We start from the raw sequence: 56,585 nt of genomic DNA, 5'->3' as shown, positions 1-56,585 counted from the left end.
GCTCTGTTACGTCTTGATGGAGTTCGGGGAAGATTACGTGTTCTCGAAAGTCGGTATGGAACCGACGGGGGATGCGTTCAACTCGATTGCCAAACTTGAAGAGACGGTGCCATCGAAACCGCTCAATCCGATGATTAACGCCGGGGCGCTCGCGGTCACGAGCATGATTTTAGGGGACACGGCGGAGCTGAAAATCTATCAGTTCCGTCAATTTTTGGCGACGTTGCTCGATGTCCCGGTCGAGGAAGTCACGTATAACGAAAAAGTCGCTCGCTCGGAATACGAGACGACCGACTTGAACCGGGCCTTGCTCTATTTCATGCGCCATCACGGAATCGTCGAGGGTGATGTCGATGAGATTATCGATGTGTATACGAAACAGTGTGCCATCGAAATCGATTGTTTTGACTTGGCTCGCATCGGCCGGATTCTATCCGGTAACGGCGAAGACCCGGTCACAGGCGAGGAATTGATTCCGCGTCGCGTCGTCCGTATCGTCAAAGCCATCATGACGACGTGCGGCATGTACGACGCATCGGGTGAATTTGCCGTCCGTGTCGGCCTGCCTGGAAAGAGCGGGGTGTCGGGTGCGATTCTCGCGACCGGCAAACACGAGCTCGGATTGAGTGATGTCGGCTTTGGTATTTTTGGGCCTGCCCTTGATTCAAAAGGGAACTCGATTGCCGGGATGAAGTTGCTTGAACTGCTCGTCGAACGCTACACGTCGCGCTAAAGCTTGATGGCGTCGACCGATTCGTCGAGTCGGGTGTGCAGCTTCTGGACGACTTCTTTATAGTCGTCGGTCAAGGCGGCGGGCGGCGTGAAATCGGTCCAGCGCAACAACAGCTGATGCCGGTCATTCATATCACCAAGTTCGGTCTGGAGCCGCTTCAGTTTTTGAACTTGGTCTTTTGAGGCGCTCGGCTCATAGTTTAGTAAGTACTCATTCAAATAGCGCTCCCGTTTCACGGCGAGTCTGACTTTGTGGAGTGTATCGAGCCGGTCGGTCCGTTTTGACGCTGCGTGATGAGTCTCGATGCGGCGCTTACGTTCGGCTTTGGCTTTATCGAGAAAGGCCGCCGCATCTTGTTTCCGAATGGCACGGAATAGTTGCCCGCCGATGAAACGACGGACTTGCTGGTCAAGCGAAGGCGTCATTTTTTCGGTCACACGCGCTTTCAACAGCGTGCGGTCCTTGGCCCGTTGTGTTTCGACATGCTCAACAAAAGCTTGATCGAGCTCGGTCTCGACGGCGAGCCCTTCAAGCAGGACGTCTCCGTCACGCACCGCACCGAGCGCCTCCATCAACTGTTTCAATTGACGATACGTCGAAGGCTTCGTGTCGTACAGTTGCATGAACGTCAATAGCTTGCGTAGATGGACCCGGGCTTGGTGGATATCTTCACTGTTTTGAAACGTGAGCGCCTCGGTCATATAATGATTGAACGTGTTCCACGTCTCTAACAGCTCATATTTTAATTTTTCCGCATTCCGTTGATTCATTCTAATTTTTCCTTTCTGAAATGAGATGAGGTTGCCCATGTATCAAACACATTCACTAAATGAAAAAATCAAACTGTTCTTCACCATCTTCTTCCCGATTTTGGTGACACAAGTGTCCTTTTACTTAATCAGCTTTTTTGACACAGTCATGTCGGGCCGAGCCGGCGCCGTCGATTTGGCGGGTGTCGGTGTCGGGTCGAGTTTATGGATGCCGGTCTATACGGGGTTGAGCGGGATTCTGCTCGCTGTCGCACCGATTGTCGCCCAGGCGCTCGGGGCCCGCAATATCCAGCAGATTCAACGGACGCTGTACCAAGGCGTATACTTAGCGATCGGTCTGAGCATCGCGACGCTCGTGCTCGGCTTTTGGCTCGTCCCGACGGCTGTCGACGGCATGGGACTGAGTGAGGAAGGGAAACGGATTGCCAAAGGGTATTTGCTCGCACTCGGATTCGGGGTGTTGCCAATGTTCTTGTTCAACGTGCTACGCACGCTCATGGACTCGCTCGGCAAAACGCGAATCTCGATGCTACTTATACTATTAGGGTTACCCATTAACGTCGGATTAAATTACATCTTCATCTTTGGAAAACTCGGCGTCCCGGCCTATGGCGGTGTCGGGGCGGGAATCGCCTCGGCCATCACATATTGGTTGCTCTTCTTTATGGCGTTCGCGTTTGTCCGGAACGGCAAGCCTTTCCTTGAATATCGTTTCTTGCGCTCAGTGGAGCGTATCTTCTGGCCGAGACAGAAAGAACTGCTCAAGCTCGGGACACCGATCGGTCTCGCCATTTTTGCGGAAGTGAGCATCTTTGCGGCGGTGACGTTGCTCTTGAGTGAATATGGAGACAATATCGTCGCGGCCCACCAAGCGGCCATCAACTTCGCTTCATTTGTCTATATGTTGCCGTTGTCCGCGTCGAGCGCGCTGACGATTGTCGTCGGCTATGAGCTCGGGGCCCGGAGGCTGAAGGATGCCGTACGCTATGCCAAAATCGGTATCGTCCTTTGTCTCGGTGTGTCATCATTCTCGGGAGCGCTTCTGTTTTGGCAAAATGAACGGGTTGCGGCCATCTATACGAACGATGCGGCCGTCGTGGAACTCGCGGCCCACTTCATGATTTTTGCGGTCTTCTTCCAATTATCGGATGCGGTCGCCGCCCCGATTCAAGGGATTTTACGCGGGTTCAAGGACGTCAACGTGACGCTCATCTTGTCGCTCATCGCCTATTGGGTCATCGGCCTCCCGCTCGGCTATGCGCTTGCCGAACAGTTCGGTTTCGGACCGGACGGCTATTGGATTGGTTTGATTGCGGGTCTAGCGGCCGGAGCCGTGTTGCTGGTCATGCGTCTCATTCATATCGTCAAACGGTATGAGGCCCAACCGATTACGAACGAAACATCCTAACCGAGACAGGTTGACGCTACGGCGTCAGCCTTTTTGTTGTTTGAGGGGGAAACAGGATGGGCAAAGAACTGGGGAAATCAAGTTTGTCAGTTGGTAATATTGGTCTATACAACTATACTGGTTTTTGATATGATAACGATGAAGCTACTTGAAGAAAGGTGGATGACCGATTATGGTGATCATCAATGCACACATCGTTTCGGGGGACGAAACGTGGGAACGAGGCTATATCCAATCCGATGGCACGACGATTGTGAGCGTCGGTGCGATGGAGGACTATCAGGCAGGAACAGATAAAGAGATTGACGTTCGTGGGGCACTCGTGACGCCAGGCATGATTGACGTCCACATCCACGGCGGTTACGACGTCGATACGATGGATGCGGACGTGGATCGACTACGTCATCTCAGCCGTTCGATGCTCGCTGAAGGTGTGACGTCTTATTTTGCGACGACGATTACACAGTCACCGACTGCCATTACGAAGGCGTTGCAAGCAGCCCGGACTGTCATCGAGGCGGGAGACACGTCACTCGTCGGCATCCATCTAGAGGGACCGTTCGTCAACGTCGACAATGCGGGGGCACAGCCGGCCGAATATATTATCGATCCCGATGCAAATCAATTCCGCACATGGCAACAGGAGGCGGGCGGTCACATTCGCCTCGTCACGTATGCGCCGGAACGTCCGGGAGCACGTGAGCTTGAACAGGTGATGGGTGAAACCGGTGCAATCGGATCGACCGGACACACGAACGCCACGTTTGCCGAGAACAAGGAAGCGAACGTCAAGCATGGCACGCACTTATACAATCAGATGCGAGGGATTCATCATCGGGAGCCGGGAACGGTCGGCTATTGTCTGTTGGAGCGGGACGTCATGGTTGAAATCATTCCAGACGGGATTCACAGCCGTCACGAGATGGTCGACTTCGCCTATCGCATGAAAGGGGCAGACGGTCTCGTCGTCATTACGGATGCGATGCGCGCCAAAGGTCTTCCGGACGGCCGTTATGAACTCGGGGGTCAACCGGTCATCGTCGAAGGCGGGGCGGCTCGACTCGAAGCCGGGAACTTGGCCGGCAGCGTCTTGACGATGGACGCGGCGTTCCGCAACATGCTGTTATACACGGGATGCACGGTGCAAGAAGCGGTGAAGATGACGTCAGCGAACCAAGCGCGTGAGTTCGGCTTGACGAACAAAGGGGCCATCGCGCCTGGCTTCGACGCGGATCTCGTCATTTGGGATGACGCAATGACGGTTATAACGACGATTCATCAAGGACAGGTCAGTTATTCGAAGGAGGACATGCAATGAACATATTAGTGGCGAACACACCGACGGACGCAGAAGAAATCGCATATACACTCATCAAGGAGCGGGTCGCCGGGAAGCGCGATTTCGTGCTCGGACTCGCGACAGGCAGTACACCGGTCGGGATGTATCAGATGTTCAAACGAGATCGGCTCGACTGCAGTCATGTGACGAGCGTTAATCTTGATGAGTATATCGGGCTCGCGCCGAGTCATCCGCAAAGCTATCATCACTTCATGGAAGAGAAGCTGTTCAATGACATCCCATTCAAACAGAGCCATCTGCCTCATGGTGACGCGGCCGACCCGGAAGCGGAAGCGGCTCGCTATGAACAGCTCGTCCGCTCGATTGGTGTCGACCTGCAATTGCTAGGCATCGGAGAGAACGGACATATCGCCTTCAATGAGCCGGGTACCGCGCTCGATGCGAAGACGCATGTGACCGAACTGACCGAGTCGACGCGTGAAGCGAACCGCCGTTTCTTCGATTCAATCGAAGACGTGCCGACGCAGGCCATCACGATGGGACTCGATACGATTATGAACGCACGCGAGATCGTCCTCGTCGCGACCGGTACCCGTAAAGCCGAAGCCGTGCATCACATGATTGAGAGCGTGCCGACGATTGACTGGCCGGCTTCCATCTTACAGGCGCATCCAAGTGTGACCATCGTGCTCGATGCCGAAGCGGCCTCGGCTTGTAGCAATGTGTTACAGGCGCGTGGCAGTGAAGCGGCCGACCGATTCTTTTCGATTCGAGCTTGATGACCTGGAGACAAGTGTCTCCAGGTTTTTTTCTCGCTAACTGTGGGAAATTGTATGGAAATGGATTTGTAATCAAAACGTTTTCGACAAAAGTCGAGGTTTCCTCTATAATAGGTGAAGCTCATATCATTCGATCGCGAAGGAGAAACTCATGAATTCAAGAACCCAAGCTCGTAGACGGCGCAAAGGCCCGTCTGCGTTTTATAAGCTGTTCAGCGCCCTTGTATTGATTGCCGTCATCGTTGGCTCAAGCATGTATGGAACGGCTTTTTATAAAGCGCATAACATGCTGTCAGGTACTCAAGTGACGCTTGAGGATGATCCGACTATCGAACCGACTCGATTTGATAAAGAGGATACCGAGAGCTTCCTCGTGCTCGGGACGGACTTGTCCCCGCAGAAGAAAGCGCGCGGCGAGTATGGTCGGTCTGACGTCATGATTGTCGTCATTCTGAACAAGAAAAACAAACAGACGACGATGCTCAGCATCCCGCGTGACTCGTACGTCAACATCGACTATACGGGCTTCAATATCCCGTACGGTAAGACGGGTCTCGATCAAGACAAAATCACGCACGCCTATTACTTCGGGTCGATGGATGAATCGAACCCGAACAACGGTATGCGGATGGCGACGAACACGATTGAAGACTTGGTCGGCATCGACATCGACCACGTCGTCTCCCTCAACTTCCAAGGGTTCGTCGACTTCATCGATGCCGTCGGCGGGGTCGAAATCGACGTCCCGTTCTCGTCTGAACAGAAGAGTTACGACGCCTCACGAGAAGTCGTCCAAGTCGAAGCAGGGCTTCAGCAGTTATCGGGCGAAGAGGCACTCGCTTACGTCCGTAACCGCTATGACGACCCACGCGGAGACATCGGTCGCGGACAGCGTCAGATGGAAGTCATCAATGCCGTCCTTGACCAAGCGCTCGGCACGTCGCTCATCAACAACTACGACAAAGTGTTGAAAGCAGTCGGGGACAACATGCAGACGACGCTCGGTCCGAACGATTATATGCGTTTAATCGAGGACGTCGGCGCCCTCAACAACACGGTTCAATATCAGTTGACCGGTGAAGGGGCCCGCGGTGTCGACGGTCATTTCTATTACTTCTTGAACGAGCCGTTGCTCGAAGAAGTTCGTTACCGCGTCCAACAGGCCGATGCCGGGAATGAAGTCGAGCCGATGACCGATACCGAGCTTGAGACGTATATGTACGACCCAGCCGGAATCACGTATGAAGCACAATAAAAAAATGGTTTGCCGTCCGCGGCAAACCATTTTTTATGTGCGTTCCATCGCAACGGTGAACGAGTAGGCGTCGCCGCGGAACAAGGAACGGCTATATTCGAACATGTCCCCGTTCTCGAGATACGTCCGTTGGTCGATTAAGAGCACAGGGGCGTTCGGAGAAATCGTCAACAGCTTTGCTTCCTCCGGTCCCGCGCTCCTCGCCTCGAGGGTTTGGGTCGCATTCTTCAACCGGAGCCCTGACTGCTCGGCGAACTCGTAAATCGAACCGACGGCATCTGTCTCGGTCAAGTTCGGTAGTAAGGCGACCGGGATGTATGCCGTCTCGAGGGCGAGCACGTTCTCATCGGCGAGACGGAGACGTCGCATCTCATAGACGGGCGTGTCGAGCGCGACGCTCAATTTTTGGGCGATTTTGGCCGGGGCTGAAATCGTCTGGAACGACAACAGGCGGCTAAACGGACGCATGCCCCGATGTTTGATTTCTTCCGAGAAACTTGTCAATCCGGACAAGGCCATCGTGATTTTCTTGTTGGCAACGAACGTGCCTCGGCCTTTTTGACGGCTCAAATAACCGGCGTTGACCAAGTTTGTGATCGCTTGGCGGACCGTCATCCGGCTCACGTTATAGCGCTCGGAAAACTCCCGTTCGGATGGGATGGATTCCCCGGGTTGGAGCTCGCCGGCATCTATTTGTTGCTTTAAATAGGCTTCGATTTGATAATAAATAGGTAGCGGTGATTGTTTATCAATCTGTAACATGCATATCGCTCCTGACTGCTAAAGTAAGTGTTTCTTATTATAGACCAAATTAGACTAGTTGTCTGAACATATCCTACAGAAAAGGCGGCGATCAAGATGAAGCCATGGCAATTTGAAACGACGGTGACCGACGTGCGCACCGATGCGCGCGGGACGTGGGTCGCGCTTGAATCCACATTATTTTATGCGGAAGGCGGGGGCCAACCTCCGGACGTCGGAACACTCGACGGACAACCCGTTCTCGATGTGCAACGGGTCGAGGAGGTCGTCTGGCATTTAGTCGAACCGGGGCTCGAACGTGGGACGTTCGTGACCGGCATAGTCGATGAAGCGATCCGTCACGACCACTCGATTCAACACACGGCTCAGCACGTGTTGACAGCTTTATTGGAAGACGAATACGGCATTCAGACGCTCAGCTTCGGCATCGGACAAGAGGAGTCGTCGCTTGAAATCGAGACAGAGACGCTCGATTGGACTCAAATCGAGTCGTTGGAACGAGACGTGCAACGCATCATCTTTGAGAACCGTCCCGTCTCCACGTACGAACTCGCGTCCGCAGAGGTCGAGGTCGATCGGTTACGCAAACCGACCGATCGCACCGGGATGATCCGGATCGTCGACATTGAGGGACTCGATTACAACGCGTGCGGTGGGACACATGTCGAGACGACCGGCCAACTTGGAATCGTCCATGTGACCTCGATGAAGAAAGTTCGTGGGAACGTTCGTTTGACGTATGTTGCCGGTCACCGGGCCTTGTCCGCCATCCATTCGTCACGGACGGCGTTGCGGACGATTCACCAAACGTTATCGACGACGAACGAGACGGTCGCTGCCCGTGTCCTCGAGGAACGAAATCTTCGTCTCGAGCGGGACAAGGAAGTGAAGGCGCTCGAGGCGCGTGTCGCGAAAGCGAAAGTCGCTGCCTTTTTGCAGGAAGACAATTACGTCATCACCCATATCGGTAAGACGGAAGCGGAGACGTTGACGACGACCATCGTCGAACGCATCGCCGCGACGGGCCGAATCGCTGTCGGAGCCAATCATACGGGTCAAAAGCTATGGCTCATGCATGACGGGACACATGACATCGCCATCGGTAAATTCTTAAAACGGACGCTCGACGACCTCGGCATCGGTCGCGGTGGCGGCAGTCATAAACAAGCCCAGGCCCGATTCGAATCGGTCATCGAGTTGGAACGCGCGACGGCAGAAATCGTGAAACGGCTTCAGGAAGGGATGGTATCATGTTGAAGATTGAGCACGGCAAGGAAGCAGAACTGATTGAACAGGCACGGGTTGTGCGGGCGACAGTGTTTATTCACGAGCAAGGCATCGCCCCTGAAATCGAATATGATGAGCTTGACCCAGACTGTATCCATTTCGTCGGGACAGTGGACGGTGAGCCGGTGACGACGGCGCGTCTGCGTCCAATCGGTGACGCGGTCGGGAAAGTCGAGCGCGTCGCCACACTCGCTTCGGCGCGCGGCAACGGATATGCCAAGGAGGTTATGCTCGCTATCGAGTCCTTCGCCCGGACGAGCGAGTTACATGAGCTCAAACTTGGCGCTCAACTGACGGCACTCCCTTTCTATGAGCGTCTCGGATATGAGGCGTACGGGGACGATTTTTTAGACGCGGACATCCCGCATCGGATGATGAAGAAGACGTGGTGATTGTTTTTAGAAATTTTCCTTTTTTCTAAAAAAAGGTTGGCAAGCCGGGATGCATTTGTTATAACTAAAACTAACAACTGACAGATAGAGGTTGCGAATGACATGAGTACGCTTGATCGACACGGACGCATTCCGGATCGAGCCGAAAGGGGAATTTCGCCGAAGTCGACGTTCGCATGCGTACGAACGAAGGCTGGGGTAGTCGTGAATAACGCCTACACTGCCATGGATGAAATGCCATGGAGCGCTATCTACGGAACGATTCTTTAATCGTTTTTCAACTGCGCGTACAAGCGGCAGACCGTAGGGAGAGTGCTTCCTACCGGTCTGCCGCTTTTTCTGTTGGTGGACATCATGAAAGTGGGGAACCTGATGACAACCGTATTGAAATTTGGAGGCAGCTCCGTTGCCACGATTGAACAAATCCAGGCCATTTCCGAATATTTACAGACACGGGCCGCGGCCGGAGAAAAACTTGTCGTCGTCGTCTCCGCGATGGGGAAAACGACTGACTCACTGTTGTCACTCGCCAAACAAATCACGGAACGCCCGATGATTCGTGAACTGGACCGCTTGCTCGCGGTCGGTGAGGAGCAGACGATCAGCCTGCTCAGCATCGCTTTAAACTCTCGAGGCGTGGCTGCCATCTCGCTTACCGGACAACAAGCCGGGATCGACACGATGGGCATTCACACGAAAAGTAAAATCAAGGCGATTCGCAAAGAAGTGCTCGAAGAGAAGCTCCGGACATATGACGTCGTCATCGTCGCCGGTTTCCAAGGTGTCAACGAGTTCGGTGATGTGACGACGCTCGGACGAGGCGGATCGGATACGACCGCTGTCGCCTTGGCCGCCGTCCTCAGCAAACGCTGTGAGATTTACACAGACGTCGCCGGTGTCTATACGGCTGACCCGCGCATCCATCCGACGGCCCGCCGATTAGATACCGTCTCGTATGACGAGATGATGGAGATGAGCGCGCTCGGGTCGAAAGTGATGGAGATGCGTAGCGTAGAGCTCGCGAAAAAATTTGATGTGAACATCTTTGTAGGAAAGACGCTTGCGAGCGAAGGAGGAACATGGATCATGGATATGACACAGGCGATGGAACAAAAAGCGGTGACGAGCGTGAGCGTCGTGAAGAACGTGCTCAGCGTCTCAATCAAACATATTCCACATTCGGTGGCAGGAGTTGCCGACATTTTCGAGAAATTGTCACAGCGTCATGTCAATATCGATATGATCAGTCAGACCGCGTTCGATGGTGAAGTATTCCTGTCGTTCACCTGTCCGCTCGATGAAGAAGCGTTTCTCGAAGAGGCGCTCGCGGAACTGACTGAGACGTTCCCACAAATCAAAATCGACCGTCATACCGAGCATGCGAAAATCTCGGTCGTCGGCATCGGCATGCGTGACGCGACCGGTGTCGCAGCCGAACTGTTCGCCACGTTCCGCGAGAGCGGAATCCCATTCTATCAAGTCACGACATCCGAGATTAGCATCTCGTACACGATTAACGAACAAGACGTCGAAGCAGCCGTCGCGGCCATCGCGACCCGCTTCAAGTTATAAGGAGGACGCCACATGTATAACGTAGCCGTCGTCGGTGCGACCGGTGCCGTCGGCCAAAAGATGATTGAAGTATTGACCGAGTATGAATTCCCGATTAACGAATTGATGTTGTACGCATCATCTCGTTCGGCCGGGAAGACCGTGAACGTGAACGGCAAGGACGTCGTCATCCGGGAACTGTCGGACGCGATTTATGCGGACCCAATCGATATCGCGCTCTTCTCAGCCGGTGGGAGCATCAGTGAACAATATGCGCCTCGCCTGAGTGAACAAGGTGTCATCGTCATCGACAACTCGAGTGCATTCCGGATGCAGGCGGACATTCCGCTCATCGTACCGGAAGTGAACCGAGTCGAACTGAGCCCGGACAAGACGCTCATCGCCAACCCGAACTGCTCGACGATCCAATCGGTCGTCGCGCTCGCACCACTCGCGGAAGTATACGGATTGACGCGTGTCGCCTATACGTCGTATCAAGCCGTCTCTGGCTCGGGCCAAAAAGGGATTGAAGACTTGGAACGCGGAGCACGTGGGGAAGAGCCGAAGAACTATCCGTATCCGATTTACGATAACGTCTTGCCACACATTGATGTGTTCTTAGAGAACGGTTATACGAAAGAAGAACAGAAGATGATTGAAGAGACACGCAAGATTTTAAACGCGCCGAACCTCGGTGTCACCGCAACATGTGTCCGTGTCCCGGTCCGCAACAGCCACGCCGTCTCCATCACAGTCACGCTCGACCGCGACGCGACGCTCGCCGAAGTGAAAGCCGTGCTCGCGGACGCGCCAGGTATCGTCTTGATGGATAACCCAGCGGAGCTCGTCTATCCGACACCGCTCGATGCGAACGGGACAGACGACGTGTACGTCGGTCGTATCCGTGTCGACGAGTCACAGCCGAACACGTTCCATCTTTGGTGCGTCGCTGATAACGTTCGAAAAGGCGCGGCAGCGAACGCCGTCCAAATCGCCCAATGCATGATTGGGCAGACTGCTACGAAATAAGGGGGAGATTATATGTTCACAGGAGTCGCAACCGCACTCGCTACACCGTTTCAAGCAGACGGTCAGCTAAATCTCACAGCGTGGGAAGCGTTGATTGAAGATCAAATTAAAGAAGGTGTCAGCGGTCTCGTGATCGGGGGAACGACTGGTGAGGGCATGACCATCACGGACGAAGAGTTCGAGACGCTTCTCGTCAAAGCGATTGAAGTCGCTGCCGGCCGCGCCGTTATCATCGCCGGAACCGGGTCGAACAACACGGCGCTCAGCATTCAAAAGACGAAACGGGCCGCCGAACTCGGAGCCGAGATGGCGATGGTCGTCACGCCTTATTACAACAAGTCGACGCAAGCGGGTCTGATTGCCCACTTCACAGCGATTGCCGACGCGTCACCGATTCCGCTCATGCTCTACAACGTACCATCGCGGACGGGCGTCGCCCTTGATCCGGCAACGGTTGGGGAACTCGCTGATCACCCACGCATCGCTGCGCTCAAAGAAGCGAGCGGGGATATCTCAGTGATGGCTCAAATGATGGCGCACGTGCCGGAAGGGTTCCCAGTCTATTGCGGGAACGATGATCAAATCCTTCCTTATATGGCTTGGGGGGCGCAAGGTGTTGTCTCGGTCCTTTCGAACGTCTATCCGGGTGCAACGGTCGCATTAGCTGAAGCGCTCCTCGCCGGAGATTTGGAAACGGCACGCACATGGCAGCTCCGACTGCTCCCGGTCATCGACGAATTGTTCGCGGAAGTGAATCCGATTCCGGTCAAAGCAGCATTGAATGCACGCGGCTTCGAGTTCGGTGCACCACGTCTCCCGCTCGTCCCGATGAGCGCGACGGCCGAGGCCCGCTTGTTATCGGCAATGGAGCAGTTCAATGAGGTGAGACAGTGAACTTACTCATTCATGGATACGGCGCGATGGGACAGATCGTCGAAGAAGTCGCCCGGACACAAAACTTGACCGTTGCAGCCATCGTCTCACCGGCCGGAGGGGAACATCCCGTCTCGATACAAGATGTCGAGGCCGACGTCGATGTCGTCATCGACTTCTCGAACCCGGCGTTGTTGGATGACGTACTCGCGTTCGGGAAAGCCAAGCAAATCCCGCTCGTCATCGCGACGACGGGCTTCTCGGAAGCAGAGCTCGTCAAAATTGAAGCGGCGTCTCAGGAGATCCCGATTTTCCAGTCGTATAATACGTCTTATGGGATCGCGCTCCTGAAACAGTTGCTCGACCAACTCGTCCCGCTCACGCTCGGTTACGACATCGAAGTGATTGAGGCGCACCACCGCAAAAAAGTCGATGCACCGAGCGGGACGGCGGAATTGCTCGCCCGTGCCATCGAGGCGAAACGCGACGTGACACCGGTATATGACCGGACACCGCGCCGCGAAGCGCGTGCAGCCGATGAACTCGGCATGCATTCGGTACGCGGGGGGACGATTTTTGGAGAACATACCGTCCTCTTTGCCGGAGACGACGAAATGCTTGAATTGAAACACACGGCCCTGTCCAAACGCGTCTTCGCGAACGGGGCACTCGCTGCGGCGGCAACGATTCTTGACCGCCCAGCCGGACTATACAATTTAACGAACCTATACGAGGAGGCCACTCATGTTACTCACAAACGCTTATGAAATCGCGCAATACATTAAAGATGCCAAGAAAGAAACGCCTGTCAAATTGTACGTTAACGGTCAATTGGCCGGTCTGACAATCGAAGATGCCAAAGCTTTTGGAACAGACGAGTCGAAACTGTTCCTTACAACGGCTGAACGTGCGGCTGCTTTCCTAGAAGCGAACGCTGCCGTCATCACGGACACGCACCTCGAATACGATCGCCGGAACAGCGCCGTACCGATGCTCGATACGACGCAGTTGAATGCCCGCATCGAACCAGGTTCGTTCATTCGCGACCACGTTCAAATCGGGAACAACGTCGTCGTCATGATGGGTGCTGTCATCAATATCGGTGCCGTCATCGGTGACGGGTCGATGGTCGATATGAACGCGGTCATCGGTGCCCGCGGGACACTCGGGAAAAACGTCCACCTTGGCGCTGGCGCTGTCGTGGCGGGTGTTCTTGAGCCACCTTCAAAAGATCCGGTCATCATCGAAGACGGTGTCATGGTCGGTGCGAACGCCGTCATTTTGGAAGGCGTCCGCATCGGTGAAAATGCCGTTGTCGCAGCAGGTAGTGTCGTCACGCAAGACGTACCGCCAGGCGTCGTCGTTGCCGGTACACCAGCCCGCGTCATTAAGCAAAAAGATGAAAAAACCGCAGAAAAAACACAACTTGTTGATGACTTACGCTCCCTGTAACGTATAATAGACAGAAAATATCAAAAATGAATGGGAGAGTTGAACAATGGAACAGTATGGACAATGGATGTGGCAAGACGGGGCTTGGATCGAGCCGAGTGATGCGAACACGAGTATCATGACGCACGCAATTCACTACGGTAGTGGGTTCTTTGAAGGGATTCGGGCATACCACACAGAGGAAGGCCCGGCCATCTTCCGACTCCGTGAACACTTGGAGCGACTCGTTCGTTCGTGTGCATACTATCACGTCGACTTGCCGTACACGGTCGATGAGCTCGAACAAGCAACAATCGAATTGATTGAACGCAACGGATTTGAAGCTTGTTACATCCGCCCATTCGTTTTCCTCGGCACACCTTGGCAGGCACTCATGCCGACGCAGGAAACAAAAGTACACGTCGCGATCTCGTGCTGGCCGCTCGGCGAATATTTCAGCAAGACGGTCGGAATCCGTGCGAAAGTCGCCTCGTATCGCCGCGTCTCTTCGACGATGATGCCGATGCAAGCGAAAGCGGCAGCGAACTATATGAACTCGCAACTCCTTAAAGGAGAAGCGGTCCGTGATGGATATGACGAAGCGATTGCCCTCGACATGAACGGAAACGTCAGCGAGGCGAGCGTCGCCAACATCTTCCTCGTAAAAGGAAACAAAATTTTCACACCGTCACTCGATTGCTCGGTGCTCGACGGCATCACGCGTCAAACGGTGATCGAACTTGCCCGTGAGGAAGGGTTCGAGGTCATCGAACGCCACATCGGACGTGACGAACTATATGTGGCAGATGAGATTTTCTTAACAGGAACGGCGGCTGAAGTGACGAGCGTCATCGAAATCGACAATATTTCGATTGGTGGCGGCGTTCAAACGGTCGCGACGAATATGCTCTCGCGTTACCGTGAGGCTGTGACAGGACAAATCGCAGGCCACCGTGATTGGGTCACGTTCGTCAAAGCTGGAGTCAAAGAGTAAAGGAGTTTTTTGTATGGGAGTCACAATTGACTTGAATGCGGTTCGCGAAAACAAACGTCGGATTGAAGCGCTTGGCCGACCGGTGTTCGCCGTCGTAAAAAACAACGCCTATAACTTAGGGATGGAGCCAGTTGTGACGACACTGTACGAAGAAGGGGTGCGTCACTTCATGGTGACGACGCTTGACGAGGCGAGCGAGGTCCGGGCATCAGCTCCGGAAGCACGCGTTCTTGTCATGAACCCGGTATACGAGTGGACAAGCGTCCATCGTGACCAACTTGACGTCGCCATCGGTTCCTATGACTGGCTCGTCTCGCAACGGGACCAGCTCGACGGGGTCCGGCTTCATTTGAAGCTCGACGTCGGCATGAACCGCTTCGGTGCGAAGACGTTCCAGGAAGCGTTGGCCATCGTCGCCTTTTGCCAAGACGAGGGGCTCGATCTTGTCGGGTTATGTACACATTTCCCACTCGCTGACGCGGATAACGCCGAAATCGAGCACAGTGTGCACGTGGAGCGGTTCGCCGACTGGTCGAATCGTCTCATGGAGCGGCATACGTTCGACATCGTGCACGCAGCCAACAGTGCAGCGACGCTTCAAGCGGACCCGCGTCTCGGGCATTGCACGCACGTCCGTGTCGGTATCTTTCTCTATGGCTACTCTTCGGTCGAACCGGTCGATTGGCTCATCCCGGCGTTTCGCTGGGAAACAGAAGTCGTCGCCGTGCATGACATCGAGGCCGGTGCCCACGTCGGTTACGGTACGGGCTACACGGCCGAGACGAAAGAACGCATCGCCGTACTCTCGGTCGGCTATGGTGACGGACTCATGCGAGCCCGGCGCTTCTTACCAGCCCATATCGAAGGACGAGCCTATCCGTTCATCAGCAACATTTTCATGAGCCACAGTTTTTTACGCGTCGATGACACCGTACAAGTCGGAGATCGTGTGGAGCTGTATGGCCATCTTACGAAAATCGATGACGTGACCCGTACCGGTCACGCCAATAACTCAGAACAATTATGCGCACGCTCATGGCGTGTCCCGCATCGCTTTGAAGGAGGCAATGTATGTACACCACCAACCAATCAGTTTGTATGATCGAAGGCGTGTCCGTCCGTGAACTTCAAGCGACGTACGGGACACCGCTCTATATCATGAGCGAGCCTGAACTCGAACGTCGTCTCGACCTTGTCCGGAACGCGTTCCTCGACAAGTATCCGAACACGTACGCGCTGTACGCATCGAAAGCGATGTCGATTGCGGCCGTATACGATAAAGTGATGGCAGCGGGTCTGAGCATCGACGTCGTCTCGCGGGGCGAGATGTTCGTCGCGCTCCACGCCGGTGTCCCGGCTGACCGGATTCACGTCCACGGCTCGAACAAGACGGTGCAGGACATCACGTTCGCGCTCGAGAACGGAATTACCCACTTCACCATCGACAACATGCGTGAGATTGGGCTGTTGTCGGGTCTGGCCGCTGAGCAAGGGGTAGACGTCGATGTCTTGCTCCGCATCGTCCCACAAGTCGTCGGAGGCGCCCATGAGGCGATTCAGACGGGCGGGGTCGATACGAAATTCGGCTTCCCGACCCATGATGATACGTATCTCGAAGCGATCAAAGCAACGCTACAAGCGGAACGACTGCAACTGCGAGGCATTCACTGTCACGTCGGCTCGCAGATTCAAGAACCGACGCTGTTCATCAATACGGTCAAAACGATGGTCAACTTCATCGAGACGATCCGTCAAGAGACGGGGTATACGGCCGACGTCTTGAATATCGGTGGCGGCTTCGGTGTCGCCTATCTCGAGTCGGACGACCCGCTCGACTTCGCCGACACGATGACGCAAGTGATGGACACGCTCGTCGCGGAAGTGGAACGCTTCGGCTTGCCGCTTCCGAAAATCGGCATTGAACCGGGCCGTTGGCTCGTCGCCAACGCCGGCGCGACGCTCTATGAAGTCGGGACGGTGAAAGAAGTGAGCGGTGTCCGCACGTACGTCTCGGTCGATGGAGGGATGACGGATAACATTCGTCCCGCTCTCTATGACGCTGAATATGACGTCATTGCGGCGACACGGATGGATGAAGCGAAGACGCTCGAGGCGAAAATCGTCGGGGCGTGCTGCGAGTCGGGAGACATCATCTCGAACCGTTCGCTTATCCCGCCGGTCGAAGCTGGTGATCTCTTGCTCGTCAAAGCGACGGGAGCGTATAACTTCTCGATGGCAAGCAACTATAACCAGATGCTCCGCCCGGCCGTCGTCTTCGTGAAAGACGGGACACATCGTCTCGTCGTCCGGAGACAGACGCTCGAAGACTTGGTCGCCTGTGAGATTGTCGGACAATCGACGTGACGCCATAAACGCATTCCTGATTCAGGGATGCGTTTTTTAATGGAAGTCGTTCTTCTTCAAATGAGAAATGCTTTTAATTATGATGGGGGAGAGAGAACAGAGGGGGAAGTGACTTCAATGGAAAAGACAGCAGGACAACAGTTGATTGAATCGCGGCGGACGATTCGCATGTTCACGGAAGAACCAATTGCGACGAAAGTACTCTATGAGTTGTTGGCGTCAGCTCACCAAGCGCCGTTTCATAACAAAGTCGAACCGTGGAATCTCTATTTGTTCAACGGGGATGGAAAAGACGTCTTGCTTCAGGCGCTCGAACCGGCGTTTCAAGATGGACCGGAATCGAAACGTGAGAAGATCGCCGGGCGGATTCGTAACGCGGCCGCATGTGTCTACGTGACGACGAAAGCGTTCGAGACGGACAAAGGGAAGAAAGATGCGCTACTCGCGACGGCGACGATGATTCAAAACTTTCATTTATTGTGTAGTGAGCAACAAATCGGCCTCGTCTGGCGGACGGGCGGTATTTTTGAGGATGCTAGGCTTCAAGAGATGATTGGAGCTGAAGGGGAGACGTTTGTCGGGTTACTCCAGCTCGGTCGTTACGAAGACGTGCCACCGACGAAGCAACGTCAATCGATTGACGCTAGTTTGACAATTTTTGAGTGAACGAAAAGGCCCGAGCGTAGGTGACTACGACCGGGCCAATCTTTATAGGTCAATGAGACTGAGCCGTTCATGTGAGCGCTCAGTTTATTTTTTTAACTTGGCTGCAAGCCAGTCTTGAATGACATTCGTTGGAATCATTGTGTTCACGTTCCCTCAGTTTTAATTTCTTTCTCTATATTATTATCCAATTGCAGTCGTTCCCAAACCTCTCGATGTGTACCTTGTAGCGTATCATCGAACGAATCCTCGATATGCAGGCAATAACTTGGGTTAACGGACGAAGCGTACAAGTCTAACATCAGTTCGGCATGATTTGGATACATACAAATTGGCCCCTTTCGACACGTCGGCTTGACTACATCCTCAGTATACAAAGGAAACATAAAGAAAAATCGGGGAAATCGTTAACATTTTATGAATCTTGTAAACGCTTTCACAAACTTTATGTGGATGTCAGTGGTTCACACGTCTGTCTGTACTGCTCGGCTCGTTTCGCATATTTGTTGACGGTCCGTTCCATGATGAAGCGATCTTCGTCGTTAAGCGGACGGACGACTTTGGCAGGGACGCCCATGACCATGACGCCTTCCGGAATTTGCATGTTCGGTGTGACGAGAGCACCAGCGGCGATGAACGAGCCCTTCCCGATTTTTGCACCGTCGAGAACGGTGGCATGCATCCCGATGAGACAACCTTCTTCAATCTCACAGCCGTGAATCATCGCCATATGTCCGATGGAGACGCGGTCATGAATGACTGTCGGGGAACCTTCATATTGGTGGACCATCGATCCGTCTTGGATATTCACGTAAGAACCGATGCGAATCGGTCCCTCATCGCCTCGAATGACCGTGTTGAACCAGACGCCGGAATGGGCGCCGATGGTGACATCACCGATCACGTGGGACCCAGGTGCGAGAAAAACCGTCTCGTCAACTTGCGGCATCAATTTGCCTAATTTGTACTGCATAAGTGTAACCCCTTTCAAACAGATATGCTTTCATTGTCGCATAAGTTGAAAAAGAAATTGCGTCTGAAAGATTATTCTTGTTAAGATAGTAAAAATACGTAGGAAAAAGGAGACACATAGATGGAGAAACAACATTTGATCGACATCGCGGCGAAGAAAAAGAAAGCAGCGGTCGTCTTTAAAGATGTGGCGGTCATCGACGTCTACAGTCGTGAGACGATTCGCACGGATGTCGCTATCGATGCGGGATACATCGTGGCCATCGGAGACGGTTACGAAGGGGAGACGGAATACCACGACCCGTCCTGGACGCTCGCACCGTCGTTCATCGATTCACACGTCCATATTGAATCATCGATGGTACCGCCTCACGAGTTCGCCAAGGCGGTCCTGCCGCTCGGAGTCACGACAGTCATCGCCGATCCGCATGAGATTGCGAACGTCAACGGGGCGCTCGGAATCGAGTATATGTTGGCGGATGCCAAAGGCTTGCCGCTCGATGTGCGCATGATGCTCCCAAGCTGTGTGCCGGCGACACCGTTCGAGCACGCAGGTGCGAAGCTATACGCCGAGGACTTGGCACCGTTTTTAGGAGATCCGGGCGTACACGGTCTCGGCGAAGTGATGGACTATCCGTCCGTCGAGTCGGGTAGTGCGGATATGCTTCAAAAGATCGCCCAGACAGAACTTGCCGGAAAAGTCGTCGACGGTCATGCCTCAGGTCTTGGCCCGGATCAGTTGAATGTGTATCGCACGGCCGGCATCATGACCGATCATGAGTGTACGACGGCTGAGGAGGCGCTCGAACGGGTGCGTCGCGGCTTTTACGTTCAAATTCGTGAAGGGTCGGTTGCCCGGAACGTGGAAAAAGTCAGCCGGGCCATCACGGAGAGCAACGCCCACCGGTTCTTATTCTGTACGGACGATAAGCATTTGGACGATCTCGTCGTTGAGGGTGGGATCGACTACAACATTCGCATGGCGATTAAACAAGGCGTCAAGCCAGAGACGGCCTATGCCGTTGCTAGTCTGCACGCGGCCGAGGCGTATGGACTAACCGACGTGGGTGCTATCGCCCCGGGCAAGCGCGCGAACTTTGTCATCTTGTCAGACGTCGAATCGGTAACGATTGACACCGTCTACGTGAACGGGAAAGTCGTCGCTAAAGATGGTGAGGCGACGTTCGAGGCTGACGGGATTGAAGTGCCGAAACCGATGAAAGGTGAGCTGAAGCTGCCGGACTTGACGGATGATTCGTTCCGTTTGGCCGTGAAGGAAGAAGCGGTCGATGTGATTCAAGTATTGCCGAATAGTCTCTTGACGAAGCGACAGCGTCTTGTCTTCACACCTGACGCGTCCGGAGCCGACCTCAAGCAAGATATCGCCACGCTCGCCGTCATCGAACGCCACCACGGGACGGGTCATATGGCCCTCGCACCGGTAACCGGTTTCGGCTTGAAACGAGGGGCGCTCGCGGCCACGGTCGCGCACGACAGCCATAACCTCGTCATCGCCGGGGTGAGCCCGGACGATATGTTGCTCGCTGCCGAGACGCTTGAAAAAGTGGGCGGTGGGGTCGTCGCGGTGTCAGAAGGCAAGGTGCTGGCCGTCTTACCGCTTGAAATTGGTGGACTCATGACGAAACGTCCTTATGCGGAAGTGGCGGACGTGCTCGAACAGTTGAACGATGCGCTCGACGTCGTCGGGGCCCATCGTCACTTCAACCCGTATTTGACGATGTCGTTCCTGGCGCTTCCGGTCATCCCGGATTTGAAATTGACCGATATGGGACTATTCGACGTGACGACGTTCTCATTCATCGAGTCGTAAGTCAGTCTAACGTATGATTTTTGTTAAGAACGACCCGAAACGATTGAACGGCTCGGCTTAAGTTGGTATAGTTACGACAAGTTTCATCGGTACAAATGGAAAGGGGGGATATAACAGATGGAACAAGTTGCTTACAACAGGTCGTATGATGAACATGAGGATTTGATCAATTCTGTGTATCGTGCCTTCCAGGATCGATGTGAAGAATTGCCTGACGAGACGCGGACGAAACGGCGGTTGCGTCAACTCGTCTTACTGACGATTAAAGACCATACATCGTCACACGCCGAACGATTCGTCTTGTATCATTTCTTTAGTGATTTCTTTAAAGCGGTCGAGTCAGACGACCAAGCTGCACTCGCGGTGTTGAAACAAATCATCCGAGATGAAAAAAACTATTGATTAGTCACTATGACCTATGATAATTTAGACGTAACTTTAAATGAATATTCGTGCTATCGATGAGGTAGAGGTGCGATGCTGATGAGTAAGTAGTCCGAGGATGACAACGGTGAAGACTACAGAAAGGCAAGATCGCCGAAGTGTAAAGTCATGTCTCTGACTTTGTGCTGGGCTGACGGGAAATACCCGTCAGACTGCCATACATATTTACGTATGGAGCGCTCCAAGTCGGCTAAGAAAGACGGAACATCCAGCGAGGGTGTCGGCTTTGTTGCCGATGCCCTCGCTTTGCGTTTTTTTAAGCATAGGGGGGCCTCATCTCTAACAAAAGAGGGGGAAATCACATGGTAGATTATTCAACTTCGGTACTCTCACTCGTACCGGCTTTATTGGCCATTATTATGGCCATCACAACACGGAAAGTCATTCCGTCACTCGGTGTCGGGATTATTGCAGGGGTCTTATTGCTTCACAATTTTAACCCGCTCGAATCGATTCAATATTTGTGGTCGAACGTCATCGCCTTATTCTGGGCCGACGGAGCCATTAATGAATGGAACGTGCTCTTGATTGCGTTCTTGCTCTTGCTTGGGATTTTGTCATCGATCATCCAAACGTCGGGCGGCGCCCGCGCGTTCGGAGAGTGGGCCGCTTCAAACGTCAAGACAGCCCGTGGTGCTCGTCTCGTCTCGTTCGGACTTGGGATTTTAATTTTCATCGACGATTACTTTAACAGTTTAGCCGTCGGGAACATCAGCCGGCCACTCACAGACCGTAAAAAAGTATCACGTGCGAAACTCGCCTACATGATTGACTCGACTGCCGCACCGGTCTGCGTCATCAGTCCGCTCTCGAGTTGGGGAGCTTATATCATCGCCATCATCGCAGGTATCCTGGCGAAGTATTCGATTGATAGCTACTCATCGTTCTCAGCGTTCATCCAAATCATCCCGATGAACTTCTACGCGGTATTCGCGCTTCTCTTGACGGCTTACGTCGCCTACACGGGACTTGCCATCGGACCGATGCGCACACATGAACTCCGTGCCCTCCAAGGGGAGCTCTACGATACATCGAAAGGTGCACCGATGGGGATGAGTGAAGACTTGAACGAACATGAAGGCGGGAAAGTACGTGACTTGATCGTTCCGATTATCGCCTTGATTATCGCTACGGTGTCGGCCATGCTCTATACGGGCGGACAGGCGCTTGCCGCTGACGGTCAGAGCTTCTCGTTGATCGGAGCGTTCGAATCAACAGACGTGACACGTTCCCTCGTAACGGGTGCTGTCATCAGCTTGATTGTTGCCCTCTTATTGTTGATTGGCCGCAAGATTCCGGCGAAAGACTATGGACAAGCGACATGGGGCGGAATTCGCGCCATGTGGCCAGCCGTGCTCATCTTGTTGTTTGCTTGGACGATTATCGCCGTCATCGGTGACATGAAGACAGGTGACTACTTGGCAAGTTTCGTTACGGATTCGATTTCACCATCTTACTTGCCGTTCCTCTTGTTCATGATCGCCGGTCTCATGGCGTTCTCGACAGGAACGAGCTGGGGGACGTTCGGTCTCATGCTTCCAATCGGAGCCGATTTGATTATGGCAGTCGAGCCGGAGCTCTTGCTTCCGACACTTGCCGCTGTTCTCGCCGGAGCGGTGTTCGGAGACCACTGTTCACCAATCTCGGATACGACGATTCTCAGTTCGACGGGTGCTGGATCGCACCATATCGACCACGTGTTGACGCAACTTCCATACGCGTTGATTTCAGCGGGCGTGGCAGCTGTCGGATATTTGGTACTCGGTGTTTCGGGATCGATGTGGATTGGATTCTTTGCAGCCCTCGCGACGTTCATCGTGGCTCTCATCATTGCACAAATCATTTCAAAACGCGGACGCGTACCAGCCGATATGCGGGCTGAGCGCGAAGCGTAATCATCTAGATAGGGGGCGTACCACAACTTCGTGGTACGCCCCCTTTTTTTGCGTCACAACGGCATAGCCCCAACAAACAAACCCTGCCGCAAGCAAGCGGCAGGGTTTGTGGGTTAGTTGACGTCCAACCATTTGAAGCTAGCGTCAGCTCCGAACGGGTGGCGGTACATGTTTTCGATGTTTGAACGCTCAAGGTAAGCTTCACCTTTTTGGTAAATCGGTGCGATCGCGAAATCATCTTCGAGCAAGATGCGTTCGGCTTCTTGCATCGCTTCCCAACGTTTCATTTGATCGGCTTCTTGTTTCGCGCCTTGAATCAACTTGTCGTACTCGTCGTTCGAGTAAGCCATGCGGTTGAACGGACCGTCTGTGACCCACATGTCGAGGTACGTCATCGGATCTTGATAGTCAGGGCCCCAACCGGCAGCGGAGACGTCATAGTCGCCAGCGCCTTCAAGTTCAAGGAAGTTTTTGAACGGCTGTTGCTTAATGTTAATTGTGAGGCCAGGAAGGTTCTTCTCGAGCTCACCTTTGATATACTCGTTGACTTTCTTGAACGCTTCTTCGTCACGTGAGAGGAACTCAAGTTCGATTGTCTCGACACCGAGTTCGGCAAGACCTTTCTCCCATGCAGCTTTCGCCTCGTCGACGTTATAGCTTTGAAGGTCTGGATACTTCTCACGGAAGTCAGCTCCATCTTCTGTGAACGTGAAGTCTTTCGCGACGATATAGTTGGCCGGCTGTGAACCGTCCGTCAAGATGACGTCTGTGACGCCTTGCTTATCGAAGCCTTTTGCGAGTGCCTCACGAATGTTGACGTTTTGAAGTGATTCGTTCTTCTGGTTGAAACGAAGGAAGTTGATTCGTGCGTCGGCACGTGTCTTGAACTCATCCGAGTCTTGGAATTGTGGAACGAATTCAGATGACAAGAGCGTGTAATCGACTTCGCCCGATTCGAACAAGTTGACGCCCGTCGCGACTTCTTTAACGACCTTGACGTTGATCGTATCCATCTTGACGTTTTCAGCGTCCCAATACTCAGGGTTCTTTTTATAGACCCAACCTTCATTGTCTTGCCAGCTATCTAACACGTATGGTCCGTTGTAAAGTGTCTTATCGACAGCTGTCGCAAACGACTCGCCTTGTTCTTCGACGAACTCTTGCTTTTGCGGCATGTACGTCGGGAATCCTGTCAACCCGAGGAAGTAAGGGGCAGGTGCCTCCAATTGTACTTCGAGTGTCTTCTCATCGAGCGCTTTCGCGCCAAGCGTATCGAGTTCTTCTTCGCCTGCGAGAATCTTATTGGCGTTTTTCAAATCTTGAAGGATATACGCGTACTCGGCACCTGTCTCAGGATTGAGGGCACGTTTCCATGAGTAGACGAAATCTTCAGCTGTGACCGGTGAACCGTCTGACCAGTTCGCGTCACGCAATTTGAAGGTGTATGTAAGTCCATCTTCTGAAATTTCTACGTCTTCAGCAATTCCCGGTACCGGTTGGTTATTTTCATCCAGACGATACAGTCCCTCGAAGACGTTGTTCGTCACGATGATTGACGTCGAGTCCGTTGTGAGCGTCGGATCGAGCTGTGGTAAATCTGTCGCCGAGACGAGCGTGATTTCCTTTTTCGCATCACTTGATGAAGATCCTTCAGACGAATCTGTTGTTTCTTCTCCGCCGCCACATGCTGCTGTCGCAAGCAAAGCGACACCCGATAAAGCTAACCATTTTTTGTTGCGCATCGTGTTACCTCCCGAAAATTCTGATTGTTTCGAATATATTGCAATTAAACTACAAACAAGATGAATGCGCAATAAAATTTTTTAAATTATTCGAAAATATAAACATTAGTAAAACACCTATCTAAACACCATTAGTTTCAGTAGAATAAGGAAATCATCGAATGATTATACATTATCGATGTATAGTTATTCGTCAGACGTCAACTTTTTGTGGAGGGTTTTAAATGAAGTCACAGTCAGCCGGAATCGGCTTTTTTGGGCTCGCTGCCATGGTCGTTGGAACGATGATTGGCGGAGGCGCATTTAATTTACCGGGAGCGATGGCACAAGGTGCTGGAGTCGGTTCGGTGTTAATCGGATGGACGATCACCGGTATCGGGATGGTCATGCTCGCGTTCGTGTTTCAATTTTTAGCTAATACACGTCCTGAACTTGAAGGTGGGATTTACGCCTATGCGAAAGAAGGATTCGGCAAGTTTGTCGGATTCAATAGCGGGTGGGGCTACTGGATGTCGGCATGGATCGGGACGGTCGCGAACATCACGTTAATCTTCAGCACGCTCAGCTACTTCTTCCCGATCTTTTCGGCCGAGCACCGGACGTTCCGCTTACTTATGAGCGCGGTCGTTATTTGGGGGTTGTTTTGGATTATCTCACGCGGGATGAGAGAAGCGGCACTACTCAATATCGTCACGACAATCGCCAAGCTCGTCCCGATTTTTTTATTTATTGTCCTCATCTTGTTTGCGTTTCGAATCGATACGTTCCAAATCGACTTCTGGGGTCAATCGGGATTCAGCTGGTCACAAGTGTTCCCGCAAGTGAAGTCGACGATGCTCGTGACGCTTTGGGCGTTCGTCGGGATTGAAGGGGCGGTCGTCCTATCATCACGTGCCCGCCACAAACGAGACGTCGGTCGTGCGACGGTGATCGGACTCGTCGGAACGCTTGTCATTTATATGATGATCTCGATTTTATCGTTCGGGGTGATGACCCAGGAACAACTCGCGGCACTTTCGGAACCGTCGATGGCGTATGTGCTCGAGGCCGTCGTCGGACCGGTCGGTGCGACCATCATTAACATCGGACTCCTCGTCTCGCTCTCGGGTGCCTTGCTCGGTTGGACGATTCTCGCGACGGAGATTTCGTACGTCGCCAGTCGTGACGGCGTGTTTCCGAAACTGTTCAATCGGCTCAATCGAAATGAGACGCCGGTGAGTGCCTTGTTCATCACACAAGCGTTCACGCAACTCGTCACCATCATCGCCCTGTTCTCGGAACAGACGTACTTGGTGCTCTCGAGCATCGCCGGCATCGCGGCGCTCGTGCCGTATTTGTTCTCGGCCTTGTTCGGTTGGAAAGAGGCACGGCGGACCGGAACACGCCCGATGCTCGTCATGTCCGGGATTGCGACCGTTTATGCGGCCTGGCTCCTTTATGCGTCAGGTGTCGAGTATATGCTCATCGCCATGATTTTGTACGCGCCAGGCGTGTTCGTCTTCATGTTGGCCGAACGCGAACAAGGCCGGCCGTACCTCAGCCGGTTGCAATACATGATTGCGGTCGTCATCCTCTTGGCAGCCACGTATGGTGTCTATGGACTATGGACGGCGACAATTAGCCTATAATAAAAAGTCATCTTACGTCGGGAGACGCGCGATGACTTTTTTCATTGACTGTTGTCCGTCAATAAGCGAACGACTTCAATTGGAGGAAGCGGCTTGGCGTACAAGAACCCTTGGAACGAGTCGCAAGCGGTTTGTTTCAAGTGGTCGAGCATCTCTTGATCCTCGACACCCTCGGCTACGACGTGCAGATTCAGGCTCTTGCCGAGGTGGACGATGACATCGAGTAAGTGTGACTTCGACGTCAACCAATCATCGAGGAAGACTTTATCGATTTTTAGCTCGTCGACCGGGAACGACTTCAAGTATTGCAGTGACGAGAAGCCGGTCCCGAAGTCGTCGATGGATAGGCGATAATCGAGACGTTTGATTTGATCCATCCGGGCGATAATCTCGTCCGTCTGCTGCATGACGAGACTCTCGGTGATCTCGAGGATGATGTCGGACGGGTTCAAATTGAGCTGTTGCTTGATATTCCGGAGCGTATTGATGAAGCTGTCGCTCCGGAATTGATTCGGTGAAATGTTGACGGCCATCGACAACGGGCGGTCGACGAGTTGCTGCCAGACTTTCAACTGTTTGGCCGCCTCGAGAATGACCCAGTTGTTGATTGGGACGATGAGTGCCATCTCCTCGGCGAGCGGGATGAACTCTGAAGGTGGGATCTGTCCGAGTTCATCATGATGCCAACGGAGAAGCGCCTCGAACCCGATGAGCGTGTCAGTCTTTAACTCATATTTTGGTTGATATTCTAAATAGAAATGTTTTTCTTCAAGTGCTTGATAAAGTGCTTTCTCGATATGGATTTGACGTGAAAACGCATCGTCCATATCTTTCGTGACGAACTGGATCGTCCCGACACCGATTCGTTTGCCTTTGAACAGGGCGCTCTCGGCGCGCGTGTACAGTTCTTCTAATGAAGATGTGGCGGACGGATAGAAGACGCACCCGATGGAAATCGATACCATGATGGAGTGATGATAAATCCGGAACGGACGCTGCAATTCATGTTGCAGTTGGCGCAGCAACTGGAACACTTCTTCTTTCGACTGTTCAAAGAAAATCAACCCGAACAAACCGCCCGACGGATGGAACATGACGCTCGTCTCAGGCAAGAACTGCGCAGCCCGGTCCTTGATTTGAAGGAGCAATTCGTTGCCGACGCGTGAACCGAACGATTCATTGATGATTTTGAAGCGATCGATATCGAACAAGGCGACGTGAACCAAGCCATCTCCTTGATCGACATCCGTCAACACGTGGCTGTACTGACGGAGCCATCCTCTCTTGTTCAAGAGTCCGGTCAAGTCGTTATGGTACGCGAGATAATTGACCTCTTGCTCGAGTCGCTTTTTATCTGAGACGTCAAAGCCGAAGGCGGTATACTGTACGATTTCGCCTTCATCACTCAAAATCGGGACGACCGTCAAATTGAGCCAACACATGTTGCGGACATGCCGCTCGGAACGGACGGGCATTTCACCGTTCCAGATGCGGTCGGTCGTAAGTGCTTGAAGCACGTCCTCGGCAAGCGGATGATTCTCAAATGACGGATGGATGAGCTCGAACCAGTTACGACCGATGAATTGATGATCGGGTGCGCCGATTAATCCGCATAGCAACGGATTGATTTCTGTAATCTCGCCGTAAGCGTTTGTTGCCAAATAATACGTCGATTGTTCAATCATCGCTTGAAAGTGGTGAAGCAGATTGAACTGTTCCGTGCTGATGAGCGGCCCAAACCCTTTCGGCAGGAACGCAAGGAAGTACCCGGTATAGTCGTTGATGAAAAAAGATTGTAAATAAGCAGTCGCATAGACGACTGATCCGTTTTTATGTTTGAACGGCGTCATCGCCGTCGTCGAGAACGGATATTGAAGGAGCATCGGTGACCAGGATTCAAGCGCATCCTGTAAGTGTTGGACAACAGGGAGCGGATGGTGAAGCACCTCGTCTCGTCCCCATCCGAACAGCGTTTCCGCATATTCGTTCCACAGCAGGACGTTGCCATCGAGATTGATGTAACAGCATGGGACAGATAAAGCATCGATGAACTCGTCAATCGGCAAATCACGCAATGAAGCCACATTGTTTCCTCCAATCTACATCAAATGAATCGTATTCTACGTTCAGTGTACCTTATTTTGCCAAACCGAGGAATGGGCAAGTTGGTCGTTGTCAAAAGAAAGACGGTCATCATATACTGAAGGAGTAAGATAGTTTTTTGATAAGGGGGAAATCAAATGTCAAAGACACAAGAAGTGATTGAATTGACAGAGAAATTCGGGGCGCACAATTATCATCCACTTCCAATCGTCATCTCGGAAGCGAAGGGGATCTGGGTGACAGATCCAGAGGGGAACCGCTACATGGATATGTTGAGTGCCTATTCGGCCGTCAACCAAGGTCATTGTCATCCGAAAATCATTCAAGCGCTTAAGGACCAAGCCGATAAAATCACGCTGACGTCACGTGCGTTTTACAATGATCAACTCGGTCGTTTCTACAAAAAAGTGGCAGCGCTTACAAACAAAGAGATGGTGTTGCCGATGAACACGGGTGCGGAAGCAGTCGAAACGGCTGTCAAAGCATCACGTCGCTGGGCGTATGAAGTGAAGCAAATCCCAGGCCAAGCGGAAATCATCGTCTGCTCGGGCAACTTCCACGGCCGGACGATGGCGGCGGTGTCGATGTCGACAGAAGCGGAATATCAACGCGGATTCGGCCCGCTATTGCCAGGGTTTAAAGTCGTGCCGTATGGTGACATCGATGCGTTCGAGGCGGCCATCACTGAAAATACGGCGGCGTTCATCGTCGAACCGATTCAAGGCGAAGCCGGGATCATCATCCCACCGGCTGGTTACTTGAAACGTGCCAGTGAGCTCTGCCAGCAGCATAATGTCTTGTTCGTGGCCGATGAGATTCAATCGGGGCTCGGTCGCTCAGGTAAATGGTTCGCCATCGAATGGGAAGATGTGGAGCCAGATATGTATATTCTCGGAAAAGCGCTCGGGGGCGGCGTGTTCCCGGTATCGTGTGTGGCGGCCAATGAAAACGTCTTGAGTGTATTCAATCCAGGCTCACACGGTTCGACGTTCGGAGGGAATCCGCTCGCGGCGGCCGTGTCGATCGCGTCACTCGAAGTGTTAGAAGAAGAGCAGTTGCCACAACGTTCCCTCGAACTCGGGACATATTTCATGGACCGTTTGAAATCAATCGACAATCCGCTCATTAAAGATGTGCGCGGTCGCGGTCTGTTCATCGGGATCGAATTGACGGAAGCAGCCCGTCCATACTGTGAGGCGCTTAAAGAACGTGGCCTGCTCTGCAAAGAGACACATGAGACGGTGATTCGATTGGCACCACCACTCGTCATCACGAAAGAGGAGCTCGATGAGGCGTTCGAGGCCATCTCGGCCGTGTTCGCACCAGCAGCTATTTCGTGATTGCGCATCGCTTGTTATAATGAATACAGACTTAAACACCTGTCTCGCGACGTGCTCGCGGCAGGTGTTTTTTTGAAGGGAGACGGGGCCATGCTCTATGTATACGTCGGCTTGGCGGGAGCGCTCGGTGCCTTGGCACGTTATGGGATCGGAACAGGCATCGAGACGTTTTGGATCGGTATGTTTCCGCTCGGGACGCTGCTCATCAATTTATCAGGCAGTTTCGCGCTCGGTTGGCTGACACACTTTCTGTTTCGGTCCGGACGACTCTCCCCGAGTGTCGTCACCGCGGTCGGAACAGGATTCATCGGCTCGTTCACGACGTTCTCGACGTTCAGTGTGGAGACGATTGAGTTGCTGGAGTCCGGCGCAATTGGCATGGCCTTGCTCTACGTGACACTAAGCCTTATGCTCGGTCTGTTCAGTTCGTGGCTCGGGTTTTGGTTCGGACGGCGTCGGTTCAAACAGTTCAGGCGAGAAGAGGTGGTGCGATGACGATCGCCATCATTATGCTGGGGGCGTTCTTTGGAGCGATGGCACGGTTTGGCATTGGTCAGCTCGTCAAAACATGGACGACATCTATGTTCCCGTGGGCGACGCTGTTCGTCAATGTGAGTGGGTCGTTTTGTCTCGGCTATTTATATGCGTCGAGTGCCGGCCCGTCGCTCATGCTCGGACTCGGTGTCGGCTTTCTCGGTTCGTTCACGACGTTCTCGACGTTCAAGCTCGAAGTGATGCGGTTCGTCGCCAAAGACTGGCTTCGTTTCGGGATGTATTTGCTTGCGACCTATGTACTTGGTCTGCTGGCGGCCTATCTCGGTTATCATCTGCCATGACAAATCCCTCGGAACACGTTTCCGAGGGATTGTTTTATTCGCTAAGTTGGAGTTTTTCAGCACAAGATGGGCACGTGTTCTCGTAAGACTCGCACTGCTCATCCATCTGTTTCCCGCACTCTTGACACGTCTTGTCCGGTAACTTCCGATAAAATTCGACGGAAGATTCAAGTCGGCTTGCCCATTCATTCATTGTAACTGCCCCCTTTATTTAAGTAACGTAGCTGTTATGTTGTTTTGATTGTATTATAACAGAGGGTGATAAGTCAACAATAATATATAACAGATTTATAAATCGGATTTTGTTAGAATGAGAGTATAGAAAATGAGGTGAGATGGATGAAAGCACCCCAATGCGAAACGATTGCCATTCAGAATGAGGATGTCGGGGTATTACAACAAGCGTTGACCGATCTTGATGCGACGCGGGTCAGTCGATTATTCAAAGCGTTCGCCGATCCGACCCGACTTAAAGTGCTCTACGTGCTCACGCTCGAAGCGGAACTGTGCGTCTGTGACGTGGCGGCCGTGATTAAACATTCGAATGCCACGGCGTCCCATCACTTACGGACATTGCTCGAGCAAGGACTTGTCAAATATCGAAAGGATGGAAAAGTCGTTTATTATTCGCTCGACGATGACCACGTCCGGTTGCTCGTCGAGATTGCGATGGCCCATAGCGCCGAGCAAGATGAGACTGAATCAGACACGTGAGGCTGACTGGGATTCCAGTCGGCTTTTTTTTCGGTTGTAATTGTGAGGCGACCGCGTTACGATATATTCAAATGAACGTTTGAATATAAAAGGGGCGAAATTAAGATGAAACGAGATGTATTGCCCGTCGAAGGGATTACATGTACGAACTGCGCCGCCAAAATCGAGAAGAGTGTGACGGGAGAGGACAGTGTCGCCGCTTGTCAGATTGATTTTGCGAGAAGTCGAATGATTATCGAATGGAATGATTCGAAGGATCATACGGAGACGCTACGGGCTATCGAAGCGTCGATGGCGCGAATTGAACCGGGTGCTCATTTTGTGAAAGATGATGAGGAAGTACCGATGTCGAGTCGCTTGTTATGGCGGTTCGGGATTGCATTCGCATTCCTGCTCGTCGGTCTGTATACCGATTCGCTTGTCGTGTACGGAATCGCCTACGTGGTTGCGGGTTATGATGTCGTCTATGCCGCATTTCGTAACGTATGGCATCGGGAATGGTTTGATGAGAAATTTTTAATGACGATTGCGACGGTCGGTGCGATTGCGATTTCGGAGTATCCGGAAGCGGTCGCCGTCATGCTGTTTTATCAACTCGGTGAGTATTTCCAAGCGAAAGCGGTCCACGCTTCACGGCGGTCGATTCAATCGCTATTGAATTTGAAACCGACACGCGCACGCGTTCTTGTTGAGGGGCGAGAAGTTGAGCAACGACCTGAGGACGTAACGGTCGGCTCCGTCATCATAGTGCGGGCTGGTGAACAAGTGCCGATGGATGGTCAGGTGTTACAAGGGGACAGCTCACTGGATACGGCTTCTCTGACAGGAGAGTCGTTGCCACGCCAAGTCGGGCCTGGTGAAGACGTATTGGCCGGCATGATCAACCTCGAGGGACGGCTCGAAGTTCGGGTCGAGCGACCGGCTGCGGAGTCGAGTCTTCAAAAGATGATTGCCCTCGTTGAACAGGCGAGCATGAACAAGGCGAAGACGGAACAGATGATTACAAGGTTAGCCAAAGTGTACACGCCAATCGTCGTCGTTTTAGCGGCTGTGGTCGCGTTTGTCCCGCCATTGTTTGTCGGAAATTTGGAGGAGTGGGTGTACCGGGCTTTAATCTTCCTCGTCATTAGTTGTCCGTGTGCCTTAGTGATCTCAATTCCGCTCGGTTATTTCGGTGGAATTGGTGCTGGCTCGCGGCGTGGCATTTTAGTGAAAGGCGGCGAGTATTTGGACGTCCTCGCCGAAGTTGAGACGGTTATCTTTGATAAGACCGGAACGCTCACGACGGGACGTTTTGAAGTGACGGATATCGCGACGAACGGAGAACTGACGAAGGACGAGTTGCTCCAACTTGCGTCCCGAGTCGAGATGGCTTCGACGCATCCGCTTGCAAAAGCAATCGTCGAGCAAGCCGGTCCGGTCGCGCCGTTCGCAACAATCCAAGAAGAGCCGGGTTACGGACTGATGGCTATAGAGGGTGAACACCGCATTTACGTCGGTAGTGCCCGCTATATGAAAAAATTGGGCTGCTCGATCCCGACGGAGACATCGGGGACGATTGTGCATGTCGTGAAAAATGATCGCTGGCTCGGACGAATCGAGTTGAGGGACGAAGTGAAGGCGGATGCGGAACAGACGATTCGTGCGTTGAAACAATACGGATATCGGACAGTCATGCTGACGGGTGATCGGCAAGAGGTCGCGAATGCCGTCGGTTCAGCGATTGGCATCGATGAAGTGTACAGCGAGTTGCTTCCACATCAAAAAGTAACGGAAGTCGAGCGGTTGGCAACAACCGGCAAGGTCGCTTTTGTCGGTGATGGCTTGAACGATGCGGCGGCGCTTGCGCGTGCTGATGTCGGACTCGTGATGGGTGGTGTCGGTAGTGATACTGCGGTCGCAGCAGCTGATCTTGTTCTCATGAATGATGCCCCACACGATGTTGTGGCGGCGATTGATTTGAGCAAAAAGACACGACGGATTGTCTGGCAAAACATTACGTTCGCGTTCGGGATGAAGGCGCTCTTCCTCTTACTCGGCGTATTCGGACTCGCCTCGATGTGGGAAGCCGTGTTTGCCGATGTCGGGGTCGCCTTACTCGCTATCGGAAATGCCGCCCGATTGATTCACGCCAAATAAAAAAACCTCGAGCATGCTCGAGGCTGGGAACCGACTCACTGGGGTCGGTTCTTTTTGCGTGTTTTGAAAATCAAAAATAAAATGACGATAATCGCAGCGCTAAGGAGGATGGCGATGGACGTGAGCGCTTGCATTAGCACATCGATTTGATTCTCCGTCGCAATCAATTGTTTGCGGATGTCGTCATACTGCATCTTTTTTAAGGCACGCAAATCTTCGAGAATCGTTTGACGTTGATCAGTCATCGTTTCAGCGAGGTCGGTCGCGGCTTCGATGTCGCCCCTTTCATAGAGGACGAGCACTTGATCAGCCCCTTGCTCCCAAATCCCGTCGCGATGGAGCAAATCAATCAGCGAGCTCGGTGTGTGCGGGTCGTTCGTGATCGACGTCTTCAACTCTTCAGCTTGCTGGGACATACTGTAATACGATTCTAAAAAACGCCGGTCTTCGTAGGCGAGCAACCCGCGAATGGCGTTGGCTCGTTCAATGTTAAAATACATGATCTCTTCGATGGCATCATAGGAATCGAGGCGTTGACTATGAATCGACTCGAGTTGATGTCTCGTGTCTCGAAGTTGAAAGGCGAAACTAGCGAGAACGAGGATGGATAAGACGGATAACGAAATGAGTACGGTCAGCCATTTTCGTTGGGACATGGTCATCCCTCCTTCCATACAATCGTACATTATTTACCGATTTCGTCGCAAAATATTTTTTTGGAAAAGGAAAATTTCGGGTAAAGGTATAAAAATATAGTAATGCGTTTCTTGATATCGTTTACAATGATAGAGGAACGATTTTATTCATAAGGAGAATACACATGCCAGAGAACTCATCGTTAATCAAGTTGCACCAAGTCTTGAAAGAAAAACGAACGAACGTCCATTATGAGATTCCGACGTTATGGAACCGGCTGCAATTCGCTTCAGAGCCTGTACGTGATGGGGTCGAACGGGTCAATCCATATGATTTCTTGATCGAGACGATTGAAAAAGCGATTCTTCCCCATGCGGTCGACGGACGGGGTTACCATCAATCGGTCGCCCAAGCGGACGGATATTTGCAAACTGGCGGCGATTGGATCAAGCGGGCATCGGTCTACTCGATGCAAGTCCGGACGTCGACATCATGGGATCATGATGGATCAGGCTATGTCGAAATGGAGAACTCGATCGGCATGAAAGACACAGGGACGTTCGTCAAAACGCTCGCGTTGATTCCGCATCTCCTTTACATGGGAATCGACACGTTGTTCTTATTGCCAATCTCGCAACACAGTCATAAAAACAAAAAAGGCGAATTTGGTTCTCCTTATGCCGTGCAAGACTTTTTTGGAATCGATGAGGAACTGAAAGAGACGTTGACCGGAGACGGCTTGACGGTCGAAGAAGAGTTCGCGGCGTTCGTCGAAGCATGTCACATGGTGGGGATTCGTGTCGTCATCGATGTCATCCCGCGTACATGTGCTCGTGACAACCGACTCATTCTCGAAAATCCGGAATGGTTTTATTGGATTCCGGTGACCGAACTCGATTACTATCATCCGCCGCACGTACCAGGAATTGGTGAGAACGTGAAACCAGAGCATGCTTTCTTACCTATGATTTATGGGTCAGAAGACGTCTGGGCGCACTTACGTCGCTTCTCGATGGCACCGAATCTCGTCGATGCGGACAAGTGGGAGACGGTGAGAGCGTACTTGCTCGAGCATCCAGAAGAGAACTTGCTTGCCGTCATCGAGCGCGAGTTCGGCTTGACGACCGCTCCAGCCTTCTCCGATTGCATCAATGATCCGCAGCCACCATGGTCAGATGTGACGTATTTCCGTCTGTTCTTGGACCACCCGACAGCGGCAGCACCTTACGTGAGCGAAGCGAACTTGGCACCTTATATCTTGTTCGACTCGATCAAATCGAATCAATTCCGAGGCGATCAAATCAACGAGCCGCTCTGGGCGATGCTCGCCGACATCATTCCGCACTATCAGCGTGAATATGGGATTGATGGAGCTCGCATCGACATGGGGCACGCCTTGCCGGTCGATTTGGCGCAACGGATTCTACAGCAACCGCGTGAACTCGACGCCAACTTCAGCTTCATCGCTGAAGAATTGATTGAAATCGGTGCGTGGGCGGCGAAAGAAGCGGGCTATAACATGATTATCGGGTACGGGTTCTATAAAGAGCCACGCTTTGATACACATGAGACGCACCAGTTCGTATATGACTCGCGCTTCTTACCGTTACCGGTGTTTGCGGCCGGAGAAACGGCAGACACGCGCCGTATCGCGACACGAGATGGGGGACGGCAGGCGAGTCGCTTGCTCGCCGTCTTGAACGGCTTCGTACCGAACGGCATCCCGATGACGAACTCTGGACTCGAACTGTATGAGACACAGCCGATGAACACCGGGCTCGACTGCCGACCGGAAGAAGCGTATCAACTCTTCCCGACCGATCCGTACTTTGGAAAGCTTGCTTTCTTCGATGCGTACCAGTTCCATTGGGATCATCCGGAGCGAGACGAGATGATCGAACTGATGCATCAAGTGGCCGAGGTGCGTCGTCGTTGGTTGGACGTCCTCGTCAACCCGAGTCATTTCGAACCGCTCGCCATGGCACATATGGATGCCCCGTTCATCGGCCTCGCTTGGTTGCGTCCGGATACGAACGAGACGCTTCTCGTCGTGGCCAATACGGATATGCACCAACCGTTGCAAGGGAAAGTCCCGCTCGACGGGGTGCGACGCCGCAACTGGAACGCGAGCCGTTTCGCCGAGATGGTGTACTCACCGACGTCATGGCCGTACGCCGAGCATTCGTTCGATGAGAATTGGGACCTGTGGGTCGATTTGAAGCCGGGCGAAGTGAAGATTTATGAGATGAAATGAGCAAATGCCCCGAACCGGATACCGATTCGGGGCATGTTCGTTACATCGTCTTCTTCATATAGTAAATAACAAACTCATCGAGTGGCATCGGTTTCGCATAGCGATAGCCTTGCATCGAATCACAGCCGATTTTCCGTAAGAAATTCTCTTGATACTCGGTCTCGACACCTTCAGCGACGAGTGCCATCCCTAGTTGCCGGGCCATCGCGACGATGGTCGCGGTGACGGTCTGATACTCCCGGTTTTCTTCGAGTTGCATCGTGAACTCGCGCGGGATTTTCAGCTCATCGATTGGATAGCGGACGAGGTAGGCGAGCGAGCTGTAGCCGGTACCGAAATCGTCGATCGACAGTTTGATGCCAAGCGCCTTCAACTCGAGAATCCGTGTCAACACGCGGTCGGATTGATGGGCCGCGACCGTCTCGGTCAACTCGAAGTTAAGTCGGCCAGGTTCAATCGGGAACCGTTCGAATAACGTCGTCAAATATTCGATTAAGTGCTCATCGAACAGTTGGCGGACGGATAGGTTGACCGATAGTTTTGGTAAATCGATATCGCCTTGCTCGAATGCGTACATCAATTGGAATGTTTCATGAATCATCCAGCGGCCGAGATCATGGATATGCCCCGTCTCTTCGGCAATCGGGATGAACTGGCTTGGCGGGATGAAGACGCCATCTCGTTGCCAACGCATGAGCGCCTCGGCCCCGATGATGGCTTTCGTCGAAGCGTCAACTTGAGGCTGAAGATAAAGTGAGATCTCGCCTTTCTCGAGGGCGGTATCAAGCCCTTCCATCAACAGTTTGCGCTCTTCTTTGTGGGCCCGTAATTCAGGAGCGAAAAAAACGGTCTCGTTGCGTCCTTTGTCCTTCGCCTTATACATGGCAAGGTCGGCGTTCGACAGCAAATGCTTGAGCGTCGAACCGTGTTCAGGATAGCGGACGATACCGATGGACGCGTGAATCTCGACGAGCGTCCCGCCCATGAAGTACGGCGGACGATAGACGGAGCGCCGTAACCGTTCGACGAGCATCTCATCGTCGTCATGCTCGGCGACAACGATGAATTCGTCACCACCGAGCCGGCCCGCATACTCGTTCGGCAACAAGGCGCCCCGCAGACGTTTACCGATATGTTGCAACAACTCGTCACCCATATGATGGCCGAACTGGTCGTTAATTTCTTTAAAACCGTCGAGGTCGGAGAACATGAGCGAGAACGGACGTCCTTCCGCGATCAGCCGTTCAATCTGTTCTTGCAGGGCGTAGCGGTTATGAAGCCCGGTTAGACTGTCATGGTTCGCTTGATAATAAATCTGTTCTTGTTGGACGATCATTTGCGTGATGTCCTTGACGATCGCATAGATGCCTTCGACTTCGCCGTCGATAATCATTGGAATATTCATCAACTGCCACACCCGTTTCGCCCCGTCTTCGGTGACGACATCGACGTCGAGCGTCCGGGGGCGACCGTTCGTTAAATCGTGCAATACGGTCGCATAGGCGGACCGGTCTTTTTGTTCGATGATATCTAATATGTTGGAACCGATGAGTGTCTCTGTGTCATGACCGAGCACCGAGCTGCCGGCCTCGTTTACGGACAACACTTCACCGTGAAGGTCGAACAAGAAAATCGGTTCGGCATGATAGGCGAACAGGGACCGATACTGTTGCTCCCGAATTTCAAGCTCATGTGCTTTCGTCGTCACTGCGACTTCGAGGTCGGTGTTGACGGTATGTAAACGGTGGCTGATCAAGGCATTTTGCTTGGCGACGACGAACTGACGAATGAGCAGCAACAAGACGGCGTTCGCCGTCATCGAATCGAGCACGGATGTACCGAGCAACCGATCGGAGGCGAGCATGAACAGCATGACGATTGCGCTATAGACGACGTAGTCGAACACGGAGTCATAGACGAGGGCATCTTCTCTCGATTCATCGAACACGTAGCTGATTGAAATGATAAAGATGCTACTCACTTGAAGCAGGTGCACCAACTCATGGCCGATGCCGTTGAAGATGAGCAATTGGTTCAAAATCGAGGCAGTCGTGAAGCCGAGAATGCCGATCAACAAGAACACACGGAACGTTTGGCCGACCGAGGTGATGCGATTCAAGTACAGGAAGCCGAGCATCATGTAGAGACTAATCAACACCATCTGTTCTTCAAACCCGTTCAAATGAGCCGCATAACGTGCTCCGTCGTTCGAATAAACGAACAGATGCAACGCCCCAATCAACAGGAAGCTGAACAAGGCGAAAATGTCGAACGTTCGCAGTTTCAATGTCCGAATTTCAATCGATTGCGTGATGACAATCAGCGACATAATCAAATAAAAAAAGTTCTGAATGAACGGCATATGGTTGATTGTTGTCGATGCGCCAAAATGGTGTCCGACCAAATAAGCGATGAAGCAGACATTGCCGGCGCTAATCAGTAAATGTATGTAGCGTCGCATCCCTTGATTTTGAAACACGGCCGTCGCGCTAAAGACGGTCGCGATGAGAGTGACCGCCGTGAAATAGACGAACAAACTTGTCTCCCTCAAGGCGTAAGGGGTGAACAGAATCAATAAAAGTCCGAGAAAAAAGGTCCCGACGAGCAAAGCGGGGACTGTTTGGCGCAACGAGTGGTTGGTCAACTCATGCACCTCCTTCTGTATATGTCTAAGAGGCTCACCATTATTATCGGATTGTTCATGCGTTTGTTACACAAAAAAATCGACAGCAAGTTGCTGTCGATTAAAGTGTATACGAATGTTCTTTGAAGTTACCGACGACCGAATCGATTTCAGAGACGGTGATGAACGCTTCTGAATCAATCTCGGAGACGATTTGACGCAGTTTTGGAATCTCGTTATTCTGGACGACGACATACAACATCTTCTTCGAGTCGTTCGAGTAACCGCCGGTCGCGTCCATAATCGTGACGCCGCGTTTCAAGTTCTGCTTGATGACGAGGTTGATTTCATCGGCTTTCTTACAGATGATGAAACACTGCTTTTGCGCCGAGAAGAACCGGTGAATCGTCAACAACGTCCGCGACCGGACGAAACTGAGGACGAGCGCATACATGACCGCTTTAATGTCGAACGTGATGAACACGAGGATATAGACGATGAGATCTTGTGTCAAAAAGATTTTCGGGAGTGATAAGTTCCGGTTGTTCGTATAAATGACTTTCCCGAGAATGTCGAGTCCTCCGGTCGAAGCGCCTGCGAATAACAGCAAGGCGAGTCCGAGCCCAGAGACGATTCCGCTGAACACCGAGGCGACGAGCGGGTCATCGAGCGGGGTCGGTGGGATGAGCACGGGTAGCGTGTCAATCAAGATGGATGACAAGACGACGACAAGCCCGGTCATAAGGATAAACCGTTTTCCGAGATATTTAATTCCGACGATGAAGAGTGGGATGTTCAAGACGAGTTGCGTGAACCCGATTGGCGTGTTGAACAATTCATTGACGATCAACGTGATCCCGACGATGCCCCCCGTCCCGATTTCATTTGGTTTGAGCAGTAGTCCGACAAAAATGGATTGTAAAATCGTTCCGGCGATGAGGAACAAGGTCGTTTCGACGGCGATCCGTTTTCTAGTTTTTGCGTACATAGATCATGGCTAGGTGCCATACGCCCCCCTTTGACATAAACTCATTCAAGCGTACTCCGACGATGTCGGAATTTCAAGGGACGATTGATTACAATTCATTATGGAAGCGGTCGATATCACTTGCGAGCTGTTCATGAACGTAATCGATGACTTGAGCGTCATCGAATAAGCCGAGCGGAGCGTCATCCGGAATCGCATCGAATGGGGATACGAAGTAGAGGACGGCGGCGACGAGGGCGTGCTGTTTGTCTGGCTGCATCTCGAACTGGTCGTTATAGAGGGCGCGCAACATATTGAGCAACTGTTTCATTTGGAAGTAGAGCGTCAGTTCTTCTTCCCGTTCGATATTGCTAATCTCGTTCGAAGCGACGTCGACCGTCACTTTAGCGAGAGCGAGTTCGCCTTGGACCAAGAGGTCACCTAATGTTTCATTGTCGGTATAGTCCTCGGTCGCGCTCGTTAAAAAGTGTGTGTACGTTGTTTTCCAATCTGACATGTATATTCCTCCTTCTGTCTTCATCTACTAATATGCCCGTTTTTGCGATTTGGTTGCAACTTTTCCGAAAATTTAAGAAAATAGAAATAAGTGAAAAAGGAGGAACTGTACATATGTCTACTGTAACCATGCCGACTGAGGCAGAATTTGCCCGCTACGCTGAGCTTGCCGTCAAAAAAGGCGTCAACATTCAGCCGGGCCAACAGCTCGAAGTCCGAGCTGATATTAGCCAAGCACCGCTCGTCCGTCAAATCGTGAAAGCAGCTTACGCAGCTGGCGCGAAACAAGTATATGTCAACTGGAGCGACGAAGAGACGACGAAAGTCCGTTACTTCAACGCCCCGGCGGATGCTTTCAAAGAATACCCGGAATGGCTCAAGGCCCGCTTTGAGCAATTGGCCGAAGAGAAGACGGCGTTCCTATCGATCGTCAGCGACGACCCGGACGCACTGAACGGCGTTGAGTCGTCACGCATCGCGGACTCGAACCGTGCTGCCGGCGTGGCGCTCGCGAAATGGCGCAAATATGTCATGAGCGACAATGTCAGCTGGTCAATCGTCGCTGGCGCTTCGGAAGCATGGGCGAAGAAAGTCTTCCCAGACCGTGAAGACGCTGTACCGGCCCTTTGGAAAGCGATTTTCGAAGCGACGCGAATGGACCAACCGGATGTCGTTGCGGCGTGGGATACGCACGACACATCGCTCCGTGAACGAGCGACATTACTCACGAATAAGAAGTATGCGAAGCTCCACTACAAGGCACCGGGCACGGAATTGACGATCGGCTTGCCGAAGAAGCACGTCTTCCTTGGCGGCGGCGGTCCGAACATCGACGGCGTCGATTTCATCGCCAACATGCCGACCGAAGAAGTGTTCACGCTCGCTGATAAAGATTCGGTCGAAGGACACGTCTCGAGCACGAAACCGCTCAGCTACAGCGGCAACTTGATTGATGGGTTCACGCTTTGGTTCGAAGGCGGGAAAGTCGTGAAGGCGGAAGCGAAACAAGGCCAACAGGCACTCGATGAGTTGTTGAACCTCGATGAAGGGGCGCGTCGTATCGGAGAAGTTGCGCTCGTGCCGGACGACTCACCAATCTCGAACTCGGGTCTCCTTTTCTATAACACGTTATTCGACGAGAACGCATCATGCCACTTGGCGCTCGGACGCGCCTACTCGACATGTCTCGAAGGCGGACCACAAATGTCAGCTGAAGAGCTCGCCGAGAACGGTGCGAACGACTCGATGACACACGTCGACTTCATGATTGGCTCGGCCGAGATGAACATCGACGGTGAACTCGAAGACGGTTCACGCGAAGCCATCATGCGTGACGGCAACTGGGTCATTTAATCAAGCAAGAGACGAATCCCTTCGTGGAATTCGTCTCTTTTTTATGTCAATTCATAGAGGAAGGCGAGGGCATTCGGTAGCCGACGCCGCCACGCGATTTCATTATGGACGGCACCGGGCTCGACTTCATAGCGGAAGGCAATCCCTGTTCGCGCGACAGTCTCGACGAGTTTCGCGTTCGTATAGAGGTAATCCTCGGGCGTGATCGGTCCGCTCGTCTCGTTCGTCCCGATGTCCATATAGAGGCGCGCCGTCACATCGGCCTGCTTCACATCCCGAATGAGGGAGTCGAGATTGGCCCAAGCGGCTGTCGAGAGCGAGCCGACGCGCCGGATGGACGGATAGGCCGTCATCATATAGAGCGAGATGACCCCGCCCATCGAGCTGCCCATCACGCCGACGTCGTCCGGGTCGGTCGCGTAGCGTTCATCAATCCACGGCTTCAAATCTTTCATGAGCCAGTCGGCGTAAGCCCGACCTCTCCCGCCGAGCGTGGGCCGTGTCTTGGCGAGTTCCGGCCCGATTCGGCGATATAGCATCTCATCCTCATAAAACGAATACTCATCGTAGCGGTCGAGCCAGTCCGGGGCACTCGCGATGGCGACGACCATGAGCGGCAATTGCAAGTCCTCGATGTGGCGGTCGATTGACCAACCTTCGCCGATCGTGGCGGTCTTGCCGTCGAACACGTTTTGACCGTCGTGCATATAGAGGACCGGGATTCGTTCGTCAGCCGACACGAAGTCGGGACGATAGACACGGACAATCCGCTTCCGGCCACGTATGGCCTCGGTCGGTAAGGTGAAGCTGAATTGGTCGAGCATATAAAGCGCTCCTTTCGCAGTCAACTGGTTTTAGTTTGCCGGGTGTGGACGAGAAATGCAATCGCGACACTTGACTACCTACCGTTCGTTAGGTAAAGTGATAATGAAGAAAGGGGTCGATGACGGATGAATACGAAACAACGAATCGAGCTGGCGGCACGGCGGCGCTTTGCGCTTGAAGGGTATGAAGGACTATCATTAGCGGCACTCGCCGAGGATGTTGGCATTAAGAAAGCGTCGCTATACGCCCATATCGAAGGAAAAGAGCAATTGTTCAAACAAGTCGTCGAGGACATGGCAGATCGTTACGATCGCGTCTGGCGAGAAGCGCGGGACGCCACTGAGGGCGCGGCACCGCTCGAACGGATCGAGGCCATCGTCGAGACGTTGATTCGCTTCTTTGAAGAAGAGGAGACATGGATGCTGACGAAGCGGATGTTGCTCGTCCCGCCTCCTGAATTGCGATTGTTCATCGAGACGACGCTCGGGTCGGTCGAGACGGACTTGCAAGCGTTTGAGAAAGAACAGTTTCGATTGGCGATGGAGCAAGGGGCGTTACCCGAACAGTCGCTCGAGGACGTTTACGATGCCTACTATTGTTTTCTCGACGGCGCGCTCATCTCACTCTTCACGCTCGAGACGAATCGCGTCAAGCGGCAACAGGCCGCATTCACCATCTATAAGAAAGGAGTCGGATGGACATGAAACAAGATCAAATGGCCTGGGTTTGGCTCATTCTAGCCGGCCTGCTTGAAATCGTCTGGGCCACGACGATGAAACTGTCGAACGGCTTCACGGTGCTCGGTCCGAGCACCGTGACCGTTCTCTTATTAGTTGTGAGCTTTGGGTTGTTGGCGATGTCGTTCCGGACGTTACCGGCCGGGACCGGTTATGCAGTGTTCACCGGCATCGGGGCCGTCGGAACGGTCATCGTCGGTGCAGTCTTGTTCGATGAGGCGCTGACCGGCATGAAGCTCGTCTTTATCGCGACGCTCCTCATCGGTGTGATTGGACTGAAACAAGTGACAGGAGGAGAATCGGCATGAGTTGGGTATTTTTGATTGGCGCGGGTCTTGCCGAGATGATGGCGGTCTTTTGGATGGGAAAATCGAAAGGCTATCAGATTGTTAAATGGTCGATCTTGTCCGTCGGAACGTTTGCCTTAAGTTTTTATTTGTTGTCGCGCTCGCTCGAGACGCTCCCGCTCGGGCTGGCATATTCGATTTGGGTCGGGATTGGGGCGGCCGGCGGCGTCGTGCTCGGCATGCTGTATTTGAACGAATCGCGGGACCGGTGGCGTATCTTCTTCTTATTGCTTATTATCGGGAGTGTCATCGGATTAAAAGTTGTCGCGTGATCAGGATTAGCTTCGAATAAAAACGGGAATTAAATAGTTCAGACTGTGAACGAAAGGGGCGGGGACGATGAGTCATATCAAACTGCAATCCGAGCGTCTACGACTCGAACCTTACACGATTGCTGATTTTTATTTCGTGAAATCGCTACTCCAAGATCCGCGCGTGATGCGTTTCATTAGCCCGGATGGAAAGCCATATACGGATGAACAGACGATCGAATGGTTCGAGCGCCAGTTGGCCCGCTATCAGACGGGTCGTCAAACCGGGTTGCTCAAATTGATGTCGCATGAAAATGACGAGCCAATCGGTCATGCCGGCACGTTGCTCCATGAACTCGACGGCACGATTGAACTTGAAGTCGGATATTGGTTGGCGCCGAAGCATTGGCATATGGGCTACGGACGCGAGGCAGCGGCTCGTCTCATGCGTCATGCGTTCGAAGAAGGTGAGAAAGAGATCATTTCCTTGATTCATCCGGATAACGTCCCATCGCAACGGGTCGCGAAAGCGAACGGACTGCATTGGGATCGGGATACCGAATATCAAGGCATGCTCGTCTCGGTATATGCCGGTGATTTAGAACGGTTGTGCCGCCATATGAAACGGGAAGAAATGACGCGTTAAAAAAAAGTAAAAAAAGTTTTAAAAAACAGTTGCCAAGGCATTAGTTTCTTGATATATTAATAGTGTCCTTAAGAGAGGACACGACCTGATTCTGTAGCTCAGCTGGGAGAGCGCTACCTTGACAGGGTAGAGGTCGCTGGTTCGAGCCCAGTCAGAATCACTTGGGTGCCAAACCCGATGCGAAACCCATAGGAACGTGGGTTTCCGCGACGCCACTTCTTGCGAGAAGTGGCTTTTTTTTTGTTTTTCTTTCAATTGACAGCCTACATAAACAGTTGGTATATTCCTCTCAATACATACAGAAACGGGGAATTATACGATGGTCTTAACCGGAACAATCGTCAACGCGGCGTTGATCGTGATTGGCACATTACTTGGACTCTTGTTTCACCGCATCCCCGAACGAATGAAAGAGACGGTCACCGCAGCCATCGGTCTCGCCGTCGTCTTGCTTGGCGTTCAAATGGGGATGAAAAGTGAGAACTTTTTAATCGTCATCGGCAGTCTCGTCATCGGGGCTGCACTCGGCGAATGGTGGAAGCTCGATGAGAAGTTGAACGAGGTCGGCTATCAATTGGAACGCCGCCTCGGGGGCAAGAGTAAGTCAAGTATCGCCGAAGGCTTCATCACGGCGACGCTCATCTTCGTCATTGGTGCGATGGCTGTCATCGGCGCGCTCGACAGCGGATTGCGCGGGGATCATGACGTCCTCTATACGAAAGGATTGATTGACGGTTTCACGGCACTCGTCCTCAGCTCGACGCTCGGCATCGGGGTCATGTTCTCGGCCGTCCCGGTACTCTTATACCAAGGAGCAATCGCCTTGCTCGCCATTCAAATCATGAAGTTCATCCCGGAGTCGCTCATGGATGACTTTATTTTAGAGATGACGGCGACCGGTGGTGTCATGATTGTCGCGATTGGGTTGAACTTGGTCGGCATCACGCGGATTCGTGTCGCGAACTTATTGCCGGGAATCTTGATGGTCGCGGTCATCGTCTCGATTTTACATATCGTCCAATAAAAAAATCCGAGAGACGCGATGCGTTTCTCGGATTTTTTCAATTCTTCGGTTGTTCGACTTCTTCTCTCGCACTTTCGCGAAGGGCAGAAGCCATGACGTCTGCTAAATCGCGCGAGCGGAGCACACCGACACCGCGGTCGGTCGGACCGTCTGGCGCGGCCACGTCCGCAATCAAGTCGTTCGTCGGCCGTGTCTCGTGAAGCAACAGTTCAGCCGATCCTTTCATCGCCTGGGCGACGATTTGGCGCGCCGTCGCTTCATCGAAACCGGCATCGGTCAAGACGGGCGTCATCGAACCGACGATTTCATAAAAGAAAGCGGGGCTGCATCCGGCGGCAGCCATGAAGGCGGACATCTTCTTCGCATCCGTCACGGCCGTCCGTCCGACGCGTTCAAACAGCGCCGTCGCGGTCTCACGGACCGTATCATCGGTCTCTGGGCCGAACCAGAGTCCGGTCATCCCGCTCCGATAAGCGACTGGGGTATTCGGCATCGCGCAGACGGCAGGGAGACCTGACGCCTCTTCAATCTCGCTCGGTTCGATATGAGCTGCTACGGAGACGAGGAGCGGTGTGCTCCACGTTTTAGATTGCACGTAAGGAATGACCCCGTCCGGTTGCATCGCGAGGACGACGATGTCATACGCGTTGACATCTTCCTCGTCGACGATTTGCACGCCGAGCTCGGCCTGTAACGCTGTCAAACGGGTCCGGTCACTCCGGTTCGTCATCGTGATTTGTTCAGGCGACACACCAGAGGCAAGCCATCCGCGTACGAGTGACTCACTCATCGATCCTGCACCTACCATTAAAATATTCATTCTCGTCACCTCTTCATATAGATTCGGTCGTATATATACATGTTGCTTATCATAACAAATGACGCAACAAATAGCGCCCATCGTGCTCAAATTGTAAAACAAAGGAAAAAAAGATGAGCGGTTTGTCATTTGATTGTCGCATGCGCCATAGATGACAAGCTGGCCCGGGCAAGCTATTATGGCAGTAATCAAACTGGAGGCGATGAGAGTGAAACGAGTGTTAGTGCGGGGGATTCAAGGGTATCAACGGTTCATCTCGCCGTTGAAACCGCCGACTTGCCGTTTTTATCCGACGTGTTCGCACTATGGAATCGAGGCGATTGAAAAGCATGGTGCCCTTAAAGGTGGGTATTTGACGACTCGCCGCTTAATGCGGTGCCAACCGTTCCATTCGGGCGGACTCGACTACGTGCCGGATGAATTTGATTGGCGCGCCCCTTTACAACGTGAAAAACCCCCTTCTCAGCGAGACGTCTAATCGGCGGCTCGCTGTTTTAGATACAGCTTAAAAATCAAATCGTTGTTTTATTACAATACTTTTGACAATCTTCTAAGTATTCTGAAAAAATAGAGGTGTACGATTACATAAGGGGAAGGGGAATTCAATATGAGTCAATCGTTCAGTGAACTCATCGGTACGATTTCGAACTTTGTGTGGGGACCACCGTTATTGATTTTGCTTGTGGGGACAGGCATCTACTTGACGGTACGGCTCGGGGGACTTCAAGTCACGAAGTTGCCGTACGCATTGAAGCTCGCGTTTTCTAAAAATCAAGACAAAACATCGAAAGGGGATATCAGTCACTTCCAAGCGCTCATGACGGCGCTCGCAGCAACCGTCGGTACGGGGAATATCGTCGGGGTTGCGACCGCGGTCGTGCTCGGTGGACCGGGGGCGATCGTCTGGATGTGGGTATCCGGATTTTTCGGTATGGCGACGAAATACGCCGAAGCCGTGCTCGCCGTTAAATATCGGGTGACCGATGAACGCGGACAAATGGCCGGGGGGCCGATGTATTACTTAGAACGTGGCTTGAAGCAACGTTGGCTCGCCGTCGCATTCGCAGGATTCGCCTCGCTCGCGGCATTTGGGATTGGGAACGGGGTGCAGACGAACTCGGTCGCGATGGCGCTCAAGACGACCTTTGACGTGCCGTTGTATGTCTCTGGTATCTTGATTATGATTTTCACAGGCGCGGTCATCTTGGGCGGTGTCAAATCAATCGGTCGCGTCGTCAGTTACTTCGTACCAGTCATGATCGTCTTTTATCTCGGCAGCGGATTGTTGATTATGGTGATGAACTACACGCTCATTCCGGATGCCATCGCCCTCATCTTCAGCAGCACGTTCAGTGCCGAAGCAATCGGTGGCGGAGCCATCGGGGCCGCCATTCGTTACGGTGTGGCGCGCGGCGTCTTCTCGAACGAGGCAGGTCTCGGTTCGGCGCCGATTGCCGCAGCGGCTGCTAAAACGGATATGCCGGGACGTCAGGCGCTCGTCTCGATGACGCAAGTGTTTCTCGATACGCTCATCGTCTGTTCTGTCACGGGAATCACGCTCGTCATGGGCGGTCAAATCGGTTCGGGCCTCGAGGGGGTCGAATTGACGACGGCGACGTTCGAGCAATTCCTTGGACCGGCCGGCGGTTATATCGTGACGATTGGACTGGTCATGTTCGCCTACTCGACGGTGCTCGGGTGGTCATACTACGGGGAACGGTCGATTCATTACTTGTTCGGTCAAAAATCGATTCTTCCTTATCGGATTGCGTTCGTTCTCGTGGCCGGTCTCGGTGCGATGACGACGAACCTCAACTTGGTTTGGGCGCTCTCGGACGTGTTCAACGGTTTGATGGCCATCCCGAACTTGATTGGCTTACTGTTCTTGTCGGGTGTCGTCATTGCTGAAACGAAGCGATTCAATCAACAGCTCGAACTCGAAAATCGAAATCGAAAAGCTTCTTAAACCAATACGCCACCATCCTTACGGGGACGGTGGCGTATTGCGTTTGCGAACCTCTTCGAGCCGTGCTTGTTGAAGATGGTCGAACACTTTCGTGATGAAACCGACCATGATGCCGACACCCGTGATGACATAGCCGATCGTGAACACTTTGCCGATATCGGTCGTCGGGACAAAATCCCCATAGCCGATTGTCGTGAGTGTGACGATACTGAAATACAGGGCATCGAGCCAACGCATGTCTTCGAAGCGTGAGTAGAACAGTGTCCCGGAGAGGATGGTCAGGAAGGCGAGACTGAACAAGACTTGAAACTCCGCATCCTTCAAGCCACGCCAAATCCCGCGGAACATGCGCCGGAACGTCAAGATGAAAGATAGCATTTCATTTCCTCCTTTCCCTATAGGTTTGTTCGCTAGCAACAGGGGAACATCCTTTATAGCAAAACTGGAGAGGATGATCATGATGACACGACTGATTCCAAAAGAAGAAGGGCTCGATCATAGCCTGGCGTTCCTACGGGAAGGATACTTATACGTCCCGAACCGTCGGAAGAGCTTTCAATCCACTCTGTTTGAAACACGCTTGCTCGGCGAACGCGTCATCTGTCTCGGAGGCGGCGAGGCGGCAGCCTTGTTTTATGACGCGGACAAGTTCGTGCGCAAAGATGCGGCACCGAAACGGTTGCTGAAAACACTATTCGGTGAGGATGGTGTGCAGACGTTAGACGGCTCGGCCCATACACATCGCAAACAGATGTTCATGGCGCTCATGTTCCCACAAAATATCAAGCGGTTAACGAAGCTGGTCAGCCGGGAGTGGGAACGGGCGCTCGACGCGGCAGCTGACGAGACGGTGCTCTATGACACGGCGCAAGAAGTTCTCATGCGGGCCGTCTGTGAATGGGCCGGGGTCCCGCTCCATGAAAGCGAAGTAGCGCGTCGGACGGACGAGATGAAATTGTTATTTGAATCTGGGACTGCCCTCGGACCAAAACATGTTCGGGGGCGAGCGGCCCGCTCCTCGGCCGAGGCGTGGGTGCGTGGCATGGTCGAAGAAGTGCGGACGAACCGGCTTCTCCCAAACGAACAAACGGCGTTATACGAATTTTCTTGGCATCGGGATGAAGCGGGTCATCTGCTTCCGGCCGACGTCGTTGCTGTCGAAGTAATCAATATATTGCGCCCGACCGTGGCTGTCTCGATTTATGTGTTGTTCACTGTATTGGCGCTCCACCAATTTCCGGAAGCGCGGGACCGATTGGCGCGTGGTGAGACCGAACCGACATGGTTCGTCCAAGAAGTGAGACGCTTTTATCCATTTTTCCCCGTGACCGCTGCGAGGGTCAAGCAAGATTTCGAGTGGAACGGATTTACGTTCGAAGAAGGGACGCTCGTCTTGCTCGATTTATATGGGACGAATCATGACCCTTCCTTGTGGACGGAACCGGATACATTCAACCCCGATCGGTTCAAAGACTGGACGGAAAGTCCGTTCACGTTCATTCCGCAAGGCGGCGGGGATGTCGATTTCGGACACCGCTGTGCGGGGGAGCACGTGACGATTGCAATCATGCGCGAGACGATCGACGTGTTCCTAACACGTTACCGTTACGAGGTGCCTCCGCAAGACCTCAGTTATAGCTTTGTCGACTTTCCGAGTTTACCGAAGAGCCGTTTCGTGCTGAATCAAATTCGAAAGAACAAATAAATGAGTCGCCCGCGGGCGACTCATTTCGTGTGTAACGCTAGCCGTTTTGTAATCGGTTGAATCGTGATATTCGTATCGACCATTCGATTATCACGTTTCGGTTCATCAGTCTGTTCGATTTGCCACGACGTATCATGTGACTCTTTGAGCGCCATCGCGATGTCATACAGAGAGTGACTCGAATTGCCGTTCAATTGGTACAGCCCGGGCCCTCGCTTCGTCAAAATCTCGAACAAGGCATCGGCCGTGTCTTCCAAAAACGAGCAAGACGGGTACCAGTGAGCGCTCGCGACGATGACGCCATGTCGTTTCATCTCGTTCTCGAAATAATCCATCATGTTATTCGAACCGGCACGATGCCCGATTTGCCAACCGAGCCGTACGATTTGGGCACCAGGATTGGTCCGGGCAATCGTCTCTTCGCAGGCCCGCTTATAGGCCCCGTATTCATCGGTCGCGTCAGGAGGCATGTCCGGTGTGATTGGCCCTGTCACGTTGTCAGAGAACACCGAGACGGTGCTCGTGAAGAGAAATGGAATCTTATATTCTCCGCATAGCCGAGCTAGCGTGTCGGCCCATTCGACGGCACCCATCCCGATATGAAGAAAGTAGTTCGGACGCACCGATTCGATGAAACGTCGCATCTCGGCCTCATCTGTGGTCGATACTTTCGTTCGGTCCCAGGCCACGGGCTCGATGCCATGCCGCGTTAACGTCTCGGCGACGACAGGGGCGACGGTCCCGTTCATACCTGTTAAAATTGCTTTCATCATGCATTCCTCCCTTTTGTTTCTATCATCCCACACTTCATGAACTGACAAACCCTTTGTGGACAGCTTTATGCTAGACTGTTGAGTGGAGGCGATAATGATGAATATTCGAAAAGCGACACCGGACGATCAGTTGCAGATTGCACCGCTCGTCTATACGGCGATTCATGAAATCGCCTATTCATTGACCGGCACATCCGATCAAGAGCACATGCTCGTTCGACTCGCGATGTGGATTGGTCAGCCTGGCAACCGCTTGAGCTACGAGAACATATGGGTGGCCGAATCCGATGCGACGATTGCAGGCATCCTGATTGCGTATCATGGCGAGCAGGCGGCAATGCTCGATGAACCGATTAAAGCTTGGCTCCGGACAAACGGTCAGTCTGACGAGTTGGATGTCGAAACGGAAGGCGACGTCCTGTATATCGACTCGGTCGCCGTCGACGCGACGTTCGGCGGACGCGGGATTGGGACGGGCTTGATTCAACAGGCGATTGCTCATGCGCGTGCCATGAACATTCCTCGCGTCACGCTCAACGTCGATCAGACGAACCCGGCAGCAGGTCGATTGTATGAACGTCTCGGCTTTATGAAAGAGAAAGAGATTGAGATATCCGGGGGACGGTTCGATTATATGACGTTTACGGTAAGCGAGAACGCCTGAACACGTCACGAAACCGATGCAAACCGATCTGGACTCGGCTATACTATATGCTTGATCACATTGAGAGAGAAAAAGGAGATTGTGTATGGAGTGGAAGAATATGTTGCGCGGCATCGCGATGGGAACGAGTGATTTGATTCCTGGCGTCAGCGGCGGGACGATTGCAGTCATTTTAGGAATTTATGACCGTTTGATTGAAGCCATCAGCGGTATCTTCAGTCGGCATTGGAAACAGCACTTGTTGTTCTTGATTCCGCTCGGGATTGGAATGGCAGGGGCGATTTTAGGACTCAGCCGCGTGATTGAGTTCCTCTTGCTCGAATATTATGAACCGACCCAGTTCTTTTTCATCGGATTGATTCTCGGGATTATCCCGATGCTCTTCTTTGAATTTCGAACGAGAGCCATTATGCGACCGGTGCATATCGTCGCGATGGTCATCGGAGCGATTCTTGTGGCCAGCATGGCAATCATCAAACCAGCAGATACGGCCATCATCACGGAACTCTCGACAGGGACGACGATTCTCTTGTTCTTCTCAGGATGGCTCGGCAGTATGGCGATGTTGTTGCCGGGAATCAGTGGCTCATTCGTATTGCTTTTGATCGGGGTGTATCCGACCGTCATCAGCGCGTTGTCGAACTTGAACCTGCTCATTATCGGCATCGTCGGTCTTGGAGTGGCCGTCGGTTTTATCGTCAGCAGTAAAGTGATTCGCTATTTGCTCGGTCATTTTCCGGGCATGACGTTTTCGGTCATCATCGGGTTGGTCATCGGCTCGCTTGCGGTCGTATTCCCAGGTCTGCCGGACACGACAATCATGTGGATACTCAGTGTCCTCTCGTTCTTCGCTGGATTCATCATCGTCCGTCTACTTGGACGTTTCTCCGTTTAACCAAACATGCACGCCCGTCAATGAAGACGAGCGTGCATGTTTTTTGCTTAATAAATGAACGGGATCAAGCGTTTACGTGACTTGGCCCACGTCTGATACGTCACACCGAAGTGAGATGTCAACATTTTCTCCTCGATATGGATGCGCCATAAGAGAGCGAGACTCATCAAACATGTACCGACGAGAGCAATCGTCCAAGGCGCGAAAAAGAGTGAAAATCCGAACGTGATAAATAAGAGCCCCGTGTAGAGGGGGTGGCGTAAATAACGATACGGTCCCGAACTGACGAGCTCATCCGCGGGCCGGACGACGACGTGGCGGGTGAACTGATGGCGCAATTGTCGGATGCCCCAATAGCGAAGTGAGACACCGGCGATGAACCCGCTCAGGCCGAGCAGGCGTTGCAGTGTGGCCTGACGTGTATCGGTCCAAACAGAAAGTCCGATCGAGATAGCGAATACGGTAACCATCATCAATGAGACGATATAAAAACTAGCGTGCTCACTGGCACCATCGGTCGGTTCGGACCGGTTTCGGTATCGCCAAATTTCATATAGCCAAGCGACCGAGGTGAGAACAAATAATCCATCGAGCCAATCCATAACGTGCCTCCTTTTTCAATACCTTCGATGTATTACCCGTGTCTTCCTCCTCACTAACGTGCAGGAATCGAAAAAACGTCTCGCGATGTGCGGGACGTCAAGAAAGCCTAACGGGCATTGGCAAGCAAAGTTGCGGCGGCCTGCTGGGCAGGGGGCGCTTCTTTTAGCTCATCTTTAATCAAATGGTAAGTGAGACACATCGGTTTTTCGGTCCGGGGGTCACGCCCGATGATGGCATCGATATGGAACACTTGTCTGAGCACGAGCGGACAAATGACTTCCTCAGCCGAACCGGTCGCGAGCACCTCGCCGTCTTTCATCGCAACGATATGATCGGCAAAGCGAGCGGCCTGGTTCAAATCGTGGAGCACCATGACGATGGTCCGCCCTTGCTCTCGATTGAGCGTTTCGAGCAGTTCGAGCACTTCGAGCTGATGGGCCAAATCAAGGTAAGTCGTCGGTTCATCCAAGAAGATTAAATCGGTCTCTTGGGCGAGTGCCATCGCAATCCACACGCGTTGACGTTGTCCCCCAGACAGGGCGTCGACGCTGCGGTCTTTATAAGCGAGCGTCCCGGTCACATCGAGTGCCCAATCGATGACTTCATGGTCATGTTTCGAGAGGCGTCCAAATCCGGACTGATAAGGGAATCGACCGTAGGAGACGAGTTCGCCGACGGTCAAGCCGCCGGCACCTTCCGGCGTTTGCGGCAAGATGGCCATTTTACGGGCAATCTCTTTCGTATTACATTTCGCGATGTCGGCCCCGTCTAAATGCACAGCGCCAGCAGATGGAGAAAGAATCCGTGTCATCGCTTTTAAGAGCGTCGATTTTCCACAACCGTTCGGTCCGATAATCGTCGTGATTTTATGGTCGGGAATCGACAAGCTCAATTGTTTTACAATCGTCTTGTCCCCATATCCGACCTCGATATCCGTCGTATGTATCCGTGACATGATGGATTCCCCTTTCCGTAAATGACGCCCGTGATAATGATTCTCAATATCGAGTTTACTATAGCAAGTGCGACACATCGTGTCAATGTTTGTTTGATGTCAAAATAGATTGTCGAGCGGTCTAATTCGCGGTATAGTGAATGAGAATGAGAATCAATGGCGCAGGAGTTTTGAGGAAGGGTGAGGACGATGAGCGAACAGGACCTATATGATGTAACGATTATTGGAGGCGGACCGGCCGGGCTATATGCGACGTTTTACAGCGGATTGCGGGGGATGAAAACGAAATTGATTGAGTTTCAACCGCATCTCGGCGGGAAAATCCATGTCTATCCAGAGAAGATGATTTGGGACGTCGGGGGTGTCACGCCGACGACCGGGGCTCGACTCATCGAACAACTGGTAGAACAAGGCTTGACGTTCGACCCGACCGTCGTGCTCGGAGAAAAGGTCGAATCGATGACGAAAGATCACGATGGCCATTTCGTATTGGATACGACGCACGGGCAACATCGATCGAAAACGGTCATTGTCGCGACAGGAAGTGGTATCCTGCAACCGCAGAAAATTGATATTAGCGGAGCGGAGCGCTTCGAGGTCTCCAACTTACACTATACGGTCAAATCGCTCATGGCGTTCAAAGGGAAGACGGTGTTGATTTCGGGTGGCGGCAACAGTGCGATCGATTGGGCCAACGAGCTTGAACCGATTGCCGAGCGTGTCATTTTGACGTATCGAAAAGAGGCGCTTAAAGGACATGAGTCGCAAGTCGATAAGCTCCTCTGTGGACGTGTCGACTGTCGATTGCATACGCAAATCGAGGATTTGATTTCCCGGGACGGGACGACGATTCATGCCGTCGCTCTCGTCGATTGCGGAACAGGCGCCCGCGAGGTTGTGGAAGTGGACGAGGTCGTCATCAATCATGGGTATGAGCAGGATACAGCGCTTCTCGGGGAATGTGAGCTTCAAGTCGAGATGGTGAACGATTTTTACGTGAAAGGCAATGCGAGCAGTGAGTCGTCGGTGCCAGGTCTATACGCAGCGGGCGACATTTTGACGCATGAAGGGAAAGTCCATCTGATTGCGGGTGCTTTCCAAGATGCGGCCAACGCTGTCAACCGAGCGAAAACGTTCATCGATCCGGACGCGACGAAAACCGCAATGGTATCATCCCATAACGAACGATTGAAAACGAAGAACCGGGATATCATCGAACAGGCATTACAAAAGCAGTGAGGGGAGCCCTCACTGCTTTATTGTTGGATAATCACATAGTTCGACGATGACGCCTCCGGAATGACGGGGGTCCATATAGATGAGGCGCCGGCCTTTGGCCGTCGTCCGCAACGTGTCCTCTAAAAAAGTTACACCGTCACGTTTAAGTGACTCGATTGACTCGTCCAAATCCTCGACGCGATAGGCGATATGGTGAACACCTTTACCACGCGCTTTCATGAAGCGAGCGATTGGGCTGGTCGGACTCGTCGGCAATAACAGTTCAATTACGTCGTCACCCACGTGGATGACGGCAATCTCCGTCTCGACGCCGATGGCTGTGTTCGTATAACGGTCGACCAACTTTCCTTGTAGAACGGTCGTGTAAAATGTGATCGCCTCGTCTAAGTCACGGACGGCGATTCCGGTATGGTCAATGTGCATGGTTGTTCCCTCCTCTCGCTCTAGTTTGACGAAACTTGAACAAATTGTCACTTCACAACGTTTTGTCGGAATCCGATATACTAAAAGAGGGAGGGACGGCGAAATGAACGGTAAGATCACTCTTGGATTGGTCAGCGCGTTCGCGCTGGTGTCATTTGTGTTTGGACTCTCACTTGCGACGTTTGTCGACTATCGGATCAATGAAGAGCAAGTCGTTCTGGAACGCTTGACGACCCATAAAAAAATTGGCCCATCTGAACTTCTATCCACAGAAGTGGACTTTCACTTGAACGGTTCGAACTACGCCCTGCGGTTTACAGACGAGCCCCACATCACGTACTGGTTCAGTGTGACGGATCGTGAAATTCAGTTCGACCGGATTGAATCGTTGGACCGACGTGATACGGGTCTTCGGACCGATCTCTTTGAAAAGATGCCACCGCTCGCGATGGATTCGACAAACGCTGCCGAATAAAAACACGAAACGAACGAGTCTGATTGACGGACCGCGGACGTTTCGTGTTTTTTTATTAATCGGTTCGCGCTGGGGTCAAGTACTTCAATAATGTATAAGTGGATGATGGCGTTGGACGGGCACCTTGCTCGTATAAAGCGTGTAGGACGTGTGTCTGCATCGAAGTGGCAGTGACACTCATCAATTCTGTCTTTTTAAATTTATCATAGTATGATTGCTGAAAAAATGAGATGCCTTCCTGAGTAAATTCTTTTTGGCCAACGATATGCAACTCGTGGAGGTACAATTGACCTTGCTTAATCTCGCCATACATCGTACCGACCACGGTGCCTTTCCATTTTAACGAATAAAAGATTGTTTGCCTTCGATGGAGCATATCAAGTGCCCGAGTCGTAAGAGGCACGGCTCCAGGCAAGAGCCAGAAATATTGATTTCGTTTTCGTAACCAATCTCCATGCGTCTCCGGATACTCTATACAAAATTGCCATTGGTCAAAAGTTGTTTTTGTGTACGGAACGAAAGGGAACTCAAACGACGTCGCCTCGAGGTGGGGAAGAAATCCAATGTCCTTGAAACCATTCAACAAATTGCCTGGTGCGTCAGTTGGGAGAGTTACCGAAACCGTTGTGTTGTGACGAACCTCTAATCGAAGT

Annotated in this window: 57 protein-coding genes, 1 tRNA gene and 2 riboswitches (2 of these 60 cut by a window edge); of the genes, 40 read left to right on the top strand and 18 right to left on the bottom strand. The window is 52.6% G+C overall.

The window, feature by feature from the left end; translation table 11 throughout:
* Window positions 1–733 carry the 3' portion of a glutaminase A gene (glsA, locus tag KNP67_RS12415; RefSeq protein ID WP_021065217.1) on the top strand. 209 nt of this gene lie to the left of the window's left edge, so only the last 733 of its 942 coding nucleotides appear in the window; the start codon falls outside the window, past its left edge; its stop codon occupies window positions 731–733.
* Here the strand turns inward: glsA and KNP67_RS12410 are convergent.
* Window positions 730–1,503 (bottom strand): CHAD domain-containing protein, encoded by a 774-nt coding sequence (locus KNP67_RS12410; RefSeq protein WP_214756706.1) that lies wholly within the window; start codon window positions 1,501–1,503, stop codon window positions 730–732. The two genes, glsA and KNP67_RS12410, sit on opposite strands and share 4 nt — an antisense overlap.
* 37 nt (window positions 1,504–1,540) lie before the next feature.
* On the opposite strand from KNP67_RS12410, the gene KNP67_RS12405 reads away from it, so the two are divergent.
* The 4 genes from KNP67_RS12405 to KNP67_RS12390 all read left to right on the top strand — a co-directional run bounded on the left by KNP67_RS12405 (window position 1,541) and on the right by KNP67_RS12390 (window position 6,245).
* The gene (locus KNP67_RS12405; RefSeq protein ID WP_029596101.1) at window positions 1,541–2,911 is read left to right on the top strand and encodes an MATE family efflux transporter; all 1,371 of its coding nucleotides are present in this window, start codon (window positions 1,541–1,543) and stop codon (window positions 2,909–2,911) included.
* 172 nt (window positions 2,912–3,083) lie between these two features.
* Entirely contained in the window at window positions 3,084–4,229 is a 1,146-nt protein-coding gene (nagA, locus tag KNP67_RS12400; protein ID WP_214756705.1) for an N-acetylglucosamine-6-phosphate deacetylase, read from the top strand.
* Window positions 4,226–4,990: a glucosamine-6-phosphate deaminase gene (gene nagB / locus KNP67_RS12395; RefSeq protein WP_021065221.1), complete on the top strand. Its 765-nt coding sequence runs from the start codon at window positions 4,226–4,228 to the stop codon at window positions 4,988–4,990. Before nagA ends, nagB begins: the two co-directional genes overlap by 4 nt.
* A 151-nt stretch (window positions 4,991–5,141) precedes the next feature.
* Window positions 5,142–6,245, top strand: a complete 1,104-nt coding sequence (locus KNP67_RS12390; RefSeq protein ID WP_021065222.1) for an LCP family protein — start codon at window positions 5,142–5,144, stop codon at window positions 6,243–6,245.
* Between the two features lie 33 nt (window positions 6,246–6,278).
* On the opposite strand, the gene KNP67_RS12385 is transcribed toward KNP67_RS12390, so the two are convergent.
* Window positions 6,279–7,007 carry a GntR family transcriptional regulator gene (locus KNP67_RS12385; protein WP_029596096.1) on the bottom strand — a complete coding sequence of 243 codons (729 nt, stop codon included), beginning with the start codon at window positions 7,005–7,007 and terminating at the stop codon, window positions 6,279–6,281.
* A gap of 96 nt (window positions 7,008–7,103) precedes the next feature.
* Here KNP67_RS12385 and KNP67_RS12380 point away from each other — a divergent pair, with 96 nt between their 5' ends.
* The 11 genes from KNP67_RS12380 (at window position 7,104) to KNP67_RS12330 (ending at window position 17,594) form a co-directional block, all read left to right on the top strand.
* On the top strand, window positions 7,104–8,264 hold the full coding sequence (locus tag KNP67_RS12380; protein ID WP_021065224.1) for an alanyl-tRNA editing protein: 1,161 nt from the start codon (window positions 7,104–7,106) through the stop codon (window positions 8,262–8,264).
* The gene (locus KNP67_RS12375; RefSeq protein ID WP_214756704.1) at window positions 8,258–8,686 is read left to right on the top strand and encodes a GNAT family N-acetyltransferase; all 429 of its coding nucleotides are present in this window, start codon (window positions 8,258–8,260) and stop codon (window positions 8,684–8,686) included. The genes KNP67_RS12380 and KNP67_RS12375 overlap by 7 nt, the downstream gene beginning before the upstream one ends.
* A 77-nt stretch (window positions 8,687–8,763) precedes the next feature.
* Window positions 8,764–8,944: riboswitch (Lysine riboswitch) on the top strand.
* A gap of 114 nt (window positions 8,945–9,058) precedes the next feature.
* Window positions 9,059–10,258, top strand: coding sequence for an aspartate kinase (locus KNP67_RS12370; protein ID WP_021065226.1), 1,200 nt, complete (start codon window positions 9,059–9,061; stop codon window positions 10,256–10,258).
* A gap of 12 nt (window positions 10,259–10,270) precedes the next feature.
* Entirely contained in the window at window positions 10,271–11,266 is a 996-nt protein-coding gene (locus KNP67_RS12365; RefSeq protein ID WP_214756703.1) for an aspartate-semialdehyde dehydrogenase, read from the top strand.
* A gap of 12 nt (window positions 11,267–11,278) precedes the next feature.
* On the top strand, window positions 11,279–12,160 hold the full coding sequence (gene dapA, locus KNP67_RS12360) for a 4-hydroxy-tetrahydrodipicolinate synthase (protein ID WP_021065228.1): 882 nt from the start codon (window positions 11,279–11,281) through the stop codon (window positions 12,158–12,160).
* Window positions 12,157–12,906 (top strand): 4-hydroxy-tetrahydrodipicolinate reductase, encoded by a 750-nt coding sequence (gene dapB / locus KNP67_RS12355; protein ID WP_131472929.1) that lies wholly within the window; start codon window positions 12,157–12,159, stop codon window positions 12,904–12,906. Before dapA ends, dapB begins: the two co-directional genes overlap by 4 nt.
* Window positions 12,884–13,591 carry a 2,3,4,5-tetrahydropyridine-2,6-dicarboxylate N-acetyltransferase gene (dapD, locus tag KNP67_RS12350; protein WP_021065230.1) on the top strand — a complete coding sequence of 236 codons (708 nt, stop codon included), beginning with the start codon at window positions 12,884–12,886 and terminating at the stop codon, window positions 13,589–13,591. Before dapB ends, dapD begins: the two co-directional genes overlap by 23 nt.
* Window positions 13,592–13,637: 46 nt before the next feature.
* A complete protein-coding gene (locus KNP67_RS12345) occupies window positions 13,638–14,564 on the top strand; it encodes a branched-chain amino acid transaminase (protein ID WP_021065231.1) in 927 nt (308 codons plus the stop codon).
* Window positions 14,565–14,577: 13 nt separating this feature from the next.
* The gene (gene alr / locus KNP67_RS12340; RefSeq protein WP_021065232.1) at window positions 14,578–15,666 is read left to right on the top strand and encodes an alanine racemase; all 1,089 of its coding nucleotides are present in this window, start codon (window positions 14,578–14,580) and stop codon (window positions 15,664–15,666) included.
* On the top strand, window positions 15,636–16,928 hold the full coding sequence (gene lysA, locus KNP67_RS12335; protein ID WP_058765694.1) for a diaminopimelate decarboxylase: 1,293 nt from the start codon (window positions 15,636–15,638) through the stop codon (window positions 16,926–16,928). Before alr ends, lysA begins: the two co-directional genes overlap by 31 nt.
* A gap of 117 nt (window positions 16,929–17,045) precedes the next feature.
* A complete protein-coding gene (locus tag KNP67_RS12330) occupies window positions 17,046–17,594 on the top strand; it encodes a nitroreductase family protein (protein ID WP_021065234.1) in 549 nt (182 codons plus the stop codon).
* Between the two features lie 442 nt (window positions 17,595–18,036).
* Here the strand turns inward: KNP67_RS12330 and KNP67_RS12325 are convergent, their stop codons facing one another.
* Window positions 18,037–18,564, bottom strand: a complete 528-nt coding sequence (locus tag KNP67_RS12325) for a gamma carbonic anhydrase family protein (RefSeq protein WP_029596089.1) — start codon at window positions 18,562–18,564, stop codon at window positions 18,037–18,039.
* Window positions 18,565–18,684: 120 nt separating this feature from the next.
* Here KNP67_RS12325 and ade point away from each other — a divergent pair, with 120 nt between their 5' ends.
* The 3 genes from ade (at window position 18,685) to KNP67_RS12310 (ending at window position 22,733) form a co-directional block, all read left to right on the top strand.
* The gene (gene ade, locus KNP67_RS12320) at window positions 18,685–20,394 is read left to right on the top strand and encodes an adenine deaminase (RefSeq protein ID WP_214756701.1); all 1,710 of its coding nucleotides are present in this window, start codon (window positions 18,685–18,687) and stop codon (window positions 20,392–20,394) included.
* A 117-nt stretch (window positions 20,395–20,511) separates the two neighbouring features.
* Window positions 20,512–20,796: a hypothetical protein gene (locus tag KNP67_RS12315; RefSeq protein ID WP_138859995.1), complete on the top strand. Its 285-nt coding sequence runs from the start codon at window positions 20,512–20,514 to the stop codon at window positions 20,794–20,796.
* Window positions 20,797–20,853: 57 nt separating this feature from the next.
* Window positions 20,854–21,028, top strand: a riboswitch (Lysine riboswitch).
* 112 nt (window positions 21,029–21,140) lie between these two features.
* The gene (locus KNP67_RS12310) at window positions 21,141–22,733 is read left to right on the top strand and encodes a Na+/H+ antiporter NhaC family protein (protein ID WP_021065239.1); all 1,593 of its coding nucleotides are present in this window, start codon (window positions 21,141–21,143) and stop codon (window positions 22,731–22,733) included.
* A gap of 113 nt (window positions 22,734–22,846) precedes the next feature.
* Here KNP67_RS12310 and KNP67_RS12305 read toward each other — a convergent pair whose 3' ends face one another.
* Entirely contained in the window at window positions 22,847–24,475 is a 1,629-nt protein-coding gene (locus KNP67_RS12305; RefSeq protein ID WP_214756700.1) for a peptide ABC transporter substrate-binding protein, read from the bottom strand.
* A 224-nt stretch (window positions 24,476–24,699) separates the two neighbouring features.
* On the opposite strand from KNP67_RS12305, the gene KNP67_RS12300 reads away from it, so the two are divergent.
* Window positions 24,700–26,103 carry a basic amino acid/polyamine antiporter gene (locus tag KNP67_RS12300; protein WP_021065241.1) on the top strand — a complete coding sequence of 468 codons (1,404 nt, stop codon included), beginning with the start codon at window positions 24,700–24,702 and terminating at the stop codon, window positions 26,101–26,103.
* Between the two features lie 41 nt (window positions 26,104–26,144).
* Here the strand turns inward: KNP67_RS12300 and KNP67_RS12295 are convergent, their stop codons facing one another.
* Window positions 26,145–28,187, bottom strand: coding sequence for a bifunctional diguanylate cyclase/phosphodiesterase (locus tag KNP67_RS12295; RefSeq protein WP_029596086.1), 2,043 nt, complete (start codon window positions 28,185–28,187; stop codon window positions 26,145–26,147).
* Between the two features lie 156 nt (window positions 28,188–28,343).
* On the opposite strand from KNP67_RS12295, the gene KNP67_RS12290 reads away from it, so the two are divergent.
* From KNP67_RS12290 to KNP67_RS12280, 3 genes are all read left to right on the top strand, one after another.
* A complete protein-coding gene (locus KNP67_RS12290) occupies window positions 28,344–29,546 on the top strand; it encodes an ornithine--oxo-acid transaminase (RefSeq protein WP_029596085.1) in 1,203 nt (400 codons plus the stop codon).
* Window positions 29,547–29,636: 90 nt separating this feature from the next.
* Window positions 29,637–30,041 (top strand): fluoride efflux transporter CrcB, encoded by a 405-nt coding sequence (gene crcB, locus KNP67_RS12285; protein ID WP_131472420.1) that lies wholly within the window; start codon window positions 29,637–29,639, stop codon window positions 30,039–30,041.
* Window positions 30,038–30,382, top strand: coding sequence for a fluoride efflux transporter FluC (locus KNP67_RS12280; RefSeq protein ID WP_029596084.1), 345 nt, complete (start codon window positions 30,038–30,040; stop codon window positions 30,380–30,382). The genes crcB and KNP67_RS12280 overlap by 4 nt, the downstream gene beginning before the upstream one ends.
* Before the next feature lie 34 nt (window positions 30,383–30,416).
* Here the strand turns inward: KNP67_RS12280 and yhfH are convergent, their stop codons facing one another.
* Complete coding sequence (gene yhfH, locus KNP67_RS12275; protein ID WP_021065246.1) at window positions 30,417–30,575, bottom strand: protein YhfH; 159 nt, start codon at window positions 30,573–30,575, stop codon at window positions 30,417–30,419.
* Between the two features lie 146 nt (window positions 30,576–30,721).
* On the opposite strand from yhfH, the gene KNP67_RS12270 reads away from it, so the two are divergent.
* Window positions 30,722–31,096: an ArsR/SmtB family transcription factor gene (locus KNP67_RS12270; RefSeq protein ID WP_021065247.1), complete on the top strand. Its 375-nt coding sequence runs from the start codon at window positions 30,722–30,724 to the stop codon at window positions 31,094–31,096.
* 105 nt (window positions 31,097–31,201) lie between these two features.
* Window positions 31,202–33,235, top strand: coding sequence for a heavy metal translocating P-type ATPase (locus tag KNP67_RS12265; protein WP_214756699.1), 2,034 nt, complete (start codon window positions 31,202–31,204; stop codon window positions 33,233–33,235).
* Window positions 33,236–33,270: 35 nt separating this feature from the next.
* Here KNP67_RS12265 and KNP67_RS12260 read toward each other — a convergent pair whose 3' ends face one another.
* Window positions 33,271–33,891, bottom strand: a complete 621-nt coding sequence (locus tag KNP67_RS12260) for a hypothetical protein (protein WP_251130866.1) — start codon at window positions 33,889–33,891, stop codon at window positions 33,271–33,273.
* Window positions 33,892–34,055: 164 nt separating this feature from the next.
* On the opposite strand from KNP67_RS12260, the gene KNP67_RS12255 reads away from it, so the two are divergent.
* Window positions 34,056–36,125, top strand: coding sequence for an alpha-amylase family protein (locus tag KNP67_RS12255; protein ID WP_251128747.1), 2,070 nt, complete (start codon window positions 34,056–34,058; stop codon window positions 36,123–36,125).
* Window positions 36,126–36,165: 40 nt separating this feature from the next.
* Here the strand turns inward: KNP67_RS12255 and KNP67_RS12250 are convergent, their stop codons facing one another.
* The 3 genes from KNP67_RS12250 to KNP67_RS12240 form a co-directional block, all read right to left on the bottom strand.
* The gene (locus tag KNP67_RS12250) at window positions 36,166–38,769 is read right to left on the bottom strand and encodes a putative bifunctional diguanylate cyclase/phosphodiesterase (protein WP_251130865.1); all 2,604 of its coding nucleotides are present in this window, start codon (window positions 38,767–38,769) and stop codon (window positions 36,166–36,168) included.
* A 100-nt stretch (window positions 38,770–38,869) separates the two neighbouring features.
* Window positions 38,870–39,736, bottom strand: coding sequence for a YitT family protein (locus tag KNP67_RS12245; RefSeq protein WP_214756697.1), 867 nt, complete (start codon window positions 39,734–39,736; stop codon window positions 38,870–38,872).
* An 88-nt stretch (window positions 39,737–39,824) separates the two neighbouring features.
* Window positions 39,825–40,232: a YkvA family protein gene (locus KNP67_RS12240; protein WP_214756696.1), complete on the bottom strand. Its 408-nt coding sequence runs from the start codon at window positions 40,230–40,232 to the stop codon at window positions 39,825–39,827.
* A gap of 113 nt (window positions 40,233–40,345) precedes the next feature.
* On the opposite strand from KNP67_RS12240, the gene KNP67_RS12235 reads away from it, so the two are divergent.
* Window positions 40,346–41,584, top strand: a complete 1,239-nt coding sequence (locus KNP67_RS12235) for an aminopeptidase (RefSeq protein WP_214756694.1) — start codon at window positions 40,346–40,348, stop codon at window positions 41,582–41,584.
* Between the two features lie 41 nt (window positions 41,585–41,625).
* Here the strand turns inward: KNP67_RS12235 and KNP67_RS12230 are convergent, their stop codons facing one another.
* Entirely contained in the window at window positions 41,626–42,408 is a 783-nt protein-coding gene (locus KNP67_RS12230) for an alpha/beta hydrolase (RefSeq protein ID WP_214756693.1), read from the bottom strand.
* 126 nt (window positions 42,409–42,534) lie between these two features.
* Between KNP67_RS12230 and KNP67_RS12225 the strand changes: the two genes are divergently transcribed.
* From KNP67_RS12225 to KNP67_RS12200, 6 genes are all read left to right on the top strand, one after another.
* A complete protein-coding gene (locus KNP67_RS12225; protein ID WP_021065256.1) occupies window positions 42,535–43,113 on the top strand; it encodes a TetR/AcrR family transcriptional regulator in 579 nt (192 codons plus the stop codon).
* Window positions 43,114–43,124: 11 nt separating this feature from the next.
* Entirely contained in the window at window positions 43,125–43,454 is a 330-nt protein-coding gene (locus KNP67_RS12220; RefSeq protein WP_214756710.1) for a DMT family transporter, read from the top strand.
* Complete coding sequence (locus KNP67_RS12215) at window positions 43,451–43,765, top strand: DMT family transporter (protein ID WP_021065258.1); 315 nt, start codon at window positions 43,451–43,453, stop codon at window positions 43,763–43,765. The genes KNP67_RS12220 and KNP67_RS12215 overlap by 4 nt, the downstream gene beginning before the upstream one ends.
* A 67-nt stretch (window positions 43,766–43,832) precedes the next feature.
* On the top strand, window positions 43,833–44,390 hold the full coding sequence (locus KNP67_RS12210; protein WP_029596076.1) for a GNAT family N-acetyltransferase: 558 nt from the start codon (window positions 43,833–43,835) through the stop codon (window positions 44,388–44,390).
* 87 nt (window positions 44,391–44,477) lie between these two features.
* Window positions 44,478–44,550, top strand: a tRNA-Val gene (locus KNP67_RS12205).
* 159 nt (window positions 44,551–44,709) lie between these two features.
* A complete protein-coding gene (locus KNP67_RS12200; protein ID WP_021065260.1) occupies window positions 44,710–45,414 on the top strand; it encodes a DUF554 domain-containing protein in 705 nt (234 codons plus the stop codon).
* 37 nt (window positions 45,415–45,451) lie between these two features.
* Here the strand turns inward: KNP67_RS12200 and KNP67_RS12195 are convergent, their stop codons facing one another.
* Entirely contained in the window at window positions 45,452–46,234 is a 783-nt protein-coding gene (locus KNP67_RS12195) for a pyrroline-5-carboxylate reductase family protein (protein WP_214756692.1), read from the bottom strand.
* A gap of 202 nt (window positions 46,235–46,436) precedes the next feature.
* Here KNP67_RS12195 and yidD point away from each other — a divergent pair, with 202 nt between their 5' ends.
* Both yidD and KNP67_RS12185 read left to right on the top strand, forming a co-directional pair.
* Window positions 46,437–46,712 carry a membrane protein insertion efficiency factor YidD gene (gene yidD / locus KNP67_RS12190; protein WP_082665786.1) on the top strand — a complete coding sequence of 92 codons (276 nt, stop codon included), beginning with the start codon at window positions 46,437–46,439 and terminating at the stop codon, window positions 46,710–46,712.
* Between the two features lie 129 nt (window positions 46,713–46,841).
* Window positions 46,842–48,200 (top strand): alanine/glycine:cation symporter family protein, encoded by a 1,359-nt coding sequence (locus KNP67_RS12185; protein ID WP_021065263.1) that lies wholly within the window; start codon window positions 46,842–46,844, stop codon window positions 48,198–48,200.
* 18 nt (window positions 48,201–48,218) lie between these two features.
* Here the strand turns inward: KNP67_RS12185 and KNP67_RS12180 are convergent, their stop codons facing one another.
* Entirely contained in the window at window positions 48,219–48,578 is a 360-nt protein-coding gene (locus tag KNP67_RS12180) for a potassium channel family protein (protein ID WP_131472430.1), read from the bottom strand.
* 79 nt (window positions 48,579–48,657) lie between these two features.
* Here KNP67_RS12180 and cypC point away from each other — a divergent pair, with 79 nt between their 5' ends.
* Entirely contained in the window at window positions 48,658–49,905 is a 1,248-nt protein-coding gene (cypC, locus tag KNP67_RS12175) for a CYP152 family fatty-acid peroxygenase CypC (RefSeq protein ID WP_353048278.1), read from the top strand.
* 20 nt (window positions 49,906–49,925) lie between these two features.
* Here cypC and KNP67_RS12170 read toward each other — a convergent pair whose 3' ends face one another.
* Window positions 49,926–50,675, bottom strand: a complete 750-nt coding sequence (locus KNP67_RS12170; protein WP_029596072.1) for a sugar nucleotide-binding protein — start codon at window positions 50,673–50,675, stop codon at window positions 49,926–49,928.
* 100 nt (window positions 50,676–50,775) lie between these two features.
* Here KNP67_RS12170 and KNP67_RS12165 point away from each other — a divergent pair, with 100 nt between their 5' ends.
* Window positions 50,776–51,342, top strand: coding sequence for a GNAT family N-acetyltransferase (locus KNP67_RS12165; RefSeq protein ID WP_242679030.1), 567 nt, complete (start codon window positions 50,776–50,778; stop codon window positions 51,340–51,342).
* Window positions 51,343–51,427: 85 nt separating this feature from the next.
* Entirely contained in the window at window positions 51,428–52,237 is an 810-nt protein-coding gene (locus KNP67_RS12160) for a DUF368 domain-containing protein (RefSeq protein WP_131472435.1), read from the top strand.
* A gap of 47 nt (window positions 52,238–52,284) precedes the next feature.
* Here KNP67_RS12160 and KNP67_RS12155 read toward each other — a convergent pair whose 3' ends face one another.
* Together KNP67_RS12155 and KNP67_RS12150 are read right to left on the bottom strand one after the other, a co-directional pair.
* Window positions 52,285–52,839, bottom strand: coding sequence for a methyltransferase family protein (locus tag KNP67_RS12155; protein WP_021065269.1), 555 nt, complete (start codon window positions 52,837–52,839; stop codon window positions 52,285–52,287).
* 107 nt (window positions 52,840–52,946) lie between these two features.
* Window positions 52,947–53,795: an ABC transporter ATP-binding protein gene (locus KNP67_RS12150; RefSeq protein ID WP_051627751.1), complete on the bottom strand. Its 849-nt coding sequence runs from the start codon at window positions 53,793–53,795 to the stop codon at window positions 52,947–52,949.
* A 189-nt stretch (window positions 53,796–53,984) separates the two neighbouring features.
* Between KNP67_RS12150 and KNP67_RS12145 the strand changes: the two genes are divergently transcribed.
* Window positions 53,985–55,034 carry an NAD(P)/FAD-dependent oxidoreductase gene (locus KNP67_RS12145; protein WP_021065271.1) on the top strand — a complete coding sequence of 350 codons (1,050 nt, stop codon included), beginning with the start codon at window positions 53,985–53,987 and terminating at the stop codon, window positions 55,032–55,034.
* Between the two features lie 9 nt (window positions 55,035–55,043).
* Here the strand turns inward: KNP67_RS12145 and KNP67_RS12140 are convergent, their stop codons facing one another.
* Window positions 55,044–55,457 carry a VOC family protein gene (locus tag KNP67_RS12140; protein WP_131472437.1) on the bottom strand — a complete coding sequence of 138 codons (414 nt, stop codon included), beginning with the start codon at window positions 55,455–55,457 and terminating at the stop codon, window positions 55,044–55,046.
* 103 nt (window positions 55,458–55,560) lie between these two features.
* On the opposite strand from KNP67_RS12140, the gene KNP67_RS12135 reads away from it, so the two are divergent.
* A complete protein-coding gene (locus tag KNP67_RS12135) occupies window positions 55,561–55,932 on the top strand; it encodes a hypothetical protein (RefSeq protein WP_021065273.1) in 372 nt (123 codons plus the stop codon).
* Between the two features lie 55 nt (window positions 55,933–55,987).
* Here the strand turns inward: KNP67_RS12135 and KNP67_RS12130 are convergent, their stop codons facing one another.
* On the bottom strand, window positions 55,988–56,585 hold the 3' portion of the coding sequence (locus KNP67_RS12130) for a hypothetical protein (protein ID WP_131472439.1). 272 nt of this gene lie beyond the right edge of the window; the window shows 598 of its 870 coding nt (coding positions 273–870); its start codon lies beyond the right edge, outside the window — the gene reads right to left on this strand; its stop codon occupies window positions 55,988–55,990.

Source organism: Exiguobacterium sp. s157, assembly GCF_018618205.1.
GTDB classification, from domain to species: domain Bacteria; phylum Bacillota; class Bacilli; order Exiguobacteriales; family Exiguobacteriaceae; genus Exiguobacterium; species Exiguobacterium chiriqhucha.
This window is presented reverse-complemented; position numbering and strand designations above follow the sequence as displayed.

Bases quoted from the DNA above. Each gene is read 5' to 3' on its own strand.
- KNP67_RS12200 (WP_021065260.1), top strand. From the start codon at position 44,710: ATGGTCTTAACCGGAACAATCGTCAACGCGGCGTTGATCGTGATTGGC.
- KNP67_RS12245 (WP_214756697.1), bottom strand. From the start codon at position 39,736: ATGTACGCAAAAACTAGAAAACGGATCGCCGTCGAAACGACCTTGTTC.
- KNP67_RS12165 (WP_242679030.1), top strand. From the start codon at position 50,776: ATGAATATTCGAAAAGCGACACCGGACGATCAGTTGCAGATTGCACCG.
- KNP67_RS12380 (WP_021065224.1), top strand. From the start codon at position 7,104: ATGAAGCCATGGCAATTTGAAACGACGGTGACCGACGTGCGCACCGAT.
- KNP67_RS12385 (WP_029596096.1), bottom strand. From the start codon at position 7,007: ATGTTACAGATTGATAAACAATCACCGCTACCTATTTATTATCAAATC.
- yidD (WP_082665786.1), top strand. From the start codon at position 46,437: ATGAGAGTGAAACGAGTGTTAGTGCGGGGGATTCAAGGGTATCAACGG.
- KNP67_RS12375 (WP_214756704.1), top strand. From the start codon at position 8,258: ATGTTGAAGATTGAGCACGGCAAGGAAGCAGAACTGATTGAACAGGCA.
- KNP67_RS12195 (WP_214756692.1), bottom strand. From the start codon at position 46,234: ATGAATATTTTAATGGTAGGTGCAGGATCGATGAGTGAGTCACTCGTA.
- KNP67_RS12315 (WP_138859995.1), top strand. From the start codon at position 20,512: ATGGAACAAGTTGCTTACAACAGGTCGTATGATGAACATGAGGATTTG.
- KNP67_RS12220 (WP_214756710.1), top strand. From the start codon at position 43,125: ATGGCCTGGGTTTGGCTCATTCTAGCCGGCCTGCTTGAAATCGTCTGG.
- KNP67_RS12215 (WP_021065258.1), top strand. From the start codon at position 43,451: ATGAGTTGGGTATTTTTGATTGGCGCGGGTCTTGCCGAGATGATGGCG.
- KNP67_RS12270 (WP_021065247.1), top strand. From the start codon at position 30,722: ATGAAAGCACCCCAATGCGAAACGATTGCCATTCAGAATGAGGATGTC.
- nagB (WP_021065221.1), top strand. From the start codon at position 4,226: ATGAACATATTAGTGGCGAACACACCGACGGACGCAGAAGAAATCGCA.
- KNP67_RS12365 (WP_214756703.1), top strand. From the start codon at position 10,271: ATGTATAACGTAGCCGTCGTCGGTGCGACCGGTGCCGTCGGCCAAAAG.
- KNP67_RS12265 (WP_214756699.1), top strand. From the start codon at position 31,202: ATGAAACGAGATGTATTGCCCGTCGAAGGGATTACATGTACGAACTGC.
- alr (WP_021065232.1), top strand. From the start codon at position 14,578: ATGGGAGTCACAATTGACTTGAATGCGGTTCGCGAAAACAAACGTCGG.
- KNP67_RS12405 (WP_029596101.1), top strand. From the start codon at position 1,541: ATGTATCAAACACATTCACTAAATGAAAAAATCAAACTGTTCTTCACC.
- lysA (WP_058765694.1), top strand. From the start codon at position 15,636: ATGTACACCACCAACCAATCAGTTTGTATGATCGAAGGCGTGTCCGTC.
- KNP67_RS12310 (WP_021065239.1), top strand. From the start codon at position 21,141: ATGGTAGATTATTCAACTTCGGTACTCTCACTCGTACCGGCTTTATTG.
- KNP67_RS12235 (WP_214756694.1), top strand. From the start codon at position 40,346: ATGTCTACTGTAACCATGCCGACTGAGGCAGAATTTGCCCGCTACGCT.
- KNP67_RS12140 (WP_131472437.1), bottom strand. From the start codon at position 55,457: ATGCACATTGACCATACCGGAATCGCCGTCCGTGACTTAGACGAGGCG.
- yhfH (WP_021065246.1), bottom strand. From the start codon at position 30,575: ATGAATGAATGGGCAAGCCGACTTGAATCTTCCGTCGAATTTTATCGG.
- KNP67_RS12210 (WP_029596076.1), top strand. From the start codon at position 43,833: ATGAGTCATATCAAACTGCAATCCGAGCGTCTACGACTCGAACCTTAC.
- KNP67_RS12255 (WP_251128747.1), top strand. From the start codon at position 34,056: ATGCCAGAGAACTCATCGTTAATCAAGTTGCACCAAGTCTTGAAAGAA.
- KNP67_RS12300 (WP_021065241.1), top strand. From the start codon at position 24,700: ATGAAGTCACAGTCAGCCGGAATCGGCTTTTTTGGGCTCGCTGCCATG.
- KNP67_RS12170 (WP_029596072.1), bottom strand. From the start codon at position 50,675: ATGAAAGCAATTTTAACAGGTATGAACGGGACCGTCGCCCCTGTCGTC.
- KNP67_RS12150 (WP_051627751.1), bottom strand. From the start codon at position 53,795: ATGTCACGGATACATACGACGGATATCGAGGTCGGATATGGGGACAAG.
- KNP67_RS12180 (WP_131472430.1), bottom strand. From the start codon at position 48,578: ATGCTATCTTTCATCTTGACGTTCCGGCGCATGTTCCGCGGGATTTGG.
- KNP67_RS12280 (WP_029596084.1), top strand. From the start codon at position 30,038: ATGACGATCGCCATCATTATGCTGGGGGCGTTCTTTGGAGCGATGGCA.
- nagA (WP_214756705.1), top strand. From the start codon at position 3,084: ATGGTGATCATCAATGCACACATCGTTTCGGGGGACGAAACGTGGGAA.
- crcB (WP_131472420.1), top strand. From the start codon at position 29,637: ATGCTCTATGTATACGTCGGCTTGGCGGGAGCGCTCGGTGCCTTGGCA.
- KNP67_RS12225 (WP_021065256.1), top strand. From the start codon at position 42,535: ATGAATACGAAACAACGAATCGAGCTGGCGGCACGGCGGCGCTTTGCG.
- KNP67_RS12410 (WP_214756706.1), bottom strand. From the start codon at position 1,503: ATGAATCAACGGAATGCGGAAAAATTAAAATATGAGCTGTTAGAGACG.
- KNP67_RS12345 (WP_021065231.1), top strand. From the start codon at position 13,638: ATGGAACAGTATGGACAATGGATGTGGCAAGACGGGGCTTGGATCGAG.
- KNP67_RS12390 (WP_021065222.1), top strand. From the start codon at position 5,142: ATGAATTCAAGAACCCAAGCTCGTAGACGGCGCAAAGGCCCGTCTGCG.
- KNP67_RS12145 (WP_021065271.1), top strand. From the start codon at position 53,985: ATGAGCGAACAGGACCTATATGATGTAACGATTATTGGAGGCGGACCG.
- KNP67_RS12260 (WP_251130866.1), bottom strand. From the start codon at position 33,891: ATGTCCCAACGAAAATGGCTGACCGTACTCATTTCGTTATCCGTCTTA.
- KNP67_RS12290 (WP_029596085.1), top strand. From the start codon at position 28,344: ATGTCAAAGACACAAGAAGTGATTGAATTGACAGAGAAATTCGGGGCG.
- dapA (WP_021065228.1), top strand. From the start codon at position 11,279: ATGTTCACAGGAGTCGCAACCGCACTCGCTACACCGTTTCAAGCAGAC.
- KNP67_RS12370 (WP_021065226.1), top strand. From the start codon at position 9,059: ATGACAACCGTATTGAAATTTGGAGGCAGCTCCGTTGCCACGATTGAA.
- ade (WP_214756701.1), top strand. From the start codon at position 18,685: ATGGAGAAACAACATTTGATCGACATCGCGGCGAAGAAAAAGAAAGCA.
- KNP67_RS12330 (WP_021065234.1), top strand. From the start codon at position 17,046: ATGGAAAAGACAGCAGGACAACAGTTGATTGAATCGCGGCGGACGATT.
- KNP67_RS12155 (WP_021065269.1), bottom strand. From the start codon at position 52,839: ATGGATTGGCTCGATGGATTATTTGTTCTCACCTCGGTCGCTTGGCTA.
- KNP67_RS12325 (WP_029596089.1), bottom strand. From the start codon at position 18,564: ATGCAGTACAAATTAGGCAAATTGATGCCGCAAGTTGACGAGACGGTT.
- KNP67_RS12230 (WP_214756693.1), bottom strand. From the start codon at position 42,408: ATGCTCGACCAATTCAGCTTCACCTTACCGACCGAGGCCATACGTGGC.
- KNP67_RS12135 (WP_021065273.1), top strand. From the start codon at position 55,561: ATGAACGGTAAGATCACTCTTGGATTGGTCAGCGCGTTCGCGCTGGTG.
- KNP67_RS12305 (WP_214756700.1), bottom strand. From the start codon at position 24,475: ATGCGCAACAAAAAATGGTTAGCTTTATCGGGTGTCGCTTTGCTTGCG.
- KNP67_RS12160 (WP_131472435.1), top strand. From the start codon at position 51,428: ATGGAGTGGAAGAATATGTTGCGCGGCATCGCGATGGGAACGAGTGAT.
- cypC (WP_353048278.1), top strand. From the start codon at position 48,658: ATGATGACACGACTGATTCCAAAAGAAGAAGGGCTCGATCATAGCCTG.
- KNP67_RS12240 (WP_214756696.1), bottom strand. From the start codon at position 40,232: ATGTCAGATTGGAAAACAACGTACACACACTTTTTAACGAGCGCGACC.
- KNP67_RS12185 (WP_021065263.1), top strand. From the start codon at position 46,842: ATGAGTCAATCGTTCAGTGAACTCATCGGTACGATTTCGAACTTTGTG.
- dapD (WP_021065230.1), top strand. From the start codon at position 12,884: ATGTTACTCACAAACGCTTATGAAATCGCGCAATACATTAAAGATGCC.